The organism is Prevotella sp. HUN102 (genome assembly GCF_000688375.1).
In the GTDB taxonomy this organism is placed as follows: Bacteria; Bacteroidota; Bacteroidia; order Bacteroidales; family Bacteroidaceae; genus Prevotella.
Window position 1 is genome coordinate 114,165 of record NZ_JIAF01000004.1, and the last position, 57,671, is coordinate 171,835.

A 57,671-nucleotide genomic window follows, 5' to 3' on the forward strand; every position below is an offset into this window, starting at 1 on the left:
AGCTGAACAGATAGAGTTTCAGGCTCTTGCTCTCCACCATCCTCACATCGGGAACGTAAGAGATACGGATTTCTGCAAAGTCGGGCTGCCCCGTAATCGGGCAAAGGCTCGTAAATTCGGGACAGTTGAATCTTACCCAATAGTCATTCTCGGGATGTTTGTTCTCGAACGACTCCAGAACTTCCGGAGCATAGTCCATACTGTAAGTGGTCTTCGCACCCAACTGCTGAAGACCTTCGTCTTTTCTTTCCATTGTTTTAGGGAGTGAAAAAGTGATGGTGGCGTTTATCCTATGCTGAATATCTTCCAGATGCTGTAATTTACGCCATTGTCGTAAACATCCTCGCCCTCGTGTTCCTTGAGTTTCTTCACGATTCTGATTGTCATCGGCAGTGCAATAACTTCGTAGACGGTCTTCAGGAGAATCTGCCAAAGCATCAGTTTCGGGAGTTCTTCCGTCGGAACCACACCACCCAGTGCCAATGGGAAGAAGATAATCGAGTCGCAGGTCTCGCCGGCAATCGTGCTGAGGATTGCACGCAGGGAGAACCGTTTGCCGCCATCGCGTATCTTCATCTTGCTCATTACATACGCATTGGCAAACGAACCAATGATGAAGGCAACGAAAGAGGCCGTCGCCACACGTGGTGCAAGACCGAAAATGGCGTGGAAACCTTCCTCATTCGTCCAGTAGGGAGCACCCGGAATCCAGTCGCACAGGGCACCCATCGTAACGAAAAAGAAGTTCATAGCAAAGCCCGTCCAGATGAGCAACCGTGCCTTACGGAATCCCCACACCTCGCAGACGCAGTCGTTGATGATGTAAGAGACCGGAAAGACAATGAGTCCACCTGTCAAACTGATGTTCAATACAGAGATTTGCTTGGTCTCGAGAATGTTTGCCGCAATGAGGCAAACACAGAAGAGGATGCTGAATAACATAAACAGCACGCTCACTTGTTGTTTTGTTTTTGTCATTTTCTTGTTTTGTTAAAGGGGGTTTAGCAAGTACCCCTGTTTATAAATCGGGTGCAAAGGTACGTTTTTAAAATGAAAACACATTGGCATCCGCAATAATTACAACCTAAAAAAACTTAAATAATAGTGTTACTTTCAATACAAATACTTATTTTTGCATCCAATATTTCAACTGGCGTGGACAAAAGCAAAGAACGCTCGAACATTAAAAACAAATTAGTATAATATGAAGAAAATCTTTTTAGCAGTATTATTGGCAGCACAGGTTGTTGGTGCCGCTGCGCAGACAGACACAAAGCCTTATGAAGACAAGATCAATAAGATTGAGGCAGAGTACGAACAATTAGTTGCCACATACAAGGAGATTGCCAAGAAGCAGACACTTACCGATGCCGACAAGGAAAAGGTAAAGGAAATAGAGGCAAGGGCAGAAGTGCTCGGCAAGCAGGAGTTTGAAACCTCGATGGAAATCATCGAAAAATTCAAGGCAACAAAGTTCCCGGCGAAATACGTTGCCAACGTGATGTACGACGTGGAATACGAAAAGCTCGCCGAAATCCTCGACCCATCAACAGGCTATTACAATGAACCGGAAATGAAGCAGGCCAAGGATCACTTCAATTCATTGAGCAAGCGTCGTCCGGGCTTGATGTTCAAGGATCTTGCTATGCTCGATATGAACGACAAAGCTGTGAAACTGAGCGACTATGCAGGCAAAGGCAACTACGTGTTCGTAGACTTCTGGGCAAGCTGGTGTGGTCCTTGCCGTCAGGAAATGCCGAACGTTGTAGAGGCATACAAGAAGTATCACGCAAAGGGTTTGGAGATTATCGGCGTTAGTTTCGACAACAAGAAGGCTGCTTGGACAGCTTCCGTGGAGAAACTCGGTATGACTTGGCCTCAGATGTCCGACCTTAAAGGTTGGCAAAGTGCTGCTTCCGAGGCTTACAGCATTCGTTCTATCCCTTCAAACGTACTGCTCGACCCATCTGGAAAGATTGTAGCCAACGACCTGCGGGGCGAAGACTTGCAGAAAGTTTTGGCTGAAATCTACAAATAAAAGCCGTCAAAAAATATTTTAGCTCCTCCCCGAAAGGGAGGAGTTTTTTTTGTTGTAAATTCCATAACAGCAACAGTCGTAACAGATACAACAGAAAAAGCGTCTATCCAAACAGACAGACGCTTGACAAATATTCTCTAAATCTTGCAAAATCTCAAGATACCGGCAGAGCCGTATATATCCCTCTATGCATTCATAATCAGATAACTCAAATAGCCGATAAAGCCGCCTGCAAGCACAAAACCCTCCCAACGCTCGATGGTGTATTTCGTGAAGGAGAAGAGCCAAATCATAATCATTGAGATTACCATCATAGAAAGGTCGGTCATTGTGATGCCCTGAATTTCCATTGGCGAGATAAGCCCGGTCAGACCGAGAATGAAAAGGATATTGAACACGTTGGAACCAAGCACGTTTCCGATGGCAATACCACTGTTTCCCTTGCGCGCCGCAACAACACTCGTAGCCAATTCGGGCAGCGACGTGCCTCCGGCAACAATCGTAAGACCGATAACGGCATCTGAAACGTTCAATGCTCTCGCCACCTGTGTAGCTCCTTCCACAAACAGGTTGCTTCCTCCTATCAGGCAGGCAAGGCCAACGACAATCCAAACGGCCGACATTACCGAATTCATCTTCGGCCGTTCCTCCAATGCTTCCTGCGCCAGCTCATTCTCTTTCTGCATATCGCTCTTCTCGATCTGTGCACCGCGAACGGTCATATACATAAAAATCAGGAAGAAGGCAAACAGGACGGCTGCATCGATACGGCCAATCTTACCATCAAAGCACATCATCATCAGCAATACAGCCGCCACCATTGCAAACGGAATGTCCTTGCGGACGGTGGTTTTAAGAATTGTCATCGGGCAAACCAAGGCTGCAATACCTACAATCAACAATGTATTGAAGATATTGGAACCCACCACATTACCCACGGCAAGGTCGGGAGTGCCCTTCAATGCAGACACAAGACTCACACAAAACTCGGGCATACTCGTGCCCATAGCCACTACCGTCAGGCCAATGACAATCTGTGAGACCTTCATTTTCTCGGCAACTGCTACTGCACCTTCCGTCAGACGGTCGGCACCCCACAGAACGATGGCCATTCCCGCTACAATAAAAACAATGTTTAAGAACATAATAACCTATTAAATTAACTGCTGCAAAGATACGCAAAATAATTTGATTCCAAAACTTCTTCACTCATTCTAATTGATATGGAAAGGACAAAACGGATAATCAGACAAACGCTGTCATTGCAACTGACAAAGACCGGTTTTTCAAACGTGCGAAGAATACATTTCATTCTTCGCACGTTTGCACTGCATTTTTGCGAAGATTGCGCTGCATTCTTCGCACGTTTGAAAACAGATATTTTATCCCTTGATTTTCAAGCATTTACAAAAAGCCCTCAAATGCTCACGCATTCGAGGGCTACAACCTAACAATTACATTTATTTTATCTTAGCTATTAACTCTAAACAAAAGATAGTTTATTCCTTAACTGACATTTATGTGTTCCTATTGAAGATGTGAAAGCGATGCCTTCACAGAACGAGGAGGCTTTAGCCTACCTCTATCTGACGAGCAACCTTAACCTCTTCCTGCTTGAGTTTCGGCAAGTTGATGTTCAGCACGCCGTCAGCCATCTTCGCACTGATTTTTTCCTTGTCCACATCTTCGGGCAGAATGAGGGTCTGCTCGTATTTGCTGTAAGAGAACTCCCGGCGAACATAGCGCGCCTTCTGCTCATTCTCGCTCTGCTTTTTCTCCATCTTGATGGTCAAGTCGCCGTCGGCATTCACGTTGATTACGAAATCTTCCTTGCGAAGACCCGGAGCTGCAAGCTCTACGGTATATTCATTGTCTGAGACCAACACGTTGATTGCAGGTGCTGTTGCGTTTGCCTTCGGCATATTGTTGTTGTAAAAGAAGTCGTTGAACACTTCCGGTAACCAAGAATTTCTGTACATAATCAAATCTCCTATTTTAGTTTGTTTATTTTTTATCGTTTATATGCTCTATATTGCAAGCAGCATACCAACACAAAAACAAAGACAACTTGACAGAAAGAAATGACATTTTGTCAAGATGGGAAGAAAACGAGAGGACAAAGAAACGAGAAGGCAAGCAGAAAACTTGGTATTCCAGCCGAAAAGCATTACTTTTGCAGATATGGAAGACAAAGTATTAAAGGTGCTCACAGGCTGCCCTCTCTTTGCAGGGATGAGCCCGGTTCAAATAGAAATGACGCTCGACAATGCCAATTACAAGATTGTTGATCTGCCATCGCACGATGTTTATGCGCTGGCAGGTATGCCCTGCAAATATGCCGACATCATTATAAAAGGAACATTGATTACCAGAATGGCATCGCTCTCGGGAAAACAGGTGGAGGTAAGCCGACTGAAAGAAGGCACTGTCATTGCGCCGGCTTTCATCTTTGCAGAAAAGAGGGCATTGCCCGTAAGTGTGGAGACGGACGGCAAGGTGCAGTTGCTGCGTATGAAACCCGAGGAACTGAAACTGCTGATAGATACGGACGAGCAGATTCGTATGAATTTCATCCGAATCCTCTCAAACATAGATGTGTTTCTCACACACAAGATGAAGGTGCTCAGCCTGTTCACGGTGAGAGAAAAGGTTGCCTATCTGCTGATGGAGGTTGCTGGCGAACAGGGCAGCAACAATATCCGTCTTACCCGCTCGCGTCAGGAGATTGCCGATTCGTTCGGTATTCAGAAATTCTCTCTCCTCCGCGTTCTTTCAGACTTTGAAAAGGAAGGAGCACTGAAGATTAACGGTAAGGAAATTACCATACTCGACCGACAGAAGCTGTTGGCTCAGTAGGGAAAGAGAAACCGTTGTTTTCTGTGGTTAAATCTGTTGATGCCCCTGAAAATCAGGATTTAATAAAAAAACTCCGTATGAACATTGCTGTATCATACGGAGTTTGTGGTCTATTCTTCTTCCTTACGGTCGTCGATGTTCTCGCCGTCGGTTGGCTTCAAATCTTCTTCAAAGTTTGTAATACCGGCCTTGATGAGGATATCGTACCACTGCAAGAGTTTCTTGATGTCGCTGTTGTGAACACGGTCGCGGTCGAAATCCGGAAGAACTTCTGCGAAATAGTCCTGCAACTCCTTTGCAGATGCCTTGCGCCAGTCTAACGAAGCAACCTTTCCTTCTTCTTTGTCACGTACTTTTCCGAGCACTTCTCCCAATGGAACATCTTCACTCTCAGTAAACATTGCAATATCAGCAAGACTGGTAACGCGGTCTGTTGCGAATGCAGGCACACGCTTGTGCTTTTCGTCGAGGGTTTCTACTATGAGGTTCATTTTAGCACGGCTTACCAACTTGTAAAGACCTGGCTTGCCGGCAATTGAAAGAATTGTCTGTAACATTGTCGTTTGTTTATAATTATTATTTGTTTTATTTATCTTAGGATACATTCCATCATTCAAATCCAATGAAAGTCTCCGTTTTTAATCTCTTATCTGAAGCAAAAGACGGCTGATTTGTTCGTCTATGTCGTGTTTGCCATCGTTCACTATTTCATAATCGCTCCGATGCAGCACGGCTTCCTGCGGTAATTGGCGATGAATCCATTCCAAAGCTTTCTCGCTCGAAATGGAATCGCGCGCAACGATACGCTCAACACGCACTTCCTCGGGTGCAGTAACGCATACCACCTTATCTATATATATACGGTTGATAAACCCACTATCGAAAAGTATCGCACTTTCAATCCATTCCAAGCCCGATTTTTCAAAATCACGGGCTACGGCAGGATGAACAATGTCGTTGATGGCTTGATTGTTCTCCTCACTTTCAAGCAGAAATCTCGCCATTACGGCTTTTTGCAACACGCCCTCCTCGAACACTTCTTCTCCAATAAGCTCTTGAAGTTGGTGCTGAAGCTCCGTGGAGGTGCGCATCAGTCGCTTTGCCGCCGCATCGCAATCGTAGACTTCAATCCCAATAGCGTTCAACCGTTTGCAGACATACGATTTTCCACTACCGATTCCGCCTGTAATTGCTACCTTCATCGCTGTTCGATAAGATAATCCACCTTGTCTGCCACCGGTCGGGCATTACGGATGCCGTTAGGCGTAGCGCGAAGGTAAACCCTGCACTTGTCCGATGTACCGTTTTCCACCTCCTTGTAATCCACGACTGCCGTGAAACCGTCAGGAAGTATCTGCTGTGTCTCAATGTTTTTCGGCATAGCCTTCACACGGGCCGTACCTGCTGCAAAGACAACCTTAATCTTTCCGGGGAACACGCGCATTACCTTGTCTTCAGGAACATTGATGGCCTTGATAGGAACTTCCACAGTCTCCTCAATCAGAACGTCAGGATAGAGCTGCATCTTGACCGTGTTAGGAACAAACTTGGCATTCTTTATCTTGCGCAAATTCACGTTGAGTTCCTTCATTTCTGTAAAGTTCAGGATTTCCTGACTCTCGGTGTATGCCTCGCGAATGCTGTCCAGCAATTCCTTCTCCGCATAAACGGTAACGCTATCGGGCGTAAATTGAACACGCGTGAGGAAATATCCTTCGGCAGGTATCGCCATTCCGGAGATTTTTACCGATACTTTCTTGTGCTGACCGTAATTAAACGTGAATGAAAGATTATTGGATTTAACTGCCGTAATCTTTGTACTGGAATACAATTGCTGTCCCAACAGTTTCTGAATCTCGGCAATCGTTATCTCACCGGAATTATTCAAATTGCGATAAGTGGAGAAATCGAAGGTCAAAGGACGGATTTCCTTGCTGAAAAGATACATCGCAAGGATGTAGCCCTTGTCTTTAATGGTAACACGGATAGTGGAATCGACCTCGCTCGTAAGCACTACATTCTTCGGAATGCCGGTCAAGCGTATATCGATTGGTATCTCTTTCTCGTAAGTATCGTCCAAGGTGTTCGACAACCAAAAGAGTCCGCTCAACGCTAAGAAGAATAAAAAAATCAGAAACTCCTTGTTGAAGATTTTCAACAAGAGGTTCCTGACTTTATCGAATATGTTCAGCGAGTCGCCTACCATCTATCAATATCCACTAATCGCTGTTTAATGATTATCTTACATTCTGCTGCATAGCCTGAGCATCAGCAAAAACGTAGCCCTTATCAACTGTAATCACAACGCCACGTGCGATTTCTACATCGATTTTGCTGCTTGCCATATCGATGCGCTTCACTGTACCGAAGATTCCTCCACCAGTAACCACAGAGTCGCCTTCTTTCAGTGCGTTCTGAAATTCACGAATTTGCTTTTGCTTCTTCTGCTGTGGACGAATCATAAACAACCACATTATCACGAAGATGGCAACCATCATCAAAATCATTGTCCATCCGCCACCTTGTGGCGCACCCTGCTGCAATGCAGCCAATAGAATTGCTGTATTCATTTCTTATATTTATTTTTAATTATTCCTGTTCTTTCTCTGCTTCCTGCTGACCACCTTCATTTTGGAAACGAGGCTCATTTCCCTGATGACCATTGGCTCTACGGTCGTCGCGTGGACGACGCTGACGTGGCTCGGGCATCTGTTTCAGCATCGCCCGCGTATCAATCAGATGGCGTGCGATAGTGTCCAGCATACCATTGATGTATCCACCACTACGAGGAGTACTGTAAAGTTTTGCGAGTTCAACGTACTCATTGATAGTAACGCTGACCGGAATGTTGGGGAATGTCAGCATTTCTGCAATCGCAATCTGCATTATCACCACATCCATATAGGCCAAACGGGAGAAATCCCAATTACGGCTTGTCTCGCTCATATAGCGTTGATACTGGTCGGCATTGAGAATAGTGGAACGGAAAAGCTTTACGGCAAACTCACGGTCTTCCTCATCCTTGAACTCCGGCAACAGTTCCTCGTTGCTCTTGTTTGCAGCCTCGAAACGCTTAATCGTCTTGATAACGAAAGTATCTACGATTTCCTTGTCGTCATTCCAATAGAGACTCTTCTCTTCCAAAACAGCGTCGAGATCTTCATTCTCTTGAATCAGCGTACGGTAGAGCTTTCTCCAAAGCTCACGGTGTGCTTCGTAGGAATCGTCTTCACTTTCCATATATTCCTTGTAAATGACACTCTGCTCAATCTGGTCGCAAAGTTTGCGCACAGATTCCATATCATCTTCCCAACGAAACTGCTGTCCTTCCATATAAAGGTTGAGCTGCTTGTTCTCTTCCAACTGAACTGCAAACTTGTTGTATGCGAAACGCTGCGAAGGAGCCTCCGTTCCTTCCCGCTTAGCTCTGTTAGTCAATATTTCCACACGGTGGCGTTCCTCCTGCGTGATTGATACAATGAGAGACAAGAGATAGTTGTAAAGACTATATGCTTTCGACAAACTGAAAAGAAGTTCCTTTTCGGCTTTGTCCATATTGCGGTCCCCATTCTGATAGTATGCGTAGGTTAACTGAACTACCTTAATACGAATTAAATCTCTATTAATCATTGAAAAGTATGTATGTTGTGTTTCTTATATGAATTCAATATTTTGCAAATGTAGAAAAAATCCCTCTTCTATGCAAGAGAAAGCCTGTATTTTCTTATTTATAGGATGGGATTTTCAGTATTTTTACGAAGAATGCTTGGTCAATCCATTGAAAAGGGCTATCTTTGCAGTGCTTTTTGCAAATTGAGAACGGTAAAACGAACGGAACATCGTCCGACAACAGGCGTCTCAGTGTGTGATGGCGAATTAAATTTTTATTAATTTAGAGTAACACAAACAACAATGAAAGAAATTAAAATCACAGGTCAGAAGCGTGAAACTACCGGTAAGAAGGCATCTAAGGAACTCCGCAAGGCAGGTATGATTCCCTGCAACCTCTACGGCGAAGCTAAGGAAGGTAAGAATCCAGTTGCACTTTCATTCGCAGCTCCTATGTCTGAACTCCGCAAACTGATTTATTCTCCAAACATCTACTCAGTAGAGCTTACCATTGATGGCGAAAAGCACATCGCAATTTTGAAGGAACTCCAGTTCCACCCAACAACAGATGCAGTGCTTCACGTAGACTTCTACGAAGTAAACGCTGAAAAGCCAGTTGTAATGGGTGTTCCAGTAAAGCACACTGGTCTTGCTCAGGGTGTTCGCGATGGTGGTCGTATGAATATGTCAATCCGTAAAATCAACGTTAAGGCACCTTACACCAACATTCCAGAGTTCTTGGAAATCGACGTAACAAACCTCAATATCGGCAAGAGTATCAAGGTTGGCGATTTGAGTTTCGAGGGTCTTGAACTCGTTACACCGAAGCAGGTTGTGGTTTGCTCTATCAAGGCTACACGTAACTCTATCCAAGCTGCTCAGAACGCAGAGGCTTAATAGACAAAGGATAGGAGAAATCATTTAGATTTTGACAATTTGGATAAATATTTAATTTGTGGATTGGGCAATCCCGGACGAGAATACGAGAACACCCGACACAACACAGGATTTATGGTATTGGACGCTTTTGCTAAGGCGTCCAATATTGTTTTTGAGGATAAGCGTTACGGATTTGTGGCAGAGACGACATTGAAAGGCAGAAAAATCATTCTCTTGAAGCCGACTACCTTTATGAATCTCTCGGGTAACGCTGTTCGCTACTGGCTCAATCAGGAAAAGATTGATGAAAGCAGACTGCTCGTCATCTCAGACGAGCTTGCGCTCCCACTCGGTGCGTTTCGCCTGAAGGCAAACGGTTCGAACGGAGGGCACAACGGACTGGGACATATCCAGCAGCTCATCGGTCAGAACTACGCCCGACTGCGTATGGGAATCGGTAACGATTACCCAAAGGGAGGACAAGTGGACTGGGTTCTCGGCAAATACACCGAAGAAGATATGAAGACTCTTCAGCCAAGCATAGACCTCGGTGTGGAAATCATCAGGAGTTTCGTGCTTGCCGGCATCAATATCACGATGAACCAGTACAACAAATTAGGAAAGAAATAATGGCAGACATTGCAAGAATTGACAAATGGCTGTGGGCAGCGCGCATATTCAAAACACGCAGCATTGCAGCCGATGCGTGCAAGAACGGGCGTGTTACGATTAAGGGCGTGAACGTGAAACCTTCCCACACCATCAAGGCAGGGGAAATCGTCAGCGTGAAGAAGCCGCCCATCATCTATTCGTTTGAAGTGCTCAAGCCCATTGAGCAACGAGTGGGCGCAAAACTCGTTCCCGAGATTTACAAAAACGTAACGGATGCCAAACAGTACGAGCTTCTGGAAATGAGCCGTATCAGTGGATTCGTGGACCGTGCACGCGGAACCGGCCGCCCAACAAAGAAAGACCGCCGACAGATGGACGCTTTCACAGCCCCCACAATGTTCGGCTTTGACGATTTCGACGACGAGGACGAAGAAGGAATATAAAGGCACAAGGAAGTGAAGAATTGAAGAAAACACTTCTATCTCGTATAATTTTGCCGCTCATCTCTCCTTTCTCTGAGAGCTTCGGAGCAGCCCAAACATCTTAATTATGACCAATTTAGCAATCTTTGTTTCGGGAAGTGGAAGCAACTGCGAGAACATCATCCGCTATTTCCAGAACAACAGTCAGGTAAATATATCGCTCGTAATCAGCAACAAAGCCGATGCCTACGCATTGGTGCGTGCAAAGAATCTCAACGTGGATTCCATTGTCTTGCCCAAAAGCGAGTTCAACGACAAAGAGAACGTTCTCCAACTGCTGAAGGAACACAATATCGACTTCATCGTACTTGCCGGTTTCCTCCTGATGATTCCAGACTTTCTCATCGAAGCATACAATCGAAGAATCATCAATCTCCACCCTGCCCTGCTTCCGAAGTTCGGAGGCATCGGTATGTACGGTCACCACGTTCACGAAGCCGTGAAGGCTGCCGGCGAAACAGAGACGGGAATGACCATCCATTGGGTCAGCAACGTATGCGACGGCGGCGAAATCATCGCACAATTCAAGACTCCAATCGCTCCGGACGACACTCCGGACGACATTGCAGCCAAGGAACACGTCCTCGAAATGGATCATTTCCCAAGAACCATTGAGGAAATTCTGCGCAAGGAAGGTTTAATCAAATAGCCCTCCACATCCTTTTTAACTACATTTACATAGAAGGAAGACGCTAAAAACACTGGAAATGATTTCCAAGCAACTCTTCCCTATCAGAAAAATATCAACAGATATTCGGCCGAATATCTGTTGATATTTTTTTGTATCTCCACTTAATACTTTTAAAAACGGAAAAGCAAATGGAAACCTATTTCAGAAAGGCGAAAAAGACAGCCAGAATCAGACAGCAGAAAGCCACAAGATGATTCCAATGCAAGCTCTCTCCATTGAAGAAGACGACCGTAAACACCGTGAAAACCACCAGAGAAATAACTTCCTGAATAATCTTCAGTTGCATCAGCGAAAACAAACCTCCGTTGCCCACATAGCCCATTCTATTGGCAGGAATCTGAAAAGAGTATTCAGCCAATGCCAGCAACCAGCTCAGAAGAATTACCACATACAAGGGAGTAGCGTCCGTAAGCACTTTTGCCTGCTGCAATTTGATATGCCCATACCAAGCAAACGTCATAAATACATTTGAAACAACGAGTAAAACTATCGTGTAAAGTCCGTTCATTATCTTTCTCTTTTTTATAATCCGGTGCAAAAGTAACTAAATTCATCGAAAGCAAAGAAGAAGCCGACAAGAAGAAAAGCAGACGAAAACGTGCACAAGCCTTCGACGATGTGTGCAGTTTGGCACTTTGCTGTGCAAAATTGTGTGAAAAGGTTAGGCACTATTACTTGTAAATGGGCGAAAAGCTATTATATTTGTAGAAACGTTAGGTAAGAGAGTTATGGAGCAGAGAATCATTATTTCGGATAATTTCAAGAGAGAACTGGCGCAGGCTGTGGCAGAATGCGAACACGACCGCATATTTGTACTGGTGGATGAAAACACAAGAGAGGCGTGCTGGCAGAAGATTCAGGGATTTTTCAGCCTCAAGAACGCCAGTCTCATCGCCGTAAAGGCTACCGACAGCAACAAGAATCTCGAAACTCTGTCCCACGTTTGGGAGGAAATGCAGCGCGGAAATGCCACGCGCCACTCGCTGCTCATTAATCTTGGTGGTGGAATGGTAACGGATTTGGGAGGTTTTGCAGCTTCAACTTTCAAGCGTGGAATCAATTTCATCAACGTGCCTACAACGCTGCTTGCGATGATAGATGCCAGCGTAGGGGGCAAAACAGGCATCAACTTCGGCGGACTGAAAAACGAAATCGGCGTGTTCAGCGAAGCAAGGTTCGTCATTCTCGACACCACTTGGCTCAAGACGCTTGACAGGGAGAATCTCCTGAGCGGCTATGCCGAAATGCTGAAGCACGGACTCATTGCCGAAGAAACGATGTGGGCAGACCTTCTTAAATTCGATTTCGCCGAACCCGACCTTAAAAAACTCTCTTCTATGCTCCGCGAAAACGTTGCCGTAAAGGAAAGGATTGTAAAAGCAGACCCACAGGAAAGGGGCATTCGCAAATCGCTCAACCTCGGACACACCTTCGGTCACGCATTTGAGTCGTGGGCACTGAAGCGCAACCCAATTCTTCACGGCTACGCCGTGGCTTTCGGTCTCGTCTGTGAGCTTTATCTGTCGGTAATCAAGACCGGTTTCCCATCCGACAAGATGCGCCAGACGGTCAATTACATTAAGGAGAACTATAGTTCTCTCTCCATCACTTGCAACGACTACGCAGAACTCATCGAACTGATGCACCACGACAAGAAAAACCGCGACAACGGCATCAACTTCTCGCTGCTCTCAGAAATCGGCAAAGTGAATATCAATCAGACTGCAACCGAAGAGGAAATCAAGGAAGCTCTTGATTTTTTCCGTGAAGGATGAAAAAACAGTCTGCTACAACCGATAAAACTTACAATGACGAATAGTTGGGAAAGTTCTCACTATTCGTCATTTTTATTTACAATTCTTTGAAAAATACGGCCATATTCTGAAAAATATATTTTATTTTTTCAAAAACCACGTTTTTTCAGCACGTCAATAACAAACTGATTATTAATTACTTATCAACTAATCTGATAAATATCAAATTTTAAATCTCGCATTAAGAACAGCAATTATCCCAAACTTCCTCTGCGTTCTTCGCACGTTTACAAAACATTTGTCCGAAGAACACAGCGCATCCTTCAGACAAATGGCAGGCAATCTTCGCACGTTTGCAGAAAATTTCTGCTCTCACGCCAAAAATTCAACGGATATTTGCTTTCCGTTCTTCAATTCTCCGAGTTTCAAATCCTATTTCAAGAATTTCAAAAGAGCGTTTTTCGGTAAATGTTTTTTACAAATCGAGAAACAAATATCACTCCTCCACCCTATCGACCAGCTTCATTGCTTCTGCACGTGCTATCTTTCCGGTTTCCGTTGTCGGAATGGCCACTACCGTTTGAAAACTATGCGGCATCCAATATTTGGGTAGTATGCGCCGGCAAATGGCTTCAATGGCTGCCAGTTCTGTGGATTCGGTAAGCAGAATCACCTCTTCGCCAAACTTTTCGTGTGGGCGTTTCGTTACTGCGTATGGCTCGAAGAGATGAGGACGAAGCAGCAATTCGAGTTCTTCTATCTGTATCTTGATGCCGCCCGTATTGATTACGTTGTCCTTACGCCCGATGATTCGGAAGCGAGTTTTCGTGCCTTCTTTCCTTATCTCGGCAATATCGTTAGTTGTCAGCACTTCGGCACTTACCAAAGGGGCGTTCACCATCAGGCAGTCTTCATCGTTCAGAGATATTTCCACCGTATCGAAAGGCTCATACCATTCGCTCGCATCGGCACCATTCAGCCGTCGGAGTGCAATGTGAGAGAGCGTTTCGGTCATTCCGTAAGTGCTCCAGACGGCATTGGGAAAGTCTTTCAGCGCAGCAGCCAGACTGTTATCAATAGCTCCACCACCGATTATCAAGTGCCTGATGCGTTTCAGTCGGTCGCACTCTTCGGGCATTTGCAGGGAATTGTAGACCTGAAGCGGCACCATCGCCGCAAAATCAATGTCGGCGTTCGGAGTGTCGAGCACCGAAAGCGACGCATCTGAAAGAGGATGACCGCTCGGGGCTACGCTCAACAACTGAAGATTGTGCTCAATGCTCCGCACCACCATCATTTTTCCGGCGATATAGTCCAACGGCATACACAGCAATGCCGTGTCGCCAGACTTCAACCGGAGGTAATCGCACGTGATTCGTGCCGAATTCAGCATTCGCGCTTTCTCCACCTGCAAGGGTTTCGGGCTGCCGGTAGAGCCACTTGTGTGTACGGTCAGCGTTTCGCTGTCATTCTGCCATTCGGCAAGAAAAGTCTCAAGAGTCATCATTGTCGGGATTTTATCAGATAGGAGAGTTGCCTGATTGGGAGGAATGCGTTACATCCAAAGGGCAAAGAGTTTGTCTCCTTTGATAGTCAGCGGCATTTTTATGTTGTCGGAAAAGAGCTGACCTGTGCCAAGTCCCTGTGCCATCTGCACGTTCGGACCATAGATTTTCGCCGTCAGCTGTGCGACGGCATTCAGTCCCACGTTGCTTTCAAGCGCAGACGTTATCCACGAACCGATATTGCGCTCGCGGGCAAGCGAAATCCATTCTTCCGTACCTGCCATACCGCCGTGCAGACTCGGCTTCAGTATAATGTATTGCGGGCGAATTGTTTTCAGAAGTTCCGTCTTTTCTTTTCGGGTGTTCACTCCTATGAGTTCTTCATCCAATGCTATCGGGAGTGGCGAGTGGGCACACAGTCGGGACATTTCAGCCCATTGGTGCTGCCTGATGGGCTGTTCGATGGAGTGGATTTCGTATTCTGCCAATGCTTCGAGCCGTTTCATAGCCTCATCGGGAGAGAAAGCTCCGTTGGCATCCACGCGCAATTCTACCTCTTCTTTCGTGAAATGCGTTCGGATATGTCGGATAAGTTCCAGTTCCTTGTCGAAATCTATTGCGCCGATTTTCAACTTCACGCAACGGAAACCCTGCTGCATCTTTTCCTCAAGTCGTGCATACATTTCCTCGAAACTGCCCATCCACACCAGTCCGTTAATGGGAATGCCCTCTTCGCCACGCCCGAAAGGCGTGTCAAACAGGTTCAAACTCCCCCCTGCATTGTATTGTGCCAATGCCGTTTCCAGTCCGAAGAGCATCGACGGATAAGGGCGCATTGCCTCATAGTCTATCTGTCCCGTCCGTTCAAAGGCATCGCAAAACGTTCGCAGCGTCCTTTCGTAAACGTCGGCAGGCATTGCATCGCACGACAAATCGAGCAAGGCGGCGCACTCTCCCACTCCTTCCACTCCCGGTTTGGCATCGGAAGACAGCGTTACATAGAAACTATGGCGAGTAGTGTAAGTGCCTCGGGAAGTGCCGGCAGGATTGATGAAGTGCAGCACTCGGGAAGATATTTCTATTCTGTACATCAATATAATGGCAAGGATAAATGCCCGTCTGCTTAAGGAAACTGGGGATATTTGTCGAAATCGGGCTTGCGTTTCTCCAAGAAAGCCTTGCCTCCTTCCTGTGCTTCATCCATTGTGTAATAGAGCATCGTGGCGTCGCCTGCCAATTCCTGAATACCTGCCTGTCCGTCAAGCTCTGCATTGAATCCGGCCTTCATCATTCTCAGTGCCAACGGCGAGCGTTCCATCATCGTTTCAGCCCAAGAAACGCATTCGTCTTCGAGCTGCTCGAAAGGAACTACCGTATTTACGAGTCCCATCCGTTCGGCTTCCTCGGCTGAATACTGACGACAGAGGTACCAGATTTCGCGCGCTTTTTTCTGTCCAACGATGCGTGCGAGATACGATGCACCGAAACCGGCATCGAACGAGCCGACCTTAGGACCTGTCTGTCCGAAGATAGCATTCTCCGATGCCACCGTCAGGTCGCAAAGCACGTGCAGAACGTGGCCGCCACCGATAGCATAGCCGTTTACCATCGCAATGACGGGTTTCGGCAAGCGACGAATCTGCATCTGAACATCAAGCACGTTCAGACGGGGAACGCCATCTCCTCCTACATATCCCCCACGTCCTTTCACGTGCATATCGCCGCCGGCGCAGAATGCTTTGTCGCCTGCACCCGTAAGCAGCACTACTCGGATGTCCAAAGCCTCACGACAATAGCCGAATGCCTGTGAGATTTCCCACACCGTTAATGGTGTGAACGCGTTGCGATAGCGGGGACGATTGATTGTTATCTTCGCAATGTGATTGTATTCTTCAAAAAGGATTTCCTTAAATTCGAATCCTTCGATTGTCTTCCATTCTCTTTTAGCCATAATTATTGTATTTTAATGAACCGACAAGCCTTCCGATGTACTTCCGAACAAGCATATTCAGCTTTTATTCCATCTGTTTCCGCACCTGTCAATCCGATTACTTCATTACTTTCTTCTTATATCCCTCGTAATAATCCTTTATAACTTTCGCGTCAAATTCGGCATCCGTGAAGACTTCTAACAGTATCGGGCCTTCCTCGCTGCTGAAAAACGCCTCCAGTCCTCTCTCCAATTCAACGGTATTGTGCGCCGAAAGGTAAACAATATCGTTTTCGGCGCAGATGCCTTCTGCCGTTGCGTCGTGGCTTGCACCCACAAATTCATCGAGATAAGGCGACTTCTCCAAACCGGGCAACTGACGGAAGAGGCCTCCTCCTCCATTGTTCAGCAGCAGAATACCGAGATTTGCATCAAGATTCTTGTTCCATAAGGCGTTCTGATCGTAGAAGAAACTCAGGTCTCCAACGACACAATACACGTCTTCATAGTCTTTCCGCGCCACCGACAGACCGACAGCGACAGACAACGTGCCTTCTATTCCGTTCACGCCACGGTTCACATATATGTACTGATCGGAATAAATGTTTCCCAAACGGACGACAGAACTGTTTCCGTAAACCATTTCTCCGTCGCTGTCGCTCTTTTGAAGCCACTCGTGGAAGCGTTTAACAGCCAGCATCTGCGAGTAGTCGGGCTGATACTCTTCAGCATACTGCGCTGCAAGTGCCAGTTCCTTCTTCCACCGTTTGGCAAAAGCATTCGGCTGCTTTCCCTGCATTTCGTCTGCCAGCATCTCGGCAAAGTCGCCTATACTTCCCTGAACGACATCCGTGAGATTCATAAACGTGTCGCAGACTTCGCCCCGCTTGTCGAGCCACACCGAACGAATGTCCCTGCAACCACGCAAGAATTTCTTCAAACGCTTGCTGACAATCGTTCCACCGGTATATACAAGGAAATCGGGACGCAATCCGTCGTCGTCGGCAAAAGCCGACAATACTTCATCGAAATGCAATGCCGGCGAAATGGAATCGTCAGCGAGCTTCTCATACAATACCACCGTATGCTCATTCAATCGGCCTATCTGCCCAATGGCCTCCCCTATTTCGTCTGCCGAAACCTGCCCAATTACCAACATAGGTTTCTTCGCCTTGGCAAATTCCGCTGCAATATCAGCCATCGAAATTAAGTCTCCTTCAGGCAGAGAATGCGAAATTCGGCGTTCCTTGGGCAGTTTCTTTACCGTATATTCAAACAAGGGTTCGCTGAGAGGAACGTTTATATGCACCGGGCCACCCTCATAATGCGTGCTCGCCAGCAATGCTTCGTTTACCAGACGATTGCAATACCAACGCTCTTCCTCGCTATTGGGTTCCGGGATATTCACACTCTTGCGGACATTCGGACACAATGCGTTTACCTGCTCAATGGTCTGACCATCCTGCTGACCAATCCATTGCCGCGGACGGTCGGCAGAAACGACAACAAGAGGAATATTCTGATAATACGCTTCGGCAACAGCCGGTGCCAGATTGAGCAAAGCTGAGCCGGAAGTAACGCAAACCACCACCGGCTCGTGCTCGGACAACGCCACACCTATTGCAAAGAAACCTGCCGAACGCTCGTCGGTAATCGAGAAACAATCGATTTCCTTGCATTCACAAAGGTTATGAACAATCGGCGAATTGCGCGAACCGGGACAAACAACTGCCTTGCTGATGCCGAACTCAACCAATAGTGAAGTGAGAATATTTACATTTTCTTTGTTGCTATACATTATTATAATAGGGCTTAATTTGTATATTATCCGTATTGAAACGATTCTATTAACACAGTATTGTAGGAAAAAAGCATCTCAACGCAAGAGCTGCCGCATTGTGGCCAACTTTGCCTCGGTCTCCCTCCATTCGCTCTCTTCCGTGCTTTCCCTGAGGATTCCTCCACCTGCATACAACTTGCAACTGTCATTCTCCAACTGCATACAACGCAAAGACACATACAGATGCGTCTCGCCCTGCAAAGCAAGCGGCCCTGCAAAGCCACTATAATAGCGACGGTGCGAGGATTCAGTCGCAAGGATATAACCGCGCGCAGCCTCCTTCGGGATTCCGCATACGGCAGGCGTAGGATGAAGCGACTCCAAAAGACTGCCTATTGCGTCCTGACGTTTCAACCTGAACACAAAATCCGTGCGCAGATGCACCAAGTCGGCAACCTGCGTGGTGTACGGTCCGTCTTCCTGAATCGCCTCAGCATATTCCTCGAGCTGTTCTCTGATATATCTTGCCACATACTGCTGCTCTTCCCTGTTCTTTTCCGACCAAGCGACGCCCTCTTCACAATGCTGCATCGTACCTGCCAACGCCATCGTCCGCCACGCATCGGCATTGCCATCCAACAGAATTTCGGGCGTTGCCATCAGCCAAGTGCCCGATTTCGGAGTGGAAAACATTGCCACAAACTGGCGAGGATACAATCGACAGGCACGAAAGAATATCTCTTCTGCCTCCAAACCTTTCTGCAATGGTTCGGAAACACAGCGCGAAAGCACGAGCTTAGCGTAATTCCCGGTCTTTAACTGCTGATGAAACAAGGAAAAATCACAATGATAACTTTCCCGATTTGCCTCATCGGAGCCTTGCAATCTACGTGCATCCACAATTTCCGAAGCATCGTCCGTCTTCGGAATCTCCATCACCTGCATCTCATCGGGCTGCATCAGAAGGATAGGACACTCATCGGAAGGGCTGAAAGGAGCAATAACAAAGCCACCCCGTCCGTTCAGTTCGCTGACGGACAACAGCACGATGGGTTCGGAATGCTGAACCATTTTCGTGTATTGCTCTGCAAAAGGCAGCCTGTATAAAGCAAAAGAACTCATAGAAAAGCCCTTGTTTCTCCTTTATTTATTATGTGGTTCTATAACATAGTTCGTTACCTGAACGGCGGAAATCAACTCTCCGGCATCGTTCTTCACGTCAATCTGCCAAACGTGCAGCGTGTTTCCCTTATGGACAATGCGGCCGAAAGCCGTAACCGTGCCCCCATAAGGCATTGCCTTCACGTGGTTTCCGCTCACGTTGATGCCCAATGCCATCTTTCCCGGGCACAACGCCATAGAGCCTACGCCGGCAACATTCTCCGCCAGTGCCAAAGTTGCTCCGCCGGAAAGGAATCCAAATATCTGTTTGTTGCGGTCGTCTACCGCCATCTTACCAATCAATGTGTCAGGTTCGGGCGTTGAAATGAATTGCATACCCAATGTTCTGCTCAATCCATCTTCACTTTCCAAACGACTACGCTGTTCTTCTACGTTCATATTGTTGCTTTTAAGTAGACAAGGTTACAAAGTAACGAGCTGAAAGCACCTCAAGGTCTCATCGCCGAGCCTTTTTCTTCAACCCGCAGTCTTTATTTTTGTGATACTTGCAAAGTTAGCAAAAAACAAGCATATTCCCAAGTATTAAACATTGTTTAGTCTTTCATCAGCCTACTTCATTGCTTTTCGTTCGATGCCGTCACGGCGAATTTTCTTGACAAAAGTCCTTTCATAACTTCATTATTTTGAACAAAATATTTTTGTTTTTCAAATACACGAATTATGAATGTGCAATCGCAGCCACCTGTTCATCAACACTTTATCATCCAAAACACTAATATTGTGCAATAAATTCTCGCAAAAAACTTCCCAAAGAGAACAATAAATCAGACATAACAACCCTATTTCCGTTCTTTTTCTTCACAAAATCAGCTTACATTCTTGCGAAAAACGATTTGCATTCTTCGCAAGAACGCATTGCCGTCTTCGCAGATTTGCAATCCAAGAATGCGAAAAACAGCTTCCAATCATAGAAACAAGCCTTGTCATTCTCTGGATTGATGAAAAATTTTGTGCGTTTTTTGGTAATCAAGTTTTACAAAATAATCAAGTTTTGGATTAATCTCAAACTCGAAGAGATAAGGAAACAAAGGAATGAATTAACAAACAGATTCCCAAGTTCAAGATAAAATAGCAAACGAATGAATGAATAAATAGATAAAAAACTCTCCTTTCCCGAATCATATCGGAAAAGGAGAGTTCTCTTTTTTAAAAATAATTAATATAAAACAATCTATTTCACAATAACTTTCTTGCCATTCTTGATATAGATACCACGAATTGGATTTTTGATTCTTCGTCCTTGCAAATCATAATATAGATCATTACCTTTTACATCTTCTGTTACAACATTTTGAATAGCTGTTGGCGTAAGATAGTGGAAAGTGATAGTACCATCTGTATGTTTTTTTATATTATAGATAGGTGTAGTTGAGAGAGATGCTCCATCATAAAGTGGTAAAGAAATAATCTCATTCACACCATTACCATAAAGGTTCGATTCAGATGCGCTATAATCGAGTTTTTGCTTATCTGCTGTAATAATATAAGCACGCTTGGCATACTGTTCATTGTTTGGTGTATTCGTTTTCCATGCGTCCTTGTCGTAGGTAACGTGAGTTAGCATTAAGCCACTCCCATAAGTATTACGTCCATATCCCTCAATCTTTGGATACCAAGTACCCGGATGGCGATTCTCAAGAATAAAATATTCTTTACTACTATTAGGATTGCGTATCAACACTGCCATCTCTCCATCAAGACGTTCTGGAGAAGTGAGTGTTACGAATGTCGTGTCCTTAAGTTCCGGTATATTCAGCCAACCGAAATAAGAACGTTCGTAAGCCGTATAACCAATTGGAGCATTGCCGTCGTATACATAAGCTCCAGTATCCATTATCGACCAATTACCAAAGGCATCGTCGCCACTATAACCATACGCAAGTGTGCAATACCAGTCAGGCAAACCAAGTGCATGACCAAGTTCGTGGCAGAATACTCCCATTCCCATAAGGCTGCCATCATTGTCCTGTTCATTACCTACGAAAGCCCCATTGAAATGAAAGCCTTCTATATTCTCCCAACTATTAAAGTCAAACTGGCATGGCCAAACCAAGTCAGCCTGATTAGAACTGGTAGCTTCACCCTTTCCTGCATAGAGAACTGTTACCAATTGTATATTACCCTGTGCATCCTTAAACTCATTAAAGTCCACATTTTGGGCAATGGCAGCCTTGACAGCATCGCGCACAAGATCTTCAACCGCAACATCATTACCATTTACATTGCGTCCATAAGTTTTATATGGCTTGCCTACGTTTACCTTTGCTACCACCTTAAAGTTGGGATCAAACATTCCACGGCTCTGCGACAAAAAATAATCGCGTACCGACCCCTTGCAATTTGCTTCGTCCTTGTAGCCCTTTTCGGTATAATAGCGCTGCATTTTCTCTATCGTATTGCCCTCTTTGAAAGTTGCATCAGAAAATTCCACCATAATAACGGGAATATTTGCCTGACCTATACTATTCAAAGCTCCCATACCAGATTGCTGATAACGTCCTAATCCATCTTCCGTAGAAGCAGAGATAACTTTATGCGACATCTTGTGTCTCCCACGAATAGCGATTTTCCTCATTTCACTGAGTTTATCTGCAACATTGTTTTCTTCCAAAAACGCTTTTTCCTCAGCGGAACGAACATTTGCCTCATGCGCAATATAAGCAGATGGCACCAACTTACCGTTCTCAATGAGCGCATAACACAAGTCTCCCTGCTCGTTTGCTAGTAAGATTTTCTTATCCATAGTAGTATAGAAATCAACACCACTATGCCCATGAACATATACAGTTACCGTAGTTCCATCACTCTGTGCCATAGGCCAAGCCTTCTTTACAGGACGAATGGCCTGTGCCTGCAGAGCCATTGCCACCAAAAGAGAGGCAAAAAAAAATTTTTTATTCATAAATCTAACTTTCATTAAACCATTTTTTAGCATACAAATATAATAATTAATATTTTAAATCATATATATATGACAAAAAAACTGCTATTTTACTCACAAAAAGACTAAAAAACGTTAAGCAGAGTTTGAAAATCAACCTTTCGTGCGTCTTCTAACTGTAATACCAATAATCGAGTAATGAAAGAAGAAGCATTTGCAAAACTGGCTCCACAACTGAGAAGTCTGGCACAAAAGGTCAGCAGAGGGGCGGGAGCCAGCAAGGAAGAGGCCGAAGACATAGCACAGGATGCTATGCTCCGTCTGTGGCAAATGCACGACGAACTTGAAAGATTCAACTCTCTGGAAGCCGTTACGGCGAGAATTGCCCACAACCTGACGCTCAGTCTTCACAGAAAGCCGATACTTGACAACCTGAACGGAAAGGAGATAACACTACTGCAGCCATCGCCTGCCGAAACTTTGGAAGACAAGGAAAACGACGAATGGATGCAACAACGCATAGACCAACTGCCCGACACGGAGCATACGATTCTGATGATGCGGCAGGTGGAGCAGCGAAGCAATAAGGAAATAGCACAACTACTGGGCATTGCAGAGACATCGGTAAGCACGCTGCTTGCCAGAGCACGAAGAAGATTGTTGGAGGACATAAAAAGGAGGAACAAACAATGAAACAAAAATCAACACATTACATAGCCGAACTGCTCGAACGGTTTATGAACGGAGCAACAACGGTGGAAGAAGAGCAGCAACTGGGCGAGTTCTTCAGAACCACGGAGCACATTCCACAAGAATGGCAAGACTATAAAACAATGTTTGCCTACTTCGACAACGGAATGAAAGAACTGCCCTTGAACGAGGAAGAAGACTACAAACAAGCTCTGATTCCTATTTTCATCTGGAAACGGATAGCCGTTGCTGCCTGCATATTCCTACTGTTGGGTGCCACGGTATTCGTCTTGCAGACGAGAAACAACCCAAAGGAAACTGCAAGAATCGAACAATCTTCGCTCAACAACGAAAATATAGATGCCAAAGAGTCTCTTTCCAGTCAGGAAAAAGCACAGATAATGAATGAAAAGCCTGACAATAATCTGGCTATCACGGACGAAAAAAGAACCGAGGACTATACGAAAACAGAAGCTTCAGCCGTAGAGCAGCAAGTCTCCACGGCAGAAAAGCATCCGACTGATTCAAAGGATGGAAAACTGACTGCCGAGAACGACAATAAAAATGCAGAAGAAACCGATATCCAACAGCATAAAACGCAGAAAACTTCAGCAAAGAACAAAACTGAAAAAGATGCACCGAAGACTAACAAAAGGTGCATCGAACAGCAGATTGCACGAGAATATGCGAATATCAACTGGGCACTCATCGAGGCGCAACTGGAAGTTCAGAATGCAACGATGCAGGCGCGTGGATATAGAATAGCCTATGATGAAAACGGATCCGCTTATTATACAAAATCACAAACAGAAACCAATAATATCATACAATTATGAAACATTTCAAATCAATCATCATCATCGCATTGCTTGCACTCCCTTTTACCGCCCAAGCGCAAAAAAACATAGAGAGTGCCATCAAGAAATTTGTCAAGGAAGTGAAGCCTACAAGCTTTATATCTAAATCCAAACTCGATTACAAGGAGAATTTGAAGATATATTGCAACATCTATAAATTCAGACTTCCGAACAACGAGTTCCGTCGCGTGCAACAACTGGAAGAGGCTTTCAATAAAGACGACAACAATGCCTACAATACCATTCATCGAAATGGCACAGAAGGCAATGGAGTAGCAAGTATCGTGTATGCAAAGCACATAAGGACGATTATCGGAGAGCACTACGACAACGTGCGGCTGGCGTGCTATGAAGATGTTAAGGACAGCACAATGCGCTATGCCTATTCGTTGGAATGGGACACTCCGAAAGGAAACGACAGCATAAGAGGAAAGATTATTGAAACCTATGACGTGCGTCCGGTAGGAAACAAAGAGACAGATAAAGAGATTTTTAAAAAGATGACATTCCCAACTCTTGGATACAGCTTCTTGGAAGAGAAACCATACGTAGTCCAAAGCATAGAGAAGGCAATATCGCTGGACGAAGTAGAGGAAATATTGGCAAAACAAAAAGCCAAATCAAAAGACTGGGAAGAAGACGTAAACAAAATAATTCGTGAGTCCAGTCCACAATACAAAGTAAACGACCAACTGCTCCGCTCACAGGAAATGGGCAATTCTGTCTGGCTTTCAACGTTTTATTCGATGAAACAGTTAGTGGAGAAATATCCCGATGCAAACACCACTTCCTATTATATTTCCACCATCTACGACCTTTGCAAGCATTCAAGTCAGTTGGATGACAATGAACGCAAACTCGTACAAGGGGAAATTGGAAAACTGACAAAGCTCGTAAAGGATGATTTCCTCAAATCCCTGCTCAAAAACTCTGCAGACTTTCTAAACAAATAATTCCATAGAATAGTAAAATCTCTCATTGGGGGCGCACATTCTGCGCTCCCTTTTTCGTATCCGTCCATCAAATCCAAGCCGAAAGGAATGTACACATTATATCTGTCCGTTGAATTTATCTTGCCGCCACGCTATTATTTTCCAAAGTTTTTCGTCCCAATTACATCCATCCTCCAAATTGATTTCCAACGATGAAACAAAAAAGGATTCAACCCGATAAAGACACGATTTACAAACGTGCGAAGAATGTCTTATAATTTTCGCAAAAACGCAATGCAATCTTCGCAAGAAAGGAACGCATTCTTCGCACATTTACAAGTTTATCTTTTATTCATTGATTTTCAACAATTTACTAATATTTATGTTCAAAGGGGATAAATGATAAAAGAGTCTCTGATTCAAACTCTTAATACCGACTATTTCATAAAACACACATTATTTAATGGTAAGATAGGGAGCCGTTCTGTGTTTTTTAGTAACTTTGCAATTAAGTTTAATTCATAAAATCAACGAAGATGAAAAAAATACTGTTTGCGTGCGTTGCAGTCGGTTGCCTTTCGGCATTTGTGTCTTGCAAGAACACGGATACAAAGGGAAGTGAGGAAGAAGCGAAGAAGGATACGGTCAGTCTCGTCGGAAAATATACCACGTTTACCGTTGGCGACTCCATAGAAATGGGCGTGGAACTGAAGGAAAACGGCGAGGCTGCATCCATCAATATGGAAACGCTGCCCTACGACAAGTGGACAAAAGTGAACGACAGTACGGTTGTCATCCACGGCAAAAGCGTTTTTGAGGGACAGGAAACCGAACTCAACGACACTTTCAGCATAGACAAGGAGGGCAAGGAACTGAATCAGCACGATATGGATATCGTCTATAAGAAGAAATAACGCCCGATTTCGGGTTCAGCCGACAAGAGGATGAGGAGACAGAGAGACAAGCTGGCAGGTAGTTTATTTCTGTATGTTCAGGAGAAGAACAGGCAAATTACAGATGAAACTATCAGGAAAGGAAGAAACTTACTTGTCAGCTCGTTCACTTGGCTTCTTGTTTACTTATCCCAAACCGGGATAAACCGTGCCTACTGCACGGGAAACTGCTCGTAAATCTTCAAGCCAAATTCATTGGCATAAGCATATACGTGCTCGAGAATATCCGACACGATGCCTTCGTAAGACACCCATTCCTTGTTCAGGACAAAGAAATAAAGCTCCACGGGAATGCCGCTTTGCGTTGCTTCCTTCTGGCGAACCATTACCGTCATTTCCGAGTTCACTTCCTCGTGGGCACGGAGATAGCTTTCCAGATAGGTTCTGAAAAGCCCCATATTCACCACATCGCCCTCCATCCGCTCGGACTTCAGATAGCCTTTTTCAGCAAGATGCGCTTTCAGGGATTCGTCGGCTGCACGAATGCTCCGAACATCGAAGTAAACGACACGCTTTACCTGCCGTCCGTTGCTCTCCTGCATACCTTTCCAGTTTTGGAACGTTCCGTTCACAAGCGTCAGTGGCGGCACGGTGGTTATCGTGTTGTCGAACTGCCGCACCTTGACGGTTGTGAGCGTGATGTCAATCACATTGCCGTCTACGGGCGTGCCGGGCACCGTAATCCAGTCGCCGATATGCACCATTTCGTTGCTCGTCAGCCTCACTCCTGCCACCAATCCTTCTATTGTATCCTTGAAAACCAACATAAGAATAGCGGAAGTAGCACCCAGACCGGCAAAGAGCGTCATCGGATTCTTGTCTATCAGTATGGCGACTACCACAACAACGGCAATGAATATCATCACGATTTTCAGCACTCCACAGAAGGATTTCAGATACTGACTGCTGGAACTTCCCGCCTTTGTGTTGAGGAAACGGAACCTGTCTATGATTTTTACCATCAGGCGCGTCGCATTCACGGTAATATATACGGCCGTCAGCCTTGTCAATATCTCCTGTATGGTAGGGAATTGATAGAAAACCATCGGCAGAAACTCCCATACAACTATGGCAGGCACAATGTGACAGGCCGTGCAAATGACGCTCCTATCAAACACGATGTCGTCCCATTTTGCTTTCGTCCTCGCAGTGATACGGAGCAAAACAGGCACAACGAGTTTCCGGCAGAGGTAGTCCAGCAGCCAAGCGAGCAATATCGTGCCCACTACCAAAACAATATGGCGGATAACGGCAACGCTATTGTCTGCCACTCCCATAGAACTCAACAGCTCTTCTACGAATATTCTTATTCTCTCCATATTCAAAACGTTTTACTGACTTAATGCCACGCAGATTCTGTTCTGCAAATTCCGCATCGGTCCGTTCCTCATGCCACCGTTGATGATGATGGCAAAACAAAGCTGATGACCGTTGGAAGCCGTAAGATAGCCCGCCAACGAGCTTACCCCCATAACGGTTCCGGTCTTCGCACGCACGTTGCCTGCCGCCGCCGTGCCCCTCATCCGACTTTTCAGAGTTCCGTCCACGCCTGCTATCGGAAGCGTCTCGATGAGCGTGTCATAGATGTTCTTGTTCTTAAAAGCATAACGGAGGAGCTGCACTTCAAGCTCGGGGCTGACATAATTGTAGAGCGACAGCCCCGAACCATCGGCTATATTATAGTTGTTCGGCGTCAGTCCCACCTTGCGTATCAATCCGTTGATGTACGCCGCACTCTGCTTTGCCGAACTCCATCTGCGTCCTTCGGCTGCGCCAATCTGATAGAACATTGCTTCTGCATAGAGATTGTCGCTCTGTTTCATCATCGGACGCATCACCTCGGCTATGCCGTGCGTTCGGGAAACTATGAGTTTGGCATTGCCCGGCAGCGTTCTTTCGCCTGCACCGCCACTCAGCGATATTTCCATTTCGCGCAATCGGCTGCGCAGCCGTGCCGTAAATTCGTCGCGCTTGCCGTATAATAAAGGTGTGAGCGTAGGATTCTTGTCGTCCCAACACCATCCGTTCCCGAGCCGGTCCCTGTCCTTGAACGACAGATCGGCATAGATGCTGCCGTTGATTGTCCGCACGCCCATCGCCCTGATACTGTCTGCAATGGCACTAATATCAGTAGAGTTTATCATCGGGTCCATTCCTCCCACGCAGTATATGTCGCCTTTCAGCACGCCCGTGGAGTCCACGGAGTCGCCCGTGCAATAGATACTCGTTCGGAAATTATAGTCGCTTCCAAGTCTGTCAAGTGCGGCAATGGCAGTTACGCATTTCATTGTTGAGGCAGGACGCATCTGCATCCGCTCGCGGTAGGAATAAAGGCTGCTGTCGTCTGTCAAGTCCCAGACCATCACGCCCACCTGCGTTGTCTCCACGAGGTTGCCTTGAAGTATTCCGTCCAGACGCGCCTTAATATTCTCTTTCCACGAGAGCCGTGCGTCAGTCTGGAAATCGGGAAAGCCTGCGTCATCTTCCCCCTCGCCGTCTTCAATGGAAATCTCCGGCGCGGCGACAGTTTTAGCAGGCTGCCTGCCCAGTATTCGCGCCACTTCTGTGCTGTCTATATAGACTTGCGCCTCCACATTGGCGGCAAGCAGTACGCCCAGCAGCACGGCATAGATATGTCTTAGTCTCATCATTGTTTCTGAATTGCTTTTATGAATGCTTCCTTATTGTCGGGCTGAACGCTCTCCATTCTTCCGTTTTTCATTTCTATGAGTACGAAACTGCCCAGACCAAACGCCAGCGGCATTTCCCTTACGTCCTGAATGTCGGTCAGAAGAATGGTCTTCGTCTTAGTGAAACGTCCTCTGTTGATTATAAGTTTCCCATCTTCGGTAAGCACATAACTCGTGTGCACCGCACGTTCCAGCGCAACGATTGTGAGGAACACGAACACGACGCCCAATATTACCAACGCCACATTCTGTCTGTTCCAAACCCCATAGAGCATACCCAATGCGAAAAGCGCGATTGAGCACCACTCCAGTATCATTATCCGATGATTGAAAGTTCGATTCATAAATAAAAATCCTGCAACGCCTTCATTGCATTGCTCTGCAAAAGTACAAAAAAATGCGCAAAGATTGCAGCAAAGTGCAATAAAGAAGCAATCTTCCACCCTCCATTCGCCGGAAAGGATGTCAGAAACTCCTCTCCTTGATTCCGTAAGTTCTGTGCTGAACTTGCAACATATCGCCCTCATATTCGGAACATCCCCGTCTGCGCATACCTGTTTCTTCTTCCGTTTCTTGCTTGTTTGCAGTCAGTTTCATATTACCGATTCGGAAACCAAACAGCCATTGCCGACAGGTTATGAAATACGGATTTTCAAACGTGCGAAGAATGCAATGCAATCTTCGCAAAAACGCAGCGCAATCTTCGCAAGATTGAAACGCATTCTTGCGAAGATTGGAAACCATTATTTTATCATCTGATTTTCAACCATTTGCAAGTTTGCAAATATTTAAAGCACAAGACTGTCTTAAATTCCAGTCTGACGGAAACGGCGATACCGGCAAAATCTTGCGACAGACTATCTACAAATTTAGTTCGTCCGATAGGTGCTTATGTATAAAAAAGATAAAAAGCGCAATATTGTGCAAATAATTTATTAAATTTGCAACCTATATAGAATATATTCGATTAAATAATGAACGTTTTAGAATTATCAGAACAAGAGATTGTGCGCCGTCAGAGCTTACAGGAGCTGCGCAATCTGGGCATCGACCCATATCCAGCAGCAGAGTTTCCAACCAATGCATATTCTACGGACATAAAATCTGAATTCAAGGAAGATGAAAAGCGCGAAGTAGTCATTGCAGGCCGACTTATGGGACGCCGTGTGATGGGTAAGGCTTCGTTTGCTGAGATACAGGATAGCAAAGGACGCATCCAAGTATATGTTACCCGCGACGAACTTTGTCCGGGAGAGAATAAGGATACATACAATGTTCTTTTCAAGAAACTTTTAGATATCGGCGACTTCGTAGGCATCAAGGGCTTTGTCTTCAAGACACAGATGGGCGAAATCTCTGTTCACGCAGAGGAAATCACGCTTCTTTCAAAGAGTTTGAAGCCAATGCCGGTAGTGAAATACAAGGATGGTGTGGCTTACGATAAGTTTGATGACCCGGAAATGCGCTATCGTCAGCGTTACGTAGACCTCGTTGTGAATGACGGCGTAAAAGATACGTTCCTCAAGCGTGCGACCGTATTGCGCACGATGCGCAACTTCTTCGACGAAGCAGGCTATACCGAGGTGGAGACTCCAACATTGCAGACTATCCCCGGTGGTGCGAGTGCGCGCCCGTTCATCACACACTTCAATGCGCTTAATACTGATATGTATATGCGCATCGCTACGGAACTGTATCTGAAGCGTCTGATTGTTGGTGGATTTGAGGGTGTTTACGAAATCGGAAAGAACTTCCGTAACGAGGGTATGGACCGTTTCCACAACCCGGAATTTACCTGTATGGAACTCTATGTTCAGTACAAGGACTATAACTGGATGATGAGTTTTACCGAGCAACTCTTGGAAAAGATTTGTACAGAGGTTAATGGCAAGCCCGAAGTTCAGGTGGGCGAGAACCTTATCAGTTTCAAAGCTCCTTTCCGTCGTCTTCCCATTCTCGAAGCTATCAAGGAAAAGACCGGTTTCGACCTTTATGAGAAGACCGAAGAGGAAATCCGCAGCATCGCTGTCAATGACCTTAAACTGGAAGGTATCGATGAAAGTTTCGGCAAGGGCAAGCTGATAGACGAGATATTCGGCGAGTTCTGCGAAGGCACTTACATTCAGCCTACTTTCATTATCGACTATCCGGTTGAGATGTCTCCATTGACAAAGATGCACCGCTCGAAACCGGGTCTTACAGAACGCTTTGAACTGATGGTAAACGGCAAGGAATTGGCAAACGCCTACTCCGAGCTCAACGACCCTATCGATCAGGAAGAACGTTTCAAGGAACAGATGCGTCTTGCTGACAATGGCGATGATGAAGCAATGATTATCGATCAGGATTTCCTGCGTTCATTGCAGTATGGTATGCCTCCTACGTCGGGTATCGGTATCGGTATCGATCGTCTGGTTATGCTTATGACCGGAAAGGAATACATTCAGGAGGTATTGCTCTTCCCACAGATGAAGCCCGAGGCCAAGATGCCGCAGAGCAGTATCAAGGAATGGGCGGAAATCGGCGTGGCAGAAGACTGGGTTTACGTGCTCCGTAAATGTGGTTTCAACCTTATTCAAAACATCAAGGACGAAAAAGCACAGGGCTTGCAGCAGAAACTCGGCGAAATAAACAAGAAGTATAAGCTCGGCTACGAGAAGCCGTCTGTTGAGGAAATCCAGCAATGGATTGACAAAGCACAATAAAACAACCCACCTCCACCTCCTCTCTTAATGGGAGGAGGGCTTTAAATGCGAAGAAAGAAGTTTCCGAATAAACTTCCAAGCAGGCTAAAATGGGGCAGATTCTTTTAGAAGCGGCATACTTCTAACTATGAATACGGTGGGAATTAATACCAAATAAAACAACCAATAAACACACCTTTCGCTCCTCTCCTGAAAAGAGGATGCAAAGGTGTTTTTGAAAACTTATGTACGACGTAGGAAACATAGCAGTCATCGGAAGCGGAAGTTGGGCAACGGCTATCGCAAAGATTGTGGTGGAGCACACTCATCACATCGGTTGGTACTTCCGACGCGAAGAAAAAATCGACGATTTCCGAAGACTCGGACACAATCCAACGTATCTGACAAGCGCACACTTCGATGTAAATGAAATAACTTTTTCGTCAGACATCAACCGTTTGATACAGGATTACGACACCTTGATTTTCGTTACGCCATCGCCTTATCTGAAAACGCTGTTGAAAAAGGTAAAGACGAAATTGAATGATAAGTTCATCGTTACGGCAATCAAGGGTATCGTGCCAGACGAGAACTTGGTTTGTTCAGAGTATTTCCACCGCATTTTCAATGTGCCCGACGAAAATCTTGCCGTCATTGGTGGGCCGTCGCATGCCGAAGAAGTGGCTATGGAACGCCTAACCTACCTTACAGTAGGTTGCACCGATCAGGAAAAGGCACAGGCACTGACCGAAGTTTTGTCCTCAAGCTATGTAAAGACGAAAACCTCGCCCGATGTTATCGGCATAGAATACGCTTCCGTATTGAAGAATGTCTACGCAATAGCATCAGGCATTTGTGCGGGATTGAAGTATGGAGACAATTTCCAATCCGTCATCATTTCCAATGCAATGCAGGAAATGGAACGCGCACTCACTTCCATAAATCCCATACAACGCTCAATGATTGACAGCGTATATCTCGGTGATCAACTCGTTACAGGGTACAGCAACTTCAGCCGTAACCGTACTTTCGGTATGATGATAGGAAAAGGATACAGCGTGAAGTCGGCACAGATGGAAATGGAAATGATTGCAGAGGGATATTTCGGAACAAAGTGTATGAAGGAAATCAACCGGCATCTTCACGTGAATATGCCTATCCTTGACGCCGTATATAACATTCTTTACGAACGTATCAGTCCACAGGTAGAAATAAAATTATTAACTGATTCATTCAGGTAAACAACAAATTTATTCAGATAATTAACAAATGGAAAGTATCAAATTAGACATTTCAAAGGCTGTTCAGTTCTTGAATCCGGGTGCAGTTGAGGCACTTGCACCACAGGTAGCTGCTGCTCAGGAGGCACTCGAGAACGGAACTTGCCCGGGTAACGACTTTCTTGGTTGGCTCCACTTGCCATCAAGTATCACAGAAGCATTTCTAAATGAGGTTCAGGCAGTAGCAGACACACTTCGTGAGAAGTGCGAAGTGGTTGTAGTGGCCGGCATCGGCGGCTCATATCTCGGTGCGCGTGCCGTAATCGAAGCGTTGGGCAACAGCTTTGCTTGGCTGGAAAACGACAGGAAGAACCCCACTATTCTGTTCGCCGGCAACAATATCGGCGAAGACTACCTCTATGAACTCACGGAATACCTGAAAGATAAGAAGTTCGGTGTCATCAACATATCCAAATCCGGCACTACAACAGAGACAGCCCTTGCCTTCCGTCTGCTGAAGAAGCAATGCGAAACACAGCGCGGCAAGGCAGAGGCAAAGGACGTTATCGTTGCCGTAACCGATGCAACAAAGGGTGCTGCACGCACCGCCGCAACTCAGGAAGGCTACAAGACATTCGTTATTCCAGACAACATCGGCGGCCGTTTCTCAGTTCTCACTCCCGTAGGTCTGCTCCCAATCGCCGTTGCAGGCTTCGATATAAAGAAATTGGTTGAAGGCGCACAGGTTATGGAGCAAGAAACAGCCAACGACGTTCCTTTCGCCCAGAACATTGCCGCACGCTATGCAGCCGTTCGTCAGGCACTCTACGCACAGGCTGGCAAGAAAATCGAGATAATCGTGAACTATCAGCCCAAGCTCCACTTTATGTCTGAATGGTGGAAGCAGCTCTACGGAGAGAGCGAAGGCAAGGACTTGAAGGGCATTTTCCCCGCTGCCTGCGACTTCACGACAGACCTTCACTCAATGGGACAATGGATTCAGGAAGGCGAGCGTTCCATCTTCGAGACGGTTATCTCCATCGAAGACCCCAACAGGAAGCTGCTCTTCCCACACGACGACGAGAACCTCGACGGCCTGAACTTCCTCGAAGGCAAGCGCATTGACGAAGTAAACAAGATGGCAGAGCTCGGCACACTCCTCGCCCACGTGGACGGCGGCGTTCCAAACATCCGTGTCAGCGTTCCCACAATCAACGAATACTATCTCGGACAGATGATTTACTTCTTTGAAAAGGCCTGCGGCATCAGCGGTCTCATTCAGGAAGTGAACCCATTCAACCAACCGGGGGTGGAAGCCTACAAGAAGAATATGTTCGCATTGCTCAACAAGCCCGGATACGAGGCAGAAAGCAAGGCCATCAGAGAAAGACTATAAAAAACAAACCGACCTCCTCCCCTGTCCTCCCTCTCGGAGAAAAGCAATGGGAAGAGGTCTTTTTCATTGCGCTATGTTCCAACCATCAATCAAGAAATACAACGAAACTTCTTCCGAACCATTTGCCCCCAAGGTGGTACTGTTCGATATGGACGGCATACTCTACGACTCTATGCCCAACCACGCACAAGTATGGACGAAGGCAATGACCGAGAACGGAATTAAATTTACAGCACAAGATGCCTACGCTACCGAAGGCGCGCGTGGCGTTGATACGGTAAAGCGATATGCAAAGGAACAGTTGGACAAGGATTTATCCGACGAAGAGGCCGAAGCCATCTATCAGTTGAAGGCAAAGTACTTCCACGAAATGCCCGAGCCGCCTATCTTTGATGGCGTGAAGGACTTGATGTGGAAGATAAAGGCTGCCGGATTGAAAATCGGAGTTGTTACCGGCAGCGGCCAGCGGGCATTGATCGAACGCCTCATCAACGATTTCAGCGAGTTTATCACCGAAAACCAAGTTACCACAGCTTTCGACGTGAAATGCGGCAAACCTTTCCCCGACCCTTATCTTATGGGATTGCAGAAAGCCGGAAACTATGCACCGCACGAAGGAATCGTAGTAGAAAACGCCCCTCTCGGCATCCGTGCAGGCATAGCAGCCCATTGCTTCACGATTGCCGTCAATAGCGGGCCGCTCCCCGATGCGACCTTGCTCAACGAGGGAGCAAACATTCTCTTTCCAGACATCCGCCAACTGGCTGACAACTGGGAACAGATTCTAAAGTAACGACGCAAGAGCATAACAAAGAACTCGGTTGAATCCGTGCTTGGGATTCAACCGAGTTCTTTCGTATAAAATCAGACGTCCTATCATTTCAGAGTTATCCGGAACCGACTGATTCAAGAGCTATTTCCGACAGTTGAAAACCCGTTTTGCAAATGACCGAAGAATGCAATGCAATCTTCGGTCATTTGCATTCCATTCTTGCGAAGATTGAAACGCATTCTTCGCACGTTTGGAAACGATAAAAATATCCTTTGATTTTCAGCCACTTATAAATCAGTAAGCATCTGCCGTATTCCATAAATCCGAATTGCCCGTTTTGTTCTATCTACTGGCTTAATTCCTATCCGATACTTGCTTAAACGAAAAACGATAGTACTTTTTGACTGAAACGATAGTACTTTTTACCCAAAACGATAGTACTTTTTGGAGGGTTTGAGGGGTCTGTTTGCAATTCATTGATAGTCAACCCATTGCACAATATAAAAATAAAGGCATAAATCCGGGACAAGAAAAGCTGATCAAGATAGTAAAAAACATCCTGTCGGCCAAGTTCTTGTCCCGGTCCTGCGCGCATCCATCGAAAATCAAAACGACAGCTTCCATTTTCAATTTCAGCCAAAACTGCTCGCTAAATTACATATTTCTGCATTCCTCGCCCTCGTGAGCAACCACCTTTACATCCTTGGTTGTCTTCTCGGCCTTGTAGCCAAATGTCTCGAAAGCCTTACGGAGCTTTTCCTCTGTGGTCTTGTCGGCATCGTAGGTTACGAAAACCTTCTGCTCCTCCACATTCGTTTCAATCTGCTTCACGCCTTTTTCAAAGCGCAGATTACCCTTAATCTTGTTCTCGCAACTCTCACAGTGCATCTGTGGAGTGGTTGTGAAAACCACGGTCTTAATGTCCTTTGCCGATGCTGCCATTGCCGTCAGGAGCAGCATCAATGTGAAAATACTCTTTTTCATACTCCTTATATTTATTGTTTTGTTATTTATCGGGAGTTAACGGGAAGTCAAATACATTTCATTCATTGGGATTTACGGACAAGCCATCGAAGCATTGACCGGAATTTCAGAATCGATATCCTGACTTCCTCCATATTCCCTTGTTTGTTTCTCTATTAAAAACCTCGGGATTGAGGATTCCCGAACTATAATCTGTCGCCCAGATTGATTCTTACGCCCACATATCCCATCGCACCCGTTACAGGACCATACACCATCGTCGGTTCAAAGCCTGTGCTCCAAGGGTCGTGATAGCCGATAATCGGGTTCTTCTGCTTGTAATTCGTGAGATTCTCGCCTCCCACATATACTGAGAAATGACGGAAAGTGCGCGTGATCTGGGCATTGACCTGACCATAGGCACTGTAATCCCTTGCCCAAGACAATCCGCCGTTCGCCAATGAATAGGGCGTTGGCATACGGCCGCCACCGTTCAAGGCAAAGGTGGCATCGAACTGCCATAGTCCGAGCGGCGACTTGTAGCTTGCCGTAAGCAATCCCTTATATCTGCTCTGCAAGGGCTTCCACATCAACTGACCGTTGAAGGTAGCTTTCACGAGATTGTTCCGATAGGCGGCCGTCAGCTCAAATCCCTTGAAGAACGGATAGCTTGCGTCCACTTGGAAAGTATGTGAATAGCTCTTGCCTTTCAGGTTCGTGATGCGCAGCTCCGTCGGATTCGTGTCATAGTCCACTATCATCTGACGGCTGAAATCCGTATAGTAGTACTCGGCATTCAGCTTCAGCGTCTTGTTCATTATCGGAATCAGGAATGCGAGGTTGGCACCATAGTTCCACGCACGTTCCTGTTCCATTCTGTCCACTATCAGCTTACGGCCGGACGCCATCAGGAAATTGTTTTCGGCCAGAGCGTGGGGCGAACGGTAGCCCTTTCCGGCTGAAAGGCGAACCGTAAGGAAGTCGGCCGGCGTCCACTTCACGTGGAAACGGGGCGTAACGAACGTGCCGTAGACATTGCTGTGGTCGATACGGATGCCTGCCATTGCCGTAAATCTGCTGCCGATAGTGTAGGTGTATTGCGCATAAGCACCGGGAGTGGTCTCGCTCTCAACATTATTAGCCATCGGATACACGTTTCCATAGTCGGAAGCCGTGCCGGGAACATTCGCCAACGCCGTGCCCTGATGCAGGTAATCGTGGTTGAGACTCAATCCGACGGAAAGATTATGCGAGGGAGTGAAGTTGGTTTCATACATCAGCGAGGCGTACGCATTCTTCTCATTCACGCCGTACTGCTTGATTCCAAACGCTGCATTCTGCTTGTGCATCGACACAGTTCCCATCAAGGCTATGTTGCTTCCGTGATTATCGTTGAAGAGATAGGCATTCTTCACGTATGCCTCGTAACGCTCCGTACCGATATTGATTCTGAACGGTTCGGCAGTCGGCGATAGATGATGCGAATGAGCAGTCTGCCCGCTCATACGGTCTTCCTTCAAGACTCCGATGCCTGCGTGCAAGACATAGTTGCGCGTCTGCCAGTACCATCTGTTCTGGAAATTATACTGGCGCACCTGTGGGTCATCTTGGAATCCGTCGCCGTTTCCGTCGTGCTTTCCCCAACTGTTTTCAAAGTGCCCGAGAATCTCCGTACTCAGGTTTTTATTTCCGTTTATATGATGGTTGGCATCAACGTTTGCTTCAAACTTCCCCATCGTGCTGCCATAGAGATTGACGGTTGCACCTTTTTCATCCTCGGGTTTCACGTATTCCACGTTTATCTGTCCCGTCATCGCCTCGTAACCGTTCTTTACCGACGAGTTTCCCTTGCTTACCTGAAGGCTCTTCATCCAACTTCCGGGCACATATCCCAAGCCGTAAGGCATAGCCGCACCACGGAAATTGGGCAGATTCTCGGTAAGCATCTGCACGTATGTGCCGCTGAGCCCCAGCAGTTTTATCTGTTTCGCACCCGTTGTGGCGTCAGAATAATTCACATCGACCGATGCGTTGTTCACAAAACTCTCGCCGAGATTGCAGCACGCGGCCTTGAAGAGTTCCTCGCGGAACATCTGCTGCCCATTCACGGCACCAGCCATACGGCGCACGCCGGCCTTTCTTGCAGACACCATTACGTTGTCCAACTGCTGATTCTCAAGCATAGCCGTCGTATCGGTTGCCGCTTCCTGTGCCAAAACAGGGGAAACGAGCAACGACACGAAGCCCAATATCTGTAACTTCTTATTCATTTCTTGATTTATTTGAAGGCAATGGAAATTTGCCCTGCCGTTAATAATAGTATGGTCACCGCACAACGGCGTATGAGCCTCGCTGCCTTCAACCGAAAGCAACGACAATCTGCTTGCAGTTGTCAGCAACTGCAAGACACGAACGCACAAGAACACTAACGCCTTGTGCCCTCAAACGGTTTAAATCAAGAGTGTTGTAAGTTTGTTGAGATACTGCCTTGGAGGGCTGTGCCACTTATAAGAAAGTATCTTCTTGCGCTCCTCTGCTACAATCGGCAGGGGCAATAAGGATGAAACTGTAACGAACAAAGAAAGCAACAAGAGCTGTATCGGCTTGAAATCAAAGCTCGCAGGCTGCACTTGGTTCGTTGGCGTCAGCTTACTTACTATGATCGACATACATCCTTCGTGCTGCATCACCAGACAATCGTCGTTCTGCTGCACTGCAATCGGAAGTGCCACATCGCCCGTATGCTCGCACTTCATAAGCACGACACCTGTTCCCATCCATACAATGATGAACGACATAAGAACCACGAACAATATATTGACCGATTTCTTCATTCTATGGTCGCAAAGTTAGGAAATAAATATTACCTTTGCAAGGTTTAAAAGATTATTTCACAAATGTTTAATTTTCATCAACGGCGTAAACATTTTTATATAGGTGGGGGCATTGTCGGTGCTCTCCTTATTATATATATCCTCTTCAGACTGTGGCCTCCCACACAGCAAAGCGTGGATAAATGTGCTGCGGTCATCGAACAGGAATCTTATTATCAGTTGGAAGCCGACGGAAAGTCCATTGCCTATTTTGCCGACTACAAGGATTCGCTGCTCATCGGTGGCTCCGTCAGCAAGGATTCCATCAAGACACGCAAGGTAAGAATGAAGGGCTACTGGGTAAACCACTATCCTGTCGTTCCCAGTTGCTACGGCCGCATCCTCACGAAATGGGAAAACAAGCCTTCGGCCATCGTGAATCTGGAGAGCGACGAGCTGCACAAGCTGCTTCGCCGTGAGTTCATTGCCACGGACGACAAGCTCGCCGGCTTTCAGACACAGCACAACGAACTTACCTACTTTATGCGCGTACACAGCGTTCAAGACCTTGGCTACAACAGGATTGCCGACTATAACAAGTTTGTTGAGCAACAGATGGACTCGCTCAATCGGGTAATAGACGTGCTGAAGAAGATTAAGCGCGAGTCAAGACTGTCCATCAAGCAGGTAAACCGATACTCGGTCGTATCCTCCAACACCACCAAACGCATTGTCTGCCACAGAATAATGACTTACGAAGACAATGAAAACGTGCTTTTGCAGACCAAAGACCAGCACACTCCCATCAACGTAATCACAAAAATCGGCGTCGGACGCGCTACGGAAGAACTTGCAAAGATTTCTCCAAAAGCAGAGAAAGCCCTCAACAAAGACCTTCAAGTGGGCGTATCTGACTCATTGGGCTACTACGTGGGAGAGCTGAAAGGCAGCATTCCGAACGGATACGGAAAGCATTTCGGCAACAACGGTAGCTACTACGACGGACATTGGGAGAACGGCGAGCGCAACGGATTCGGCATCTACATTGCTCCTCACGAATATCTGCAAGTGGGAGAATGGAAAGATAACGTGTTCAAGGGAGAACGGCTGACCTACACGGCAGACCGTATCTACGGCATCGACATTTCAAGACATCAGCACGAGAAGAACAATCGACGGTTCAACATCGACTGGAACCGCCTCCGGATAACCCATCTCGGCACACTCAGCACGAAGAAGATAGAAGGAAAGGTGGATTATCCCGTGTCGTTTATCTACATAAAGTCCACAGAAGGCTGCACGGTGCTTAACACTTATTATGCCGAAGACTACCAACAGGCGCGCAAGCACGGCATAAAAGTAGGCGCATACCACTTCTTTTCCACCACTTCTGCCGGTAAGGCGCAGGCGGAATACTTCCTATCCAACAGCCGTTTTCAGAAAGGCGACCTGCCTCCGGTGCTCGACGTGGAGCCGACCGATGCGCAGATAGCGGCAATGGGTGGTCCGGAAGTGTTGTTCAAGCACGTGCGCGACTGGATGACCGTCGTGAAAAAGAAACTCGGTGTTGCTCCGATTCTCTACATCAGTCAGATGTTCACGAAGAAATATCTCACGCTTGCACCCGACATTGCCGGCGATTATTTCGTATGGATTGCCCGCTATGGCGAATACAAGCCCGAAATGAAACTGAGCATCTGGCAGTTAAGCCCCGACGGCAAAGTGAAAGGCATTGAAGGCGACGTGGACATCAACGTCTTCAACGGCTACAAGAACGAATACGAGGATTTCTTTGCGAGATACTGCGTCAAATAACATATCCGAATATTCCGTCCGACACGTTGCGTCTATGGTCTGCACACGCAACAGATTCAACAGCTCGAAAATCAAACGTATTTATCTCCGTTTCCAAACGTGCGAAGAATGCACGGCAATCTTCGCAAAAATACAATGCAAACGTGCGAAGAATGGAATCCATTCTTCGCACGTTTGGAAACGGACGTTTTATTCATTGATTTTCAATAACTTACAAAACACGTTTCAATTTACATATCGCATCATTCCTGTTTCATCATTCAGCATACGCCGGAACAATCTTCATCTTTTTCCAAATTTCAGAGTTTCAAGGAATTTTGAGGGAAGCACACCTGTCTCTTTCTTGAAAATGCGTGTAAGGTGCTGCGGATATTCAAACCCCATATCGTATGCAGTTTCTGTAATCGTCTTTCCAGAGGCTAAAAGCATCTTGGAACGCTCTATAATGAAACGACGGATATAGCGAATGGGGCTTTCGCCTAACGCCTTGCGAACGACATCGCCAAAATAACTGGCAGACATATAGAGCTTGTCGGCACAATATTTCACGCTGGGAATACCGTCTTTGTATTGCATTCCCTGCTCATAGTATTGCAGAAGCACGCTCTGAAACCGAGCAAGGATATCGTTCGTATTATTGGTAAAATGCTGAAACTGACGGTCGTAGAAGCGATTGCAGAAATCGGCAAGCAAAAGAATATAGTCCTGAACAATACGGTCGGCGTGAGGTTTTCCGTCTATCAGTTCTTGCCTGATAACATTCATAATGCCGTCGATAGTGCTCATTTCCCCCTCTGTCAGCTTCAGGGCTTCGTTGGTATTGTAAGAGAAGAAGTGATAGTTGTTTAAGTTTCGCTCGAAGTCGCTGCCATATATAAATTCTGGGTCGAACAGCAGCACCCAGCCGGAGTATTGTTCCTCTGTGCCGTCATCAGCCTTGCCTCCCATTTGTCCCGGAGCATAGGCAAGAAGTGCATTTTCATCGGTGGCATATTTGCCAACTCCGTATGTGAGGTCGGCAGGAAAGTTCTGCTGAATGAAAATACCATATACATTAAACCGGCAAAGCGAATGACGGATTTTTCCCACCTCGTCATAATGGACAACGGACACATAGGGATGAAATACAGGTGCACCAATATCGTTGGCGTAGTCGTTGGCGTTGTTGATAATGAGTAAATCTTCCATAATCTATGGTAGCTTTTGGCTGTAAATTTACCATTTTTATCTGGAAAATCAATGTAAAGAAGCAAAAACTATAAAATTGGTAAGTTTACCAATAATTCGGTTATAATAACAATCGGACGTTTTTCATAACTTTGCACTCATAAACAAAGAAGCAAAATGATGAAACAAACAATTTTAGCAATATTTTTTCTAAGTATGACTATGACAACGAGTGCGCAGAACGAGAGACAGACGGCTATGCCAAAGCCGGCAAAGCTGGAGCTGACAGAGCAATGGGACAAGGTGTTTCCACAGAGCAACAAGGTGAATCACGAAAAGGTTACTTTCGTAAACCGATATGGTATCACGTTGGTTGCCGATATGTACACACCGAAGAATGCTACCGGCAAATTGGCTGCAATAGCAGTAAGCGGTCCTTTCGGTGCAGTGAAGGAGCAAAGTTCGGGACTTTACGCCCAGACTTTGGCGGAACGTGGTTTCCTTACTATTGCTTTCGATCCATCGTTTACCGGAGAAAGTTCTGGCGAACCTCGTAATGTGGCATCTCCCGACATCAATACGGAGGATTTCTCGGCAGCAGTAGACTTCCTTTCAGCACAGAACAATGTAGATGCTGAGCGTATCGGCATCCTTGGTGTCTGTGGTTGGGGAGGCATTGCGCTGAACGCAGCTGCGATGGACACCCGCATTAAGGCAACAGTAGCATCGACTATGTATGATATGACTCGCGTGATGGCAAACGGATACAACGATGCTGACGACAACAGCACAGCACGGCGCAAGATGCTTCAAGGACTGAACGAACAGCGCAACAAGGATTATCGGCAAGGATATTACGACCGTGCCGGAGGATGTCTGAGACTGGAAGAACTGACAGACGCAACACCACAGTTTGTAAAGGACTATACGATGTACTATGAGACCAAGCGTGGTTTCCATTCCCGTTCAGTTAATTCGGTGGGAGGTTGGAACAAGACTTCTGCACTCTCATTCATCAATCTGCCTTTTATGCAGCGCATTGGCGAGATACAATCGGCAGTACTCATTATGCACGGCGAAAAAGCACACAGTCTTTACTTCGGAAAGACGGCTTACAGTAAACTCACGGGCAGCAACAAGGATTTGCTCATAATTCCCGGTGCCAATCATACTGACCTCTATGACGGAGGAACAAACAACTACATTCCTTTTGACAGGCTCGCAAAGTTCTATCGTGATAATTTGAAGTAAAACGAATCTGGCAGTAAATAACAAAAAAATCCTGTGCAGTTGGTCAAGAACCATACTGCACAGGATTTTTTCCACCTGTTGAACATATCTATTTTCAGCGATGCCTACATAGCCAATGACTTTTTAAAGGAGATAAATTCTACACCGTAATCTCCGCCGAACCGAAACAGCGGTTGTGCTCCTCATCGTAGATTACGCAGAACTGTCCCGGAGCCACGCCGTGAATCTTGCTGAGCGAATGGACGATGGCACAGGAAGTGCCTGCAAACTTTGTGCTATTCGGTTCTTCCGGGCAGACTTGTGCAACACTTTCAGACTCCGAAGAAGAAGTTACCGCATTCGGAACAAACTCCAGATAGCCTTTATGGAACTCGGGCGTGTGCCTGATTTTGAATGTAATCGGAATCCAGTTATCGGCAATCGGCAGAGGCTCTTCGGTTAAGTGGTTGCCAGCTACGGCATTCCGTCCATCATCGGAGTTTGATACGAGTGGCGATTGGGGCTTTTCCGTCAGCCAATGCAGGTCGTGTACCTTGAAGTCTTTCTTGTATGCCGTTTCAGGATCATAGCCGTGGCTCACGAAAAGCACGTTGTTTTCAACGTCTTTCTTCACTACGAACCACGGACCACCACCAAATCCCAAGCCTTTCCGCTGTCCGATGGTGTGGAACCACAGCCCCTTGTGGCTGCCAATCTTCTTCCCTGTCTCCAGTTCTATCACATCGCCGGGCTGCTCGCCCAAATAACGGCGCACATATTCATTATAGTCTATATTGCCAAGGAAGCATATTCCCTGTGAATCCTTTCGTCGGGCGTTGATGAGTGTCTCTCGTTCAGCAATCTCGCGCACCTCATTCTTCTCATAATGGCCGATTGGGAAGATGGCCTTCTTCAACTGCCAATCGTATATCTGTGCGAGGAAGTCGGTCTGGTCTTTTACCGGATCAGGACTGGTGCAGAGCCATTTCCTGCCATCTATCCATTTGGTCTGCGCATAATGTCCTGTTGCGATGAGGTCGTAATCGTGTCCTCGCTTTTCATCGAAAGCACCGAATTTTATCAGACGATTGCACATTACGTCGGGATTGGGCGTAAAACCGGCCTTCACTTTGTCCATCGTGTACTTCGTTACCTGATTCCAATACTCCTGATGACAGTCTATCACCTCGAGCTTGCACCCGAAACGACGTGCGACGGAGGTTGCCATCTCCAGATCTTCTTCGGAGCTGCAATCCCATTCTTCCTTTTCCTCGGGTCCGATTTTTATGTAGAAGCAGTCTGGTTTCAGTCCAAGCTGTGCAAATTCGTAGACAACCACCGAGCTGTCTACACCGCCTGAAAGCAATACTGCTATGCGTTTGTCTTTCAATTCTTCGTAATTCATACTGCAAAGTTACTGATTTTCATTAACTTCTGCGCCAATCTCTGCCATCTTTTTGCGCTTTCCCACCTTCATTCGGTCGAATCCGATACCATAAACACCGTTTACGGCACTCTGCGAAACAAAGGCTTCGGGATCTATCTCGTCTATCACACGGAATATATTGCGTGCCTCCGTGCGACGGGCAAGGATAAAGAGCATTCCCACTTCCTTTCCGGTGTAGAAACCTCGTGCGTCGATGAGCGTACAGCCTCGGCGTACATCATTGTTAATCGCATTTCCAAGTTCTTCCCATTTATCAGAAACAACGAAGAACTGCACCGAGCCACGCATACCATTGATTACGTAATCCACCACGGAAGTCATTACAAACAGCACGATGTAACCGTAGATGATGTTTTCCCAGTCCTTCAGAACCAGATAGCCCGAAGTGATAATGATCAGGTCGCAAGCCAAGATAACCTTTCCTAAAGACACATCGTGATTCTTGTTTATCATCGATGCCACCACGTCCGACCCACCTGTGCTCGCATTGTACTGCAAAGCCACACCGGTTCCGATGCCCAACAGCACTCCACCGATGATACACGCAAGGAATGGTTGGTCGGGAAAGAGGGGAGAGTTTGCAAATATGTTTTGGAAAATGGGAGTAAGTACAGTGAAAATAGCCACAGAAAAAATGGTTCTGACGCAGAACCGCCAGCCCAAAACCTTCAGTGCAGCCACCAAGAGCATTCCATTCAGAGCAAGATATGTGTAATGCACCGGGATTCCGGCACTCCAAAAGATTACGGAGGAAAATCCGGCAATTCCACCAATCGGAATCTTGTGAGGCAAGAGGAAGGCGCACCATCCCATACTTGCCAATGCCATCGCAATAAAAATGAATACAAAGTTAGTTACCTCTCGTAAAGTCTGCTTTTTTGTTTCTCTACTCATATCCTATTTATCGTTTTCTTATGTCAATTTCTCAAGCGTTCCGGATGCTTCTGACGAACATCTTGCATTTTGAAGATGCAAAGATAATAAGAGAATGGCTGAATAATGAGCACTATTTTCTTAAAGGAAGTTAAACGAATCCACACTCGTCTTCCTGTCATTTGCGCTTATTTGTTCAACTAAAAAAAGATACGGAGCATTGGAAAAGCAGCTACAAAAAAATAACTGGGTTATCACTAACCCAGTTATCGTGTGATGTAAAAAAAGGACTATTCACATCTTTATTAAACAAAAATACCATTCATAATAAATGAGAACATCAATGCTTAGAGCACTTTGACTTTCCACGTTACACCTACGTCTACACAAGAGAGCTTGTCTTGCACAACTCCGTTAGAATTGGTGTTCTTTCCGAAAGCGTAACTGTAATTTCCGTGTACTCGGAGACGCTTATCCTTCAATGGATAATACTCAACGCCGGCACCTACACGTGTCAGTTCCGTTCCATCCTGTACTGCATAGTCAGCAGCTGTACCGGACTGGTTCACTTCGTAACTGGCCTTTGCATAGACATTTAACTTCTCCGTAGGCTGATATGACACTTGCCCGATTACCGAACAGTCCTTGCCGATGAAAGTCTGATGCGAAGCAGCACGGTTCATAAGGTCTAACTCCACCTGAACCTTGTCGCCAAGATAGAACTTGCTGCCCAAGGAGATGTAGTTGATGTATTTTCCCGGTGCGTATTCCGACAGATTAACAGACCACAGACCTTCGTATATTCCGTGCCTTCCCTGCCACATCAGGTTGAAAGCATACATATCTTCCTTATTGCCTGTCAGTCCTTCGTAAGTCTTCTGATATGGACTCTGGCAAATCTGTGCGCTGAACACATCCTTTCCCGCGTTAGGCGTGTACTCTCCTACCAATCCCCACTGATAACAAGGGAAGTTATAGCAGAAATCTGAGAGGAAATAGCAGTCTATCGGTGCAGGTATCAGCTCCCATCCTGCTACCAAGACGATGTACTTACCTGCGATCAACGAAAGTTTATCCGTTGGTTTGTATTTCAGATACAGCCAGTCCGTAGCATTGAAGAAATTGTAATCCTTATTGATACCGTTGAATCTGTGTCGGAAAGCATACGAGAATTTCGGTGCAAGGTCGCCTTTCAGGATTACGTTTACCACGTTTCCCTTGAATCCTGTCTCATCTGCAATCTTTTTTCCATCGAGCGTTGTGTGCTGATAGTCGCCCCTTGCCTCGAAAGTGATGTTAATAGGCTTACTCTCTTGAGCCGTAGCCACAACAGAACCAAGCATCATCAGTGCCAATACAGTTTTCAGTCTCATAGTATTTTATATTAGATTTAGCAGTAAAGCTCTCCATTTTCCAATGGAGAGAATACTTATCTTATATTTTTGCTACGCTTGCTTTTATTCCAATAACCATAAACTTCGCTCACGGTATCAGTAGTACAGAACGAATCAATATGATTCTGACCCAGATAAGCCATCAGTTTTCCAAGGTCTTCACTGGTCAATACAATCTCCAACTGCATATTTTTCTCATTGCTGTAACCACCGATGATTTCGTGCATAGTAACACCTCGACGCAATGTATTGACCACATAGTCCTTAATTTTCTCGTGTTCTTTTGAAATAATGAAGACACGGTTCTTTGAATTCATACTCATCATAAAGCGACTGAGTATCAAACCGTTCAACCAAGTACCGATAAGACCGATAATCACAAGGCTTGGAGGATTGATGGCAAACGCCGTAGCACAGATGAGCGCACCGGCAATAGATACTGCCGTACCAAGATTTATTCCCGTATATTTGTTGATAATCTTTGCCAAAATGTCAAGTCCACCCGTAGAAGCGTTGATGCTGAACAGAATGCTCTGCGAAGCACTCAGAATGACAACGAAGCAAAGCAGGTCGAACCACGGATTGGCGATTGCCTGCCCGGCTACATAGACGGTAAATATAGACTCAGACATAGGGAAAATTGTGCCGAGGAAGTCAATCATAGGACCGAGAATCAACGCTGTATATACGGTTTTTGCACCAAACTCATTGCCGATAAGCAAGAACGAGAGCACCAATAAGACAGCATTGATAATGAAAATAACGGTTCCGACAGACACGAAAGGCATCAATTTTGCCAACACGAGCGAAAGACCCGTAATAGATCCTACAATTAATTTACTTGGAATCAAGAAGAAATAAACACCAAGTGCTGCTACAAACATACCAAGTGTCATTATTACCAGTTCTATCCAGAACTTTCTTGTACACAGCAATTTACCAACAAAAGACAATCCATCTTTCATCTTGTCAGCCAAAGAATGTTTGCTGAAATCTTCATTGTTACTCATAACTAATTTGATTTAGATTTTTATAGTATTATAGATTTTCCCCATATTACAGCCAGTTCCATTGCAGTCTACAAAGACAGACGGTCAGGCGTGGTATTAAATATACTTTGCAAAAATACTGCTTTAAAATGAAACAACAAATTTTTAAAGTCAAAAAGTTAATTATTTTTGCCTTAAAACTCGGTTTTTAACAAATAAAGTGGAACAACAACAATCAATAAAAACACTTAAACTATCAATTTATCAGTCAGTTACAAAATGAGAACAAGGCGAAATGTCTTTCACTTTCAATTTGAAACATATAAATTTATCATAAATTATCACTATCTTTGCAAATATATTATAATTTAGAAACAACGCAATTATGGAACAAATAGCAAATGACTTCCTGACCATTAAAGTTTCGGAAATTGGAGCTGAACTGACAAGCATTAAGGACGAAAACGGAAAAGAATACCTATGGCAGGGCAATCCGAAGTATTGGACTCGCCATTCCCCTATCCTCTTCCCCATCGTCGGGGCAGTCTGGAACGATACTTTCCACATAGACGGCAAAGAATATGAATCCAAACGGCACGGTTTTGCGCGCGACACAGCATTCCGTCTCATCAAAAAGGACAGCAACAAACTCACGTTCAGTATGCACGACACGGAAGAAACCTACAAAAAGTTTCCCTTCCGCTTCATTCTCGGCGTTACTTACAGACTGGAACGCAACAAAATCCACGTGGTATGGCACGTTCAGAACACGGACGACAAGGATATCCACTTCCAGATTGGCGGGCATCCGGCGTTCAACCTCCCCGACATTACAGAAGGAGAGCCCATTCACGGCTACTTGAAAATGGACGCAGAAAACCTTAAACGCACGGAACTCACGCACGAAGGCTACCGGAAACCATCGCGCAAGGATATGGAAACCGATGAAGGCATACTGGAATTTACCGAAGAAACTTTCAGGAACGATGCGCTGATTTTCGATAATTGCCAGTTGCACGATGTTCAATTACTAAACAGAAGGGGCGAACCCGAAGTATCGGTTCACTTCAACACACCTGCTGTCGGCATCTGGACTCCCTACGGCAAGAATGCACCTTTCCTATGTATCGAACCGTGGTATGGCATAGCAGACGCAACTGACTACACGGGCGAATTCAAAGACCGCCATCTTATGAACCATCTGCTGCCCGGTGCCAGCTTTATGAGCGAATACATTATTCAGATAAGATAATCCTGCACGAAAGCCTCGCACTATCCATACAACAATGCCTTCTTCTCCTTGAATCATCAAAGGGAAGAAGGCATTTCCGTTAAGATATGTTTTTCGAATCACTTACTTATTATTTTCTCCATTACCTTGGCAGGGAAAGAGACGAGCTGCATCTTTTCAGCATCAAACATCGTGCAATAGTCTTCCTTGAAAGCCGTCTGAAGCACATACATCTGCGTAATGCCATACAAATTGTAGCCGTAGAGCATAAAGTTTGCTATATCCGTCGGAGTAATATAAGGCGTAAGGTCTGTATGCGAATGGATTAAAGCTCTCATTTTCCTACCTTCCACAACAGCCGGTATCTCCAAGAACGTGCGGTGATACCTGCGCCAAGAGGTCAGATTCAGCCTTGCGTCAAAGTCGAACGAATAGTCATCGCCAATCGGCTGCACGCCATTTTTCGTAGTACCACGGAGCAGATACAGCCTGTATCCACCATTCAGAAGTGGAACACAATCCCAATTTAGCCCTTCAGTGCTCGTCAGCCGGATGCTGTCTCCTTTCAATTCTATTGCTTTTGTCTGAACAGTACGCTTCACGTTTGCAAGTCTTTCCTCGTCGGGAGTTATCGGTCTGACCTCGCCGCACCATTTTCCTTTATTGATATTTGTGTCCAAAATATATTCAAACAGAACCTCCCGACTGGCTAAAGACACATAAATGAATTTCCAAGTATGGTCATCGACTGCCATCATAGCCGTGCCGTCAATCCTGTCGATGTTCCTCGTGCCGTATTTCATCAGACTGTCAGCCGCCTGCCACTGAGTAATCTCATAGGCATACAGCCGCAGTCCTTCCTCCAGAATTGAATCGTTGATGGCCTGCATACGTTCGGCAGAAGGCACTTTCAGTTTCTTTACCTTATCCTTTGAATACAACGAAACGGAAAAAGCACCAATAATGAATACCAATACCAAAGTCCGAAGATAAATAAGACGTCTCATAGGCTGTTTACTGCTTAAAGTTACAGATAGTACAAAGGTAGAAAAATAATCTGTTTCAGGTCTCATTTATTTCATTTTTCTATATAAAAAACTCCTCTTGACCTTCTGGCCAAGAGGAGCATCACTTCCTTATAAATAAATGTATCAGTTCTTGCTTAACCTGTTTCCAATCAGTCCATCGACAGAAATCCTACCCGGCCCTGCAATGAGATAGCCGATGAAGATAATGAGATAGATGAATGCCAACTCGCCTCCCGTTGCAAACGATCCCTGATGAGCCACGAAGAAAGCCACAAACATTGAGAATATCATCGGGATGACTGCCAGACGCGTGAGGAATCCCAATGCCAAGGCTATGCCGCAAACCAATTCGCCGAAGATAACCAATACCACCGACAGCTCATTGCCCAAACCTATCGGGTCCTGAAAGGCTGCTACCGTGGCATCGAAGTTCTGCAACTTGCTCAAACCGTGGCTGGCAAATGTCAATCCAAATACCAAACGCCCCAAAAGGAGGGCTGCCGAAAACTTTGATTCTTCTTTTAATGAGGGGAATAAATATCCTAATACTTTCATATCTACAATCTTTTTACTTTATTATTAAACTCAGTTATTATACTGCAAAGCTACGATTTAATTTCCATTCGACCTTATTTTCAAGCCATTATTTTCCTTTTCAGAACAGTTTTTAGCCGAAAATACCATCAATATGGTATGAAAAACTCCCCAAATGAAGAAGTATTTTCTTATAATGGAAGCAGAAATGCGAGATGGATTCAGAGAAAACAAAAAACCAAACAACCGATTATCAGTTATTTGGTTTCATTTTGTTGGGATACTCGGACTCGAACCAAGAATGACAGGACCAGAATCTGTAGTGTTACCATTACACCATATCCCAATACTAAGCAATCGTTTATGCTTTTGCGTTTGCAAAGTTACTACCTTTTCATTAAATAACAAAGAAAAATCCACATTTTTTTATCATTCAAATAAATATTCTTCTGTTTTCCGCCTTTGCAAGTGCAAAATTCAATCTATACAAAACGGAATTGGAGAGACTGCGAAAGCTAAACTTGTCCATTTGTCTTTCTTCCACTGCCGTTGCAAACGGCTGAAAACAGATAAGCAAAATGTTCGGAATGAAAAACGGAACTGCCTATTATGGCTGTCGGTTATGAACACGCATATACTGTAAAATTTCATTACCAAAAAACGCACATTATTTTTCTGCAATCTGGAAAAAGAACAGCCGTAATCGGACAAAAATCAACCAGTTCCGGCAACCTTTCACTCCCATTATCCGAAGAACGTTTTGCATTCTTGCGACAAATGGAATGCGCCTGACGCAAGAATGGAAGATGAAAGTGTGAAGAGAAGGAGCAGAAACAAGGTCGTTATTTCCTATTAATTGTTTCATTTAGGAACTTTTCTGCGTAAATTTAATGCACACATTACCCAAATCTATAACAAACGGCTGACAAACAATCACTTAACAACGCACATCCATAATTCGTATATTTGAAAAATAAAAAATGTTTGTCCGAAATAATCGAATTATAAAGAGGGTTTTGTCAAGATTCTTCACAAAAAACAAAGCCGTAAATGCAAGACCGATGAAGTTTTAAGTTGTTGTTTTCTTCCTGTACGCCAGCATTCACGGCTGCGCCTGAACAGGATTCTGTATTTGAAACAACTCACAATAAACTTCATAGGCCTTGCATTCACGGCATATTTCACTTAGTAAATCCCCAATACTCCGTGGTAAAAGGCAGACAGCATATAGGCCACAAGCGTGCTGACGAGCACGGAAACAAGCCCCGGCATCATAAAACTGTGGTTCAACAAGTATTTGCCGATAACCGTTGTACCTGTCCGGTCGAAGTTCACAGTCGCAATATCAGACGGATAATTCGGGATGAAGAAGTAGCCGTAGACGCTCGGGAGCACGCCGAGAAGAATATATCCGGGAATATCGAGCGTGTAAGCCAACGGCAACATCGCAACGACCACCGCCCCCTGAGAGTTGATAAGCACCGAAACAAGGAAGAAAGCTATCGCAATTGTCCACGGATAGGCTGCCACCATATCGCCCAGCATCGTCTGCATTTCGTTCATATAATTGCTGAAATAAGTGTCGGCGAGCCAAGCGATGCCGTAGATTGCCACCACAGCCACCATTCCACTCTGCCAAACTGCACCTCCGACAGCCTTTTTCGGCGAAGCCTTGCAGAAGATAATCATCAATGCTGCGGCGGAAATCATAATGATCTGAATGACAAGATTCATCTTCTGGTGTTTCGTTACCTGTTCGGTTACGCCTGCCATAACAACACCTGCCTTTGCCAATTGCTGTGCAGTCTCGGTTACGCCACCGGGAAGCGTAATGCTTTCAGGTCCACCGTCTACCACTTGTATCTCCGTGTAACTGGGAAGCAGGTTCTGGAATACGGCAAAGAGCACGATAACGCACAAAGCTCCAAAGAAAATGTAGACTGCGCGCTTGGCATTCGGATTTATTTCCTTGTCGAGTGTGGTGGCAGAACCACCATAAATATACTCATATTGTGCCGGATCCTGAAGTTTCTTCTGAAATTCAGGGTCTTTATCCAAGTCCAAACCACGGTGATAGGACGCTGCCGCGGCAGCGATAAGGCCACAGAGACAGGCCGGAATGGAAACCATCAGCACTTTCGGAATGGTAATGTCGAAACCATTTGCTGCCGAAATAGTAACGAAAGCCACTACGGCAGCGGCGATTGGAGAGCAGGTAATGCCCACCTGCGATGCAATACTGGCTACGCCACAAGGACGTGCAGGACGGATTCCCTTCTTGATGGCGATGTCGCAAATGATAGGCATCAGCGTGTAGACCACGTGTCCGGTACCCACAAGCACGGTAAGGAAAAACGTACAGATGGGAGCAAGAAAAGTGATACGGTCGGGATGCTTTCTCAGCAGGCGTTCGGCAATCTGAATCAGCCAGTCCATTCCTCCCGAAGCCTGCAAGATGCCTGCACAAGTAACGGCAGCGATGATGATGTAGATAACGTCGGTAGGAGGCGTTCCCGGCTTAAGCCCAAACCCGAATACGAGCAACGCAAGTCCGATACCTGAAATTGCACCGAGCGCAAGGCTTCCATAACGCGAGCCTACCCATAAAGCTATCAGCACTACTAATAGCTGGATAATCATTGTAATAGTCATAATGTTTATGTGTTGATTAATATTTCAGTCTAAACAGGCTTTGCTGATTTTGCAAAAGTAATGTAAAAAAAGGAAATGTAGTGATAAATATTTCCTGTAAATCTGTCATTTCTACCTTTTTGCAACAAAAATTCAATGGGAAACGACAAAAATGGCATCAATTTTAGGGAAAACAAAAGGCATTCCTTTGCGGAATGCCTTTTATATATACTGATTGAATCTCAGTTTAATCCTTGTTTTCAGCGTCGATAACTCTTACCTTCTGCTTGATTTCCTCCATATCATCCTTCAGTTTCTGGATACGGCGGTTCATTTCGTCAATCAGGCTGTTGCCTTTCTTGCTGCTGATGTTGAGGAAACCGAGGTTGTTCTCATAGGTATTGATTTCCTGTTTCAACTGTTCAATGCGACGCATCAATCGTCCACGCTCGTTGTCGAGTGCATTTTCGCCACGGCTTGCCACCTTCTTGAGATTATTCTTGAAGTTGTCAATGCGACGGCGTGATGCGTTTATGTGGAGTTCCTTATACAGTTTGTCGAGAATTTCGTGATAAGCCTTGTACACCTTGTCCTTTTCCTTGAAAGGAACGTGTCCCACCTTATTATATTCCTCCGTGAGTTTATGAACTTCTTCCTGTATATTGTCTTTGGCAGTTTCTGCCAACTGCTTCAACTGGTCGATAATCTCGTTCTTTTTCTTGAGATTTTCCTGTTCCTCGTTTCTTGCACCTGCGTGAACGGCATTTCGGGCTTCGAAGAATTTGTTGCAGGCAGCGAGGAAATCGTTCCAAAGCTGGTCGCCCTGTTTCTTCGGCACCATACCGATGGTTTTCCATTCCTTCTGCAAGGCAATGAGTTTGTCGGACGTAGCTTTCCAGTCTGTCGAATCAGCCAGTGCCTGTGCCTTTTCAACCAAAGCCTGTTTCTTTACCGCATTCTCAGAGAATTGCGCTTTCAAGTTCTTGAAAAACTCTCCTTTTCGGCTGAAGAAGTCGTCGCAGGCAGCACGGAAACGCTCAAAGATCTTCACGTTCATCTTCTGTGGAGCAAAACCTATGGTCTTCCATTCAGCCTGAATTTCTATAATTTCTTTTGTAAACTTCTCCCAATCCGAAGACCCTTTGATTTCTTGCTTTGCAATCTCCTCGACCTTTTCGCAAAGTTCTGTCTTCTTTACGAGATTGTCTTCTTCCTTTGCACGCAGTTCTTCAAAATGCTGCTGATGACGCTTGTTGATAACGGTGCTCGCTGCCTTGAAACGTGCCCACACCTGTTCGCGAAGTTCCTTCTCAACAGGACCTGTTTCGCGAAACTCCTGATGCAGTTCCTGCAACTGATGGAACGCGCTGATAACGTCGTCTTCGTCTGCCAACTTTTCAGCAGCCTCACAAATCTGCGTCTTCTTCTCAAGATTCTTCTTAAAATCGTATTCGCGGGCTTCGCGATTGAGGTTCAACAGGTCGTAGAACTGCTCTACATATAATTGATAGTTGCGCCAAAGCTCGTTGTTCTTCTCAGCCGGAACCATCTTTATGGTCTTCCATTCCTGCTGAAGAGCCTTGAAATCCTGAAAGCTCTTGTTTGCTTCTTCAGGAGTCGTGGCCATTGCCTTTATCTTTTCAATGATGGCTTCCTTCTTTTTAAGGTTCTCCAGCTTCAAGGTCTCCTGTTCGAGGAAAGCCTTCTGACGCTTTTCCTTAATGACGGACATCTCCGCCTTGAAGACTTCCTCGTCCTCATCGGGAAACACCTGATACTGCTCCGGATCGCCGCCAGCCTCCAAATAAGCCTTCTGCTGCGCTTCGCGCTCAGCAAAGTGGAACTTATAGAATGTTGTTTTCAAGTATTCTACTTCAGCCTTTTCGGGAGTTTCCTCGCTGGCAGAGAGTTCCTTGATGCGCGCTACAATCTCTTTCTTGGAGTTGTAGGTCTTCATTGCAGCATCATTCTTCTCTTCAGCCTGCTGAACAGCTGCATTCTCACTGGCATTCTCTTCTGCAACTTCTTCAGTTGCCTGCACTTCTGCCACTGGTGCAGTTTCGTTTACTTGCTGTTCGGCAGCATTTTCCTGCTGCTTCACTTCTTCTGTCCCTTGGTTGAGGGCAATCTCTTGAGAGTCCATCATTTCACTTTTTAGTTTATGATTCGGTTGTTTCAATGCTTGTTGTGCATAGTCTGCACAGCTCTGTGCTTTCTATGGCTGCAACTTATTCTTTAATTAATGTGCAAACTTAGATAAAAAGTTTTAAACCACCTAATTTATATAAAGGTTTTTGCCAAACAGGTATTCAAAATTAATTGTATCTTTCTCTGTTGTTTTATTATTGTATCGATTATTGGATGCTGAATCTCTCTTCATTTACCAGTCACAGCAACGGATTTTCCCGATGCTAAATCAGTCGCTTGTGCCTCAATATCCACCACGTAAGACCCGAAACGCAGACCGAAATCACCAAGGCTATGAGGAATCCCCAACTGTTGTTCTCCATTCCGTTCACGAGATTCATACCGAAAAGAGAGGCGATGAGCGTCGGGAACATCATAATAATGGACACGGAAGTGAGCGTACGCATTATCGTGTTCATATTGTTGTTGATGATGCTCGAATAGGTGTCCATCGTGGATTCGAGAATGTCGGAATAAATGCTCGTTGTTTCGCGCGCCTGACTCATCTCAATATTGACGTCTTCAATCAGGTCGGCATCCAGTTCATCGACCTGCAACTTGAACTTCAGCTTTGCAAGCAGATTCTCGTTGCCGCGAATGGATGTAACGAAGTAAGTGAGCGAATCCTGCAACCGGCTCAATCCTATCAGGCTCTCGTTGTTCACTTCCTTGTCGAGGTTTCGCTTTGCTTTTTCTATCAAGCTGCTGATCTGCTTCAGACGCTTCAGATACCACACGGCTGAGCTTAGGAAGAGACGGAAAATCATATCAACATAGTCCGTGAATCCTTCCCCGCGCTTCTGCTGATAGGAAACGAAGTCGAGCATCATATTCGTCTCGAAATTGCAGACCGTTATCGTTACGTCGCGCTTGTGGATAATACCCAACGGAACGGTGGTGTAAGGCGTTCGGGAACGTATCTCCTTCACATAGGGGATACGCAGAATGATGAGCATCCAGCCGTCGTCGTATTCATAACGGGCACGCTCGTCGGTATCGCTGATGTCAGAGATAAAGTAATCGGGTATGTTGTATGTTTCTTCCAGCTCTTGCTGTTCTTGCTCTGTCGGGCAAGTTACCTGAATCCAGCAGTTTGGCTGCCATTCCTTGATAGGATTCAGATTTCCGCTAATGTTCCAATATGTTTTCATTTGCTGCTAACCTCCAAATAATAATTAATGGTGGGGATTAGCAACAGTTGGTTGCAATCCTCACGTTATGACTTTTCCGTATCCGCAAGATAATCGTCCATTCGAAATAAAAATTGGTTTTACGTTTGCAAAATTAACCAAAATAATTCGTTAGAGCAAGCAAAACGTAATTTTTTTATGCTATGAAACGGAATTGAAACACGGCATATTCATCTGCACCCATCATTCACCGCTTACGTTTGGACAGAATATGGACTGACAGGGGATGACGAAAGCGAACCAACTGACAAGCAAAAATATTTACACGTCGCTTTTTGAAAAAGAAACATAGCACGAATGCAAAACAACTGGCACACAGACGCTTACGAATACACTCCATTCGCTCTGCAATCTTCGCAAAAATGCCTTGCATTCTTCGCACGTTTGACGAACGTTTTTGCGAAGATTGCAAGGCAAATGTGCAATAAAGCTATTTCGACAGCGTTTCAGACTGAAAATATTTTACACAAATGGGGGGCAAGGTTCAAGAGAAATCCCGAACTGAAAGGCAACAGGATAATAAATGAACGAGTTTACAGGTATTATTACCTTAGTATATGTCGGGAATATAATGGAAAATAAAGCAGAAACCACAAGGCAATGAACACGTCTGCCTGCCGGTTCATCAACTATTTCTTTTACCTCCTCATCCCAAACTCGGGATGAGGAGGATTTAATGTATCATCGCGTAAGGCTGAGCTTAAGGCTTACACCGAAATCGTGTGTCGTAGTAGGATAACTGCTCGACGACAACAACGGCGTGTTGATTTGCAAATCGTAATAAACGCTCGCCGTTATCATTCTGCTCAACGTATAGTCGCCCATAAACGAAGCCTTGAATGCCGTGTTTCCACTGGATGCAGCCGAAGCCAGCGTCGCAATGTCGCGCGTAATGGCAGCCTGTTTGCGGTAGCTCAGGTCGAGACGCAGGTTCAGGTCTCGGTTCAGTCCGCCATTGTTTCGGCTGATGGAATTGTTCTGGCCGCTTTGCTCTGCCGCCTTGCCATTCTTTTTCTTGTTGTTCTTTACCAATCGGGTGTTGCGCCCACCGAAGAGGTTCACATTATTAATACGGTAGCCGATGCCCACAACCCAGTCTTTTGAAGTGGCTTCGTTTACCTGAACACTCGTCATTGAGAGTGAGAGAACGCGCGTCTGACGGTATTCCAATCGTGCCGTGAGGTTGTTCTGCATCGTAACGTCCACACCCAGCAATGGAGAGAAGGCCTCATTGATGCTCACCTGCGAGATATTGTACATCGAACTTGGGACAGGTGCGCCCGAAGCAGCGTCGGCAACGAATCCGAGACCGTTCATATATTCCTGCCACGTGCTGTAACTCTGATAGGAACCGATGGCAAAGATACTCTTGTATGAGTGATTGATGTTCACGCTCTTGAAATACTGCTGGAAGAACGGCAGACGGGACAAGCCGCTGTAACGGACAGTCCAGTTAGGCAGCATACTCTTCAGCGTCGGGAAGATGTTCAGTCCGTTCCCACTCATACTTGTATATGCATTGAGGAAAGCCGGAATCATCACGTCGGCACTATACTTGTCCACGCGTCCAACGCTCGGATTGAACTTTCCGCCACCATAAGAGAGTGGATAGCTCGCTCCGTGGTACTGAGCCTCAACACGATTGCGCACGGCATCAAGCGAATGCACGAACTTCTCAAACGTCGTGCTCCTGTAACCGTTGTTTGCATTGCCCATACTTTCAAATGCCGTGCCCAGCGAGAGCGTTGTCATCGTGAGTGATCCGCTCTGTGTGGTAGGATTGCCT

Annotated in this window: 53 protein-coding genes and 1 tRNA gene (2 of these 54 cut by a window edge); 18 read left to right on the top strand and 36 right to left on the bottom strand. The window is 45.7% G+C overall.

Annotation, left to right across the window (positions count from 1 at the left end):
* Together queF and P150_RS0105220 are read right to left on the bottom strand one after the other, a co-directional pair.
* On the bottom strand, nt 1-253 hold the 5' portion of the coding sequence (gene queF / locus P150_RS0105215) for a preQ(1) synthase (RefSeq protein WP_028896763.1). The gene continues 203 nt to the left of window position 1, outside the view; only the first 253 of its 456 coding nucleotides appear in the window; it begins with the start codon at nt 251-253; the stop codon falls past the left edge of the window.
* A gap of 32 nt (nt 254-285) precedes the next feature.
* Nucleotides 286-978, bottom strand: coding sequence for a queuosine precursor transporter (locus tag P150_RS0105220; RefSeq protein WP_028896764.1), 693 nt, complete (start codon nt 976-978; stop codon nt 286-288).
* 226 nt (nt 979-1,204) lie between these two features.
* Here P150_RS0105220 and P150_RS0105225 point away from each other — a divergent pair, with 226 nt between their 5' ends.
* Nucleotides 1,205-2,038 carry a TlpA disulfide reductase family protein gene (locus tag P150_RS0105225; protein ID WP_028896765.1) on the top strand — a complete coding sequence of 278 codons (834 nt, stop codon included), beginning with the start codon at nt 1,205-1,207 and terminating at the stop codon, nt 2,036-2,038.
* A 185-nt stretch (nt 2,039-2,223) separates the two neighbouring features.
* Here P150_RS0105225 and P150_RS0105230 read toward each other — a convergent pair whose 3' ends face one another.
* Nucleotides 2,224-3,183 carry a calcium/sodium antiporter gene (locus tag P150_RS0105230; RefSeq protein WP_028896766.1) on the bottom strand — a complete coding sequence of 320 codons (960 nt, stop codon included), beginning with the start codon at nt 3,181-3,183 and terminating at the stop codon, nt 2,224-2,226.
* Nucleotides 3,184-3,609: 426 nt separating this feature from the next.
* Complete coding sequence (locus tag P150_RS0105235; protein WP_028896767.1) at nt 3,610-4,017, bottom strand: Hsp20/alpha crystallin family protein; 408 nt, start codon at nt 4,015-4,017, stop codon at nt 3,610-3,612.
* 202 nt (nt 4,018-4,219) lie between these two features.
* Between P150_RS0105235 and P150_RS0105240 the strand changes: the two genes are divergently transcribed.
* Nucleotides 4,220-4,894 (top strand): Crp/Fnr family transcriptional regulator, encoded by a 675-nt coding sequence (locus P150_RS0105240; RefSeq protein WP_028896768.1) that lies wholly within the window; start codon nt 4,220-4,222, stop codon nt 4,892-4,894.
* Nucleotides 4,895-5,004: 110 nt separating this feature from the next.
* On the opposite strand, the gene P150_RS17960 is transcribed toward P150_RS0105240, so the two are convergent.
* The 5 genes from P150_RS17960 to nusB all read right to left on the bottom strand — a co-directional run bounded on the left by P150_RS17960 (nt 5,005) and on the right by nusB (nt 8,524).
* Entirely contained in the window at nt 5,005-5,451 is a 447-nt protein-coding gene (locus P150_RS17960; RefSeq protein ID WP_028896769.1) for a DUF5606 domain-containing protein, read from the bottom strand.
* A gap of 81 nt (nt 5,452-5,532) precedes the next feature.
* Nucleotides 5,533-6,096: a dephospho-CoA kinase gene (gene coaE / locus P150_RS17965; RefSeq protein WP_028896770.1), complete on the bottom strand. Its 564-nt coding sequence runs from the start codon at nt 6,094-6,096 to the stop codon at nt 5,533-5,535.
* Nucleotides 6,093-7,100 carry a CdaR family protein gene (locus P150_RS0105255; protein ID WP_028896771.1) on the bottom strand — a complete coding sequence of 336 codons (1,008 nt, stop codon included), beginning with the start codon at nt 7,098-7,100 and terminating at the stop codon, nt 6,093-6,095. The genes coaE and P150_RS0105255 overlap by 4 nt, the downstream gene beginning before the upstream one ends.
* 31 nt (nt 7,101-7,131) lie before the next feature.
* Entirely contained in the window at nt 7,132-7,464 is a 333-nt protein-coding gene (gene yajC / locus P150_RS0105260; RefSeq protein ID WP_028896772.1) for a preprotein translocase subunit YajC, read from the bottom strand.
* Between the two features lie 19 nt (nt 7,465-7,483).
* Nucleotides 7,484-8,524, bottom strand: coding sequence for a transcription antitermination factor NusB (nusB, locus tag P150_RS16035; protein ID WP_036932084.1), 1,041 nt, complete (start codon nt 8,522-8,524; stop codon nt 7,484-7,486).
* 282 nt (nt 8,525-8,806) lie between these two features.
* Between nusB and P150_RS0105275 the strand changes: the two genes are divergently transcribed.
* The 4 genes from P150_RS0105275 (at nt 8,807) to purN (ending at nt 11,125) form a co-directional block, all read left to right on the top strand.
* A complete protein-coding gene (locus tag P150_RS0105275; RefSeq protein WP_028896773.1) occupies nt 8,807-9,400 on the top strand; it encodes a 50S ribosomal protein L25/general stress protein Ctc in 594 nt (197 codons plus the stop codon).
* A gap of 39 nt (nt 9,401-9,439) precedes the next feature.
* Nucleotides 9,440-10,012 carry an aminoacyl-tRNA hydrolase gene (pth, locus tag P150_RS0105280; protein WP_028896774.1) on the top strand — a complete coding sequence of 191 codons (573 nt, stop codon included), beginning with the start codon at nt 9,440-9,442 and terminating at the stop codon, nt 10,010-10,012.
* Complete coding sequence (locus tag P150_RS0105285; protein ID WP_028896775.1) at nt 10,012-10,437, top strand: RNA-binding S4 domain-containing protein; 426 nt, start codon at nt 10,012-10,014, stop codon at nt 10,435-10,437. The genes pth and P150_RS0105285 overlap by 1 nt, the downstream gene beginning before the upstream one ends.
* A 106-nt stretch (nt 10,438-10,543) precedes the next feature.
* Nucleotides 10,544-11,125: a phosphoribosylglycinamide formyltransferase gene (purN, locus tag P150_RS0105290; protein ID WP_028896776.1), complete on the top strand. Its 582-nt coding sequence runs from the start codon at nt 10,544-10,546 to the stop codon at nt 11,123-11,125.
* A gap of 178 nt (nt 11,126-11,303) precedes the next feature.
* Here purN and P150_RS0105295 read toward each other — a convergent pair whose 3' ends face one another.
* Nucleotides 11,304-11,675: a DMT family protein gene (locus P150_RS0105295; RefSeq protein ID WP_028896777.1), complete on the bottom strand. Its 372-nt coding sequence runs from the start codon at nt 11,673-11,675 to the stop codon at nt 11,304-11,306.
* Between the two features lie 220 nt (nt 11,676-11,895).
* Here P150_RS0105295 and aroB point away from each other — a divergent pair, with 220 nt between their 5' ends.
* Complete coding sequence (aroB, locus tag P150_RS0105300; protein ID WP_028896778.1) at nt 11,896-12,942, top strand: 3-dehydroquinate synthase; 1,047 nt, start codon at nt 11,896-11,898, stop codon at nt 12,940-12,942.
* A gap of 475 nt (nt 12,943-13,417) precedes the next feature.
* On the opposite strand, the gene P150_RS0105305 is transcribed toward aroB, so the two are convergent.
* The 7 genes from P150_RS0105305 to P150_RS0105340 all read right to left on the bottom strand — a co-directional run bounded on the left by P150_RS0105305 (nt 13,418) and on the right by P150_RS0105340 (nt 22,235).
* The gene (locus P150_RS0105305) at nt 13,418-14,425 is read right to left on the bottom strand and encodes an AMP-binding protein (RefSeq protein WP_028896779.1); all 1,008 of its coding nucleotides are present in this window, start codon (nt 14,423-14,425) and stop codon (nt 13,418-13,420) included.
* 51 nt (nt 14,426-14,476) lie between these two features.
* A complete protein-coding gene (locus P150_RS0105310) occupies nt 14,477-15,517 on the bottom strand; it encodes an o-succinylbenzoate synthase (RefSeq protein ID WP_028896780.1) in 1,041 nt (346 codons plus the stop codon).
* 32 nt (nt 15,518-15,549) lie between these two features.
* Complete coding sequence (gene menB / locus P150_RS0105315) at nt 15,550-16,377, bottom strand: 1,4-dihydroxy-2-naphthoyl-CoA synthase (RefSeq protein ID WP_028896781.1); 828 nt, start codon at nt 16,375-16,377, stop codon at nt 15,550-15,552.
* A gap of 97 nt (nt 16,378-16,474) precedes the next feature.
* Entirely contained in the window at nt 16,475-18,154 is a 1,680-nt protein-coding gene (gene menD / locus P150_RS0105320) for a 2-succinyl-5-enolpyruvyl-6-hydroxy-3-cyclohexene-1-carboxylic-acid synthase (RefSeq protein ID WP_028896782.1), read from the bottom strand.
* A 78-nt stretch (nt 18,155-18,232) separates the two neighbouring features.
* On the bottom strand, nt 18,233-19,258 hold the full coding sequence (locus tag P150_RS0105325) for an isochorismate synthase (protein ID WP_028896783.1): 1,026 nt from the start codon (nt 19,256-19,258) through the stop codon (nt 18,233-18,235).
* 21 nt (nt 19,259-19,279) lie between these two features.
* Nucleotides 19,280-19,696, bottom strand: a complete 417-nt coding sequence (locus tag P150_RS0105330; RefSeq protein WP_028896784.1) for a PaaI family thioesterase — start codon at nt 19,694-19,696, stop codon at nt 19,280-19,282.
* Nucleotides 19,697-20,489: 793 nt separating this feature from the next.
* Nucleotides 20,490-22,235, bottom strand: coding sequence for a M6 family metalloprotease domain-containing protein (locus tag P150_RS0105340; protein ID WP_231477578.1), 1,746 nt, complete (start codon nt 22,233-22,235; stop codon nt 20,490-20,492).
* A gap of 162 nt (nt 22,236-22,397) precedes the next feature.
* Between P150_RS0105340 and P150_RS0105345 the strand changes: the two genes are divergently transcribed.
* The 4 genes from P150_RS0105345 to P150_RS0105360 all read left to right on the top strand — a co-directional run bounded on the left by P150_RS0105345 (nt 22,398) and on the right by P150_RS0105360 (nt 25,592).
* Nucleotides 22,398-22,892, top strand: coding sequence for an RNA polymerase sigma factor (locus tag P150_RS0105345; protein WP_028896786.1), 495 nt, complete (start codon nt 22,398-22,400; stop codon nt 22,890-22,892).
* Entirely contained in the window at nt 22,889-23,725 is an 837-nt protein-coding gene (locus P150_RS0105350; RefSeq protein ID WP_028896787.1) for a hypothetical protein, read from the top strand. The genes P150_RS0105345 and P150_RS0105350 overlap by 4 nt, the downstream gene beginning before the upstream one ends.
* Nucleotides 23,722-24,699: a hypothetical protein gene (locus tag P150_RS16865; protein ID WP_028896788.1), complete on the top strand. Its 978-nt coding sequence runs from the start codon at nt 23,722-23,724 to the stop codon at nt 24,697-24,699. Before P150_RS0105350 ends, P150_RS16865 begins: the two co-directional genes overlap by 4 nt.
* 515 nt (nt 24,700-25,214) lie before the next feature.
* A complete protein-coding gene (locus tag P150_RS0105360; RefSeq protein WP_028896789.1) occupies nt 25,215-25,592 on the top strand; it encodes a lipocalin family protein in 378 nt (125 codons plus the stop codon).
* Nucleotides 25,593-25,783: 191 nt separating this feature from the next.
* Here P150_RS0105360 and P150_RS0105365 read toward each other — a convergent pair whose 3' ends face one another.
* The 4 genes from P150_RS0105365 to P150_RS18120 form a co-directional block, all read right to left on the bottom strand.
* On the bottom strand, nt 25,784-26,950 hold the full coding sequence (locus P150_RS0105365) for a mechanosensitive ion channel family protein (protein WP_028896790.1): 1,167 nt from the start codon (nt 26,948-26,950) through the stop codon (nt 25,784-25,786).
* 12 nt (nt 26,951-26,962) lie between these two features.
* Complete coding sequence (gene dacB / locus P150_RS0105370; protein ID WP_028896791.1) at nt 26,963-28,279, bottom strand: D-alanyl-D-alanine carboxypeptidase/D-alanyl-D-alanine-endopeptidase; 1,317 nt, start codon at nt 28,277-28,279, stop codon at nt 26,963-26,965.
* A complete protein-coding gene (locus tag P150_RS0105375; protein ID WP_028896792.1) occupies nt 28,279-28,665 on the bottom strand; it encodes a PH domain-containing protein in 387 nt (128 codons plus the stop codon). The genes dacB and P150_RS0105375 overlap by 1 nt, the downstream gene beginning before the upstream one ends.
* 121 nt (nt 28,666-28,786) lie before the next feature.
* Complete coding sequence (locus tag P150_RS18120; protein ID WP_255327170.1) at nt 28,787-28,918, bottom strand: hypothetical protein; 132 nt, start codon at nt 28,916-28,918, stop codon at nt 28,787-28,789.
* Nucleotides 28,919-29,295: 377 nt separating this feature from the next.
* On the opposite strand from P150_RS18120, the gene lysS reads away from it, so the two are divergent.
* The 4 genes from lysS to P150_RS0105400 all read left to right on the top strand — a co-directional run bounded on the left by lysS (nt 29,296) and on the right by P150_RS0105400 (nt 34,414).
* Nucleotides 29,296-31,026: a lysine--tRNA ligase gene (gene lysS / locus P150_RS0105385; protein ID WP_028896794.1), complete on the top strand. Its 1,731-nt coding sequence runs from the start codon at nt 29,296-29,298 to the stop codon at nt 31,024-31,026.
* Between the two features lie 224 nt (nt 31,027-31,250).
* A complete protein-coding gene (locus tag P150_RS0105390; protein ID WP_028896795.1) occupies nt 31,251-32,246 on the top strand; it encodes an NAD(P)H-dependent glycerol-3-phosphate dehydrogenase in 996 nt (331 codons plus the stop codon).
* Between the two features lie 28 nt (nt 32,247-32,274).
* A complete protein-coding gene (locus P150_RS0105395; RefSeq protein WP_028896796.1) occupies nt 32,275-33,621 on the top strand; it encodes a glucose-6-phosphate isomerase in 1,347 nt (448 codons plus the stop codon).
* A gap of 73 nt (nt 33,622-33,694) precedes the next feature.
* Nucleotides 33,695-34,414, top strand: coding sequence for an HAD family phosphatase (locus tag P150_RS0105400; RefSeq protein WP_028896797.1), 720 nt, complete (start codon nt 33,695-33,697; stop codon nt 34,412-34,414).
* A gap of 633 nt (nt 34,415-35,047) precedes the next feature.
* On the opposite strand, the gene P150_RS0105410 is transcribed toward P150_RS0105400, so the two are convergent.
* The 3 genes from P150_RS0105410 to P150_RS0105420 form a co-directional block, all read right to left on the bottom strand.
* Complete coding sequence (locus tag P150_RS0105410; RefSeq protein WP_028896798.1) at nt 35,048-35,377, bottom strand: heavy-metal-associated domain-containing protein; 330 nt, start codon at nt 35,375-35,377, stop codon at nt 35,048-35,050.
* Between the two features lie 185 nt (nt 35,378-35,562).
* Nucleotides 35,563-37,626, bottom strand: a complete 2,064-nt coding sequence (locus P150_RS0105415) for a TonB-dependent siderophore receptor (protein WP_028896799.1) — start codon at nt 37,624-37,626, stop codon at nt 35,563-35,565.
* A gap of 180 nt (nt 37,627-37,806) precedes the next feature.
* Nucleotides 37,807-38,190, bottom strand: a complete 384-nt coding sequence (locus P150_RS0105420) for a hypothetical protein (protein ID WP_028896800.1) — start codon at nt 38,188-38,190, stop codon at nt 37,807-37,809.
* Nucleotides 38,191-38,253: 63 nt separating this feature from the next.
* Between P150_RS0105420 and P150_RS0105425 the strand changes: the two genes are divergently transcribed.
* Nucleotides 38,254-39,984 carry a GH25 family lysozyme gene (locus tag P150_RS0105425; RefSeq protein WP_028896801.1) on the top strand — a complete coding sequence of 577 codons (1,731 nt, stop codon included), beginning with the start codon at nt 38,254-38,256 and terminating at the stop codon, nt 39,982-39,984.
* Between the two features lie 282 nt (nt 39,985-40,266).
* Here the strand turns inward: P150_RS0105425 and P150_RS0105435 are convergent, their stop codons facing one another.
* The gene (locus tag P150_RS0105435; protein WP_028896802.1) at nt 40,267-41,172 is read right to left on the bottom strand and encodes an AraC family transcriptional regulator; all 906 of its coding nucleotides are present in this window, start codon (nt 41,170-41,172) and stop codon (nt 40,267-40,269) included.
* Nucleotides 41,173-41,367: 195 nt separating this feature from the next.
* On the opposite strand from P150_RS0105435, the gene P150_RS0105440 reads away from it, so the two are divergent.
* A complete protein-coding gene (locus P150_RS0105440; RefSeq protein WP_051617669.1) occupies nt 41,368-42,402 on the top strand; it encodes an alpha/beta hydrolase in 1,035 nt (344 codons plus the stop codon).
* A 139-nt stretch (nt 42,403-42,541) separates the two neighbouring features.
* On the opposite strand, the gene mnmA is transcribed toward P150_RS0105440, so the two are convergent.
* The 4 genes from mnmA to P150_RS0105460 all read right to left on the bottom strand — a co-directional run bounded on the left by mnmA (nt 42,542) and on the right by P150_RS0105460 (nt 47,060).
* Nucleotides 42,542-43,786, bottom strand: coding sequence for a tRNA 2-thiouridine(34) synthase MnmA (gene mnmA / locus P150_RS0105445; protein ID WP_028896804.1), 1,245 nt, complete (start codon nt 43,784-43,786; stop codon nt 42,542-42,544).
* A 9-nt stretch (nt 43,787-43,795) separates the two neighbouring features.
* Nucleotides 43,796-44,722, bottom strand: a complete 927-nt coding sequence (locus P150_RS0105450; RefSeq protein ID WP_028896805.1) for a YitT family protein — start codon at nt 44,720-44,722, stop codon at nt 43,796-43,798.
* Nucleotides 44,723-45,048: 326 nt separating this feature from the next.
* Entirely contained in the window at nt 45,049-46,074 is a 1,026-nt protein-coding gene (locus P150_RS0105455) for a porin (protein ID WP_028896806.1), read from the bottom strand.
* A gap of 56 nt (nt 46,075-46,130) precedes the next feature.
* Complete coding sequence (locus tag P150_RS0105460; RefSeq protein ID WP_369793332.1) at nt 46,131-47,060, bottom strand: YitT family protein; 930 nt, start codon at nt 47,058-47,060, stop codon at nt 46,131-46,133.
* A gap of 409 nt (nt 47,061-47,469) precedes the next feature.
* Between P150_RS0105460 and P150_RS0105465 the strand changes: the two genes are divergently transcribed.
* Nucleotides 47,470-48,336, top strand: a complete 867-nt coding sequence (locus tag P150_RS0105465; protein WP_028896808.1) for an aldose 1-epimerase family protein — start codon at nt 47,470-47,472, stop codon at nt 48,334-48,336.
* A 98-nt stretch (nt 48,337-48,434) separates the two neighbouring features.
* On the opposite strand, the gene P150_RS16050 is transcribed toward P150_RS0105465, so the two are convergent.
* The 7 genes from P150_RS16050 to sprA form a co-directional block, all read right to left on the bottom strand.
* Nucleotides 48,435-49,322, bottom strand: a complete 888-nt coding sequence (locus tag P150_RS16050) for a hypothetical protein (RefSeq protein ID WP_051617566.1) — start codon at nt 49,320-49,322, stop codon at nt 48,435-48,437.
* Nucleotides 49,323-49,466: 144 nt separating this feature from the next.
* Nucleotides 49,467-49,898, bottom strand: coding sequence for a DoxX family protein (locus P150_RS0105475; RefSeq protein ID WP_028896809.1), 432 nt, complete (start codon nt 49,896-49,898; stop codon nt 49,467-49,469).
* 254 nt (nt 49,899-50,152) lie between these two features.
* A tRNA-Gln gene (locus tag P150_RS0105480) sits at nt 50,153-50,223 on the bottom strand.
* An 839-nt stretch (nt 50,224-51,062) separates the two neighbouring features.
* Nucleotides 51,063-52,529, bottom strand: coding sequence for an anaerobic C4-dicarboxylate transporter (locus P150_RS0105485; protein WP_028896810.1), 1,467 nt, complete (start codon nt 52,527-52,529; stop codon nt 51,063-51,065).
* Nucleotides 52,530-52,755: 226 nt separating this feature from the next.
* A complete protein-coding gene (locus P150_RS0105490) occupies nt 52,756-54,654 on the bottom strand; it encodes a DUF349 domain-containing protein (protein WP_028896811.1) in 1,899 nt (632 codons plus the stop codon).
* 265 nt (nt 54,655-54,919) lie between these two features.
* Nucleotides 54,920-55,846, bottom strand: coding sequence for a magnesium transporter CorA family protein (locus P150_RS0105495; RefSeq protein ID WP_028896812.1), 927 nt, complete (start codon nt 55,844-55,846; stop codon nt 54,920-54,922).
* Nucleotides 55,847-56,566: 720 nt separating this feature from the next.
* Nucleotides 56,567-57,671, bottom strand: partial view of a cell surface protein SprA gene (gene sprA, locus P150_RS0105505; protein WP_028896814.1) — the 3' portion only. Its footprint extends 6,464 nt past the window's final position; 1,105 of the gene's 7,569 nt are visible here — the last part of the coding sequence; its start codon lies off the right edge, out of view; the stop codon is at nt 56,567-56,569.

Excerpts from the sequence above, each read along its gene's own strand:
- P150_RS0105230 (WP_028896766.1), bottom strand. The coding sequence starts at position 3,183 with ATGTTCTTAAACATTGTTTTTATTGTAGCGGGAATGGCCATCGTTCTG.
- P150_RS0105400 (WP_028896797.1), top strand. The coding sequence starts at position 33,695 with ATGTTCCAACCATCAATCAAGAAATACAACGAAACTTCTTCCGAACCA.
- P150_RS0105490 (WP_028896811.1), bottom strand. The coding sequence starts at position 54,654 with ATGATGGACTCTCAAGAGATTGCCCTCAACCAAGGGACAGAAGAAGTG.
- P150_RS0105415 (WP_028896799.1), bottom strand. The coding sequence starts at position 37,626 with ATGAATAAGAAGTTACAGATATTGGGCTTCGTGTCGTTGCTCGTTTCC.
- P150_RS16050 (WP_051617566.1), bottom strand. The coding sequence starts at position 49,322 with ATGAGACGTCTTATTTATCTTCGGACTTTGGTATTGGTATTCATTATT.
- P150_RS0105295 (WP_028896777.1), bottom strand. The coding sequence starts at position 11,675 with ATGAACGGACTTTACACGATAGTTTTACTCGTTGTTTCAAATGTATTT.
- P150_RS0105235 (WP_028896767.1), bottom strand. The coding sequence starts at position 4,017 with ATGTACAGAAATTCTTGGTTACCGGAAGTGTTCAACGACTTCTTTTAC.
- P150_RS0105350 (WP_028896787.1), top strand. The coding sequence starts at position 22,889 with ATGAAACAAAAATCAACACATTACATAGCCGAACTGCTCGAACGGTTT.
- P150_RS0105340 (WP_231477578.1), bottom strand. The coding sequence starts at position 22,235 with ATGAAAGTTAGATTTATGAATAAAAAATTTTTTTTTGCCTCTCTTTTG.
- aroB (WP_028896778.1), top strand. The coding sequence starts at position 11,896 with ATGGAGCAGAGAATCATTATTTCGGATAATTTCAAGAGAGAACTGGCG.
- P150_RS0105305 (WP_028896779.1), bottom strand. The coding sequence starts at position 14,425 with ATGACTCTTGAGACTTTTCTTGCCGAATGGCAGAATGACAGCGAAACG.
- P150_RS0105345 (WP_028896786.1), top strand. The coding sequence starts at position 22,398 with ATGAAAGAAGAAGCATTTGCAAAACTGGCTCCACAACTGAGAAGTCTG.
- P150_RS0105375 (WP_028896792.1), bottom strand. The coding sequence starts at position 28,665 with ATGAATCGAACTTTCAATCATCGGATAATGATACTGGAGTGGTGCTCA.
- menD (WP_028896782.1), bottom strand. The coding sequence starts at position 18,154 with ATGTATAGCAACAAAGAAAATGTAAATATTCTCACTTCACTATTGGTT.
- nusB (WP_036932084.1), bottom strand. The coding sequence starts at position 8,524 with ATGATTAATAGAGATTTAATTCGTATTAAGGTAGTTCAGTTAACCTAC.
- P150_RS0105395 (WP_028896796.1), top strand. The coding sequence starts at position 32,275 with ATGGAAAGTATCAAATTAGACATTTCAAAGGCTGTTCAGTTCTTGAAT.
- P150_RS0105450 (WP_028896805.1), bottom strand. The coding sequence starts at position 44,722 with ATGAGTAGAGAAACAAAAAAGCAGACTTTACGAGAGGTAACTAACTTT.
- P150_RS0105425 (WP_028896801.1), top strand. The coding sequence starts at position 38,254 with ATGTTTAATTTTCATCAACGGCGTAAACATTTTTATATAGGTGGGGGC.
- P150_RS0105255 (WP_028896771.1), bottom strand. The coding sequence starts at position 7,100 with ATGGTAGGCGACTCGCTGAACATATTCGATAAAGTCAGGAACCTCTTG.
- P150_RS16865 (WP_028896788.1), top strand. The coding sequence starts at position 23,722 with ATGAAACATTTCAAATCAATCATCATCATCGCATTGCTTGCACTCCCT.
- P150_RS0105465 (WP_028896808.1), top strand. The coding sequence starts at position 47,470 with ATGGAACAAATAGCAAATGACTTCCTGACCATTAAAGTTTCGGAAATT.
- P150_RS0105360 (WP_028896789.1), top strand. The coding sequence starts at position 25,215 with ATGAAAAAAATACTGTTTGCGTGCGTTGCAGTCGGTTGCCTTTCGGCA.
- P150_RS0105390 (WP_028896795.1), top strand. The coding sequence starts at position 31,251 with ATGTACGACGTAGGAAACATAGCAGTCATCGGAAGCGGAAGTTGGGCA.
- P150_RS0105420 (WP_028896800.1), bottom strand. The coding sequence starts at position 38,190 with ATGAAGAAATCGGTCAATATATTGTTCGTGGTTCTTATGTCGTTCATC.
- coaE (WP_028896770.1), bottom strand. The coding sequence starts at position 6,096 with ATGAAGGTAGCAATTACAGGCGGAATCGGTAGTGGAAAATCGTATGTC.
- P150_RS0105455 (WP_028896806.1), bottom strand. The coding sequence starts at position 46,074 with ATGAGACTGAAAACTGTATTGGCACTGATGATGCTTGGTTCTGTTGTG.
- P150_RS0105330 (WP_028896784.1), bottom strand. The coding sequence starts at position 19,696 with ATGAACGTAGAAGAACAGCGTAGTCGTTTGGAAAGTGAAGATGGATTG.
- lysS (WP_028896794.1), top strand. The coding sequence starts at position 29,296 with ATGAACGTTTTAGAATTATCAGAACAAGAGATTGTGCGCCGTCAGAGC.
- menB (WP_028896781.1), bottom strand. The coding sequence starts at position 16,377 with ATGGCTAAAAGAGAATGGAAGACAATCGAAGGATTCGAATTTAAGGAA.
- P150_RS0105240 (WP_028896768.1), top strand. The coding sequence starts at position 4,220 with ATGGAAGACAAAGTATTAAAGGTGCTCACAGGCTGCCCTCTCTTTGCA.
- P150_RS0105410 (WP_028896798.1), bottom strand. The coding sequence starts at position 35,377 with ATGAAAAAGAGTATTTTCACATTGATGCTGCTCCTGACGGCAATGGCA.
- P150_RS0105220 (WP_028896764.1), bottom strand. The coding sequence starts at position 978 with ATGACAAAAACAAAACAACAAGTGAGCGTGCTGTTTATGTTATTCAGC.
- P150_RS0105275 (WP_028896773.1), top strand. The coding sequence starts at position 8,807 with ATGAAAGAAATTAAAATCACAGGTCAGAAGCGTGAAACTACCGGTAAG.
- P150_RS0105310 (WP_028896780.1), bottom strand. The coding sequence starts at position 15,517 with ATGTACAGAATAGAAATATCTTCCCGAGTGCTGCACTTCATCAATCCT.
- P150_RS18120 (WP_255327170.1), bottom strand. The coding sequence starts at position 28,918 with ATGAAACTGACTGCAAACAAGCAAGAAACGGAAGAAGAAACAGGTATG.
- P150_RS0105325 (WP_028896783.1), bottom strand. The coding sequence starts at position 19,258 with ATGAGTTCTTTTGCTTTATACAGGCTGCCTTTTGCAGAGCAATACACG.
- P150_RS0105435 (WP_028896802.1), bottom strand. The coding sequence starts at position 41,172 with ATGGAAGATTTACTCATTATCAACAACGCCAACGACTACGCCAACGAT.
- dacB (WP_028896791.1), bottom strand. The coding sequence starts at position 28,279 with ATGAGACTAAGACATATCTATGCCGTGCTGCTGGGCGTACTGCTTGCC.
- P150_RS0105495 (WP_028896812.1), bottom strand. The coding sequence starts at position 55,846 with ATGAAAACATATTGGAACATTAGCGGAAATCTGAATCCTATCAAGGAA.
- yajC (WP_028896772.1), bottom strand. The coding sequence starts at position 7,464 with ATGAATACAGCAATTCTATTGGCTGCATTGCAGCAGGGTGCGCCACAA.
- P150_RS0105225 (WP_028896765.1), top strand. The coding sequence starts at position 1,205 with ATGAAGAAAATCTTTTTAGCAGTATTATTGGCAGCACAGGTTGTTGGT.
- P150_RS0105365 (WP_028896790.1), bottom strand. The coding sequence starts at position 26,950 with ATGGAGAGAATAAGAATATTCGTAGAAGAGCTGTTGAGTTCTATGGGA.
- P150_RS0105475 (WP_028896809.1), bottom strand. The coding sequence starts at position 49,898 with ATGAAAGTATTAGGATATTTATTCCCCTCATTAAAAGAAGAATCAAAG.
- mnmA (WP_028896804.1), bottom strand. The coding sequence starts at position 43,786 with ATGAATTACGAAGAATTGAAAGACAAACGCATAGCAGTATTGCTTTCA.
- P150_RS0105440 (WP_051617669.1), top strand. The coding sequence starts at position 41,368 with ATGACTATGACAACGAGTGCGCAGAACGAGAGACAGACGGCTATGCCA.
- P150_RS17960 (WP_028896769.1), bottom strand. The coding sequence starts at position 5,451 with ATGTTACAGACAATTCTTTCAATTGCCGGCAAGCCAGGTCTTTACAAG.
- purN (WP_028896776.1), top strand. The coding sequence starts at position 10,544 with ATGACCAATTTAGCAATCTTTGTTTCGGGAAGTGGAAGCAACTGCGAG.
- P150_RS0105460 (WP_369793332.1), bottom strand. The coding sequence starts at position 47,060 with ATGAAAGATGGATTGTCTTTTGTTGGTAAATTGCTGTGTACAAGAAAG.
- P150_RS0105285 (WP_028896775.1), top strand. The coding sequence starts at position 10,012 with ATGGCAGACATTGCAAGAATTGACAAATGGCTGTGGGCAGCGCGCATA.
- P150_RS0105485 (WP_028896810.1), bottom strand. The coding sequence starts at position 52,529 with ATGACTATTACAATGATTATCCAGCTATTAGTAGTGCTGATAGCTTTA.